This is a genomic window from Rhizobacter sp. (assembly GCF_046595475.1).
Taxonomy (GTDB): Bacteria; Pseudomonadota; Gammaproteobacteria; order Burkholderiales; family Burkholderiaceae_C; genus Rhizobacter.
Genome location: NZ_JBKJOQ010000034.1, coordinates 1 through 54,851, shown reverse-complemented (window position 1 = coordinate 54,851; position 54,851 = coordinate 1). Strand labels below are relative to the sequence as shown.

Below are 54,851 nucleotides of genomic sequence, written 5' to 3'. Positions count from 1 at the left end.
CGTGGTCGCGCTCATCTTCACCCGCCTGGGGTTGATCCATGCGACCAGCGCCAACCGCGCCATCGTCGCCGAGACCATCGTCTTCCTGTTCGGCGGCATCCTCGGTACCTTGCACCACCTGTACTTCACCGGCACACCCACTTCGGTAATCGCCGTGGGCTCGGTGTTCTCGGCGCTCGAGGTCGTGCCGCTTACCCTGATCGGGCTGGAGGCACTGCAAACCTATCGTCGCTCGCAAGCCGCACCGTGGCTCGCCGCCTACAAGTGGCCGATCATGTGCTTCGTGGCCGTGGGTTTCTGGAACACCGTGGGCGCCGGCGTGCTGGGCTTCGCCATCAACCCGCCTGCCTCGCTCTACTACGTGCAAGGCTTGAACATGACGGCCGCCCACGGGCACGCCGCACTGTTCGGGGTGTACGGCATGCTGGGCATAGGCCTCATGCTGTTCTGCCTGCGTGGCCTGTATGACCGCGCCCTGCATTCAGACAAGCTGTTGAAGCCGGCCTTCTGGAGCCTGAACATTGGCCTGGCCATGATGGTGTTCCTGTCGGTGCTGCCTGCCGGCATCTACCAAGCCTGGGCCAGTGTGAACAAGGGTCTGTGGTACGCGCGCTCGCCGGAGATCATTCACTCGGGCGTGATGGAAACGTTGGTGTGGCTGCGCGTGCCGGGCGACATCGTGTTTGCGAGCGGTGCGCTGTTGCTGAGCTGGTATGCCTTGCGCCTGCTGCGCAAGCCGGTCACCCACCGCGTTCCTACCGGCAGGGCGGCTGTGGTGCGCCCATGAAGCTGACCAGCTTCACCGACTTCAGCCTGAGGGTGTTGATCTACCTTGCCGCTGATGTTGGCCGCCGCGCCACCATCGCCGAGATTGCAGCGGCCTTCGATGTGTCGGTGAACCACCTCACCAAGGTGGTTCATTTCCTCGGCAAGCGGGGCTGGCTCGCCAATGTGCGCGGCAAGGGGGGTGGGCTCGGCCTGGCCCTCGAGCCCGAGCGCATCGTCGTCGGCCACGTGGTGCGCGCCACCGAGGGCAGCGCGATGCCCGCCGAATGCTTCGGCACCGCACCGCACCACTGCAGCATTGCGGGCATCTGCCGCCTGCGCTCGGTGTTGCGCGAGGCCGTAGAGGCTTTTTATGCCGTGCTCGACGGCTACACCCTGGCCGACCTGACGCGCAACAAGTCTTCCCTGGCACGGGTGCTACACATCACGCCGATCAGCGCCTGAGCATGCAAGCAGCGTCTCAGCCTTGCGCCCTTCCTCGCTACACGTGCAGCGGGCCGCAGGATCTTCAAGCCACCGTGCTGGCAGCGTTGACGCGGGTCGTAGACCCTGAACTCGCCCTGTCCATCGTTGACGTGGGGCTGATCTACAGCGTGGCCCTCACGGCCGACAAGATCACCGTGCAGATGACCATGACCTCGCCCGCCTGCCCCGTGGCCGACGTGATACTCGAAGAGGTCGAAACCGAGCTCGACCGCGTGCTGCCCGCGGCGATGGCGATCGAGATCGAACTGTGCTGGGAGCCCGCCTGGGAGCCCAGCCGCATGAGCGAGAGCGCCAAGCGCTTCATGCAATGGTGAGTGCGCCCCACGCGCGGCCCCTGCGCACGAGCGCACGGCGCCACGCTTCGGCCGCGCCGGTGTTCAAGGTGGTGATGCTGGTACTGGCCGCCGAATGCCTGCTCGCGGCCGTGGCCGGGGGGCTGCTGCGTGCTGGTTTGGCGCCGGTTCGCCTCGCCACCAGCGAGACCTTGGGGCATGCAGCAGCGGCACATGCGGCGCTGATGATGTCGGGCTTTCTGGGCACGGTGATCAGTATCGAGCGCGCGGTGGCGATCCGCCTGCGCTCGGCCTTCGCTGCACCTTGCGCTTCCGCGCTCGGCGCGTTGCTCATACTGCTCGGCCACACGGCGGCGGGCGCCTGGCTGTCGGTCTTGGCTGCATTCATCTTTGTCGGCGTGAACGTGGCGGTGCTGCTGCGGCACACGGCGGCGCACACCGTGCTGATGCTGGTGGGAGCGCTCGCGTGGTGGGTGGGCAACCTCATGCTGGCCGCGGGCCTGGGAGTCGACGCCGCCTTGCCATGGTGGTTCGCCTTCCTCGTGCTGACCATCGCTGCCGAGCGGCTGGAGATGACGCGGCTGATGCGGCATCGCCCGATGGCGCAGGGCAGCCTGCTGCTGGCGCTGTCGGCCTTGCTCATGGGCGCCGCACTGTCTGCCCACGATTCGGCTGCGGGCGGCGTGCTCTACGGCGGTGCACTCACCGCATTGGCCATCTGGCTCTGCGTGTTCGACATTGCATGGCGCACGGTGAGAGCGCAGGGCTTGCCGCGCTACATGGCCATCTGCCTGCTCAGCGGCTACGCCTGGCTCGCTGTAGCAGGCATCGCATGGATGGGCATGGCCGTGGGCTGCCCGGGTCGCGACATGGCTTTGCACGCGCTGGGCCTGGGCTTCGTGCTCAGCATGGTGATGGGGCATTCGCCGGTCATCCTGCCCGCCGTGGCGCGCGTCAAGCTGGTGTTCGGCGCGTGGTTCTATGCGCCCCTGGCGCTGCTTCACGCCTCGCTGGCCTTGCGTTTGTTGGGCGGGTTCTCCAACCCCACATTGCGCGCGGCAGGTGCGGCCTGGAACGCCGTTTCCTTGGCAGTCTTCGTGCTCGTCGTGATCGGCTCTGCGATCGTATGGCGCATGCGGCCCGACACATCTTCAACCGGCCGCACCCAATGACCCCGATCATCCCGATCATTCCCATCGAAGAGCCGCCCGCGCCTCACCCGACCCAGCGGTTCGCGCTCTGGGAGCTTGGGTTCCGCCCGTTTTACTTGCTCGCCAGCGTGTTCGCCGCCACCTCGGTGGCGCTGTGGGCCGCGCAGTTTGCCGGCTGGATCACGCACCCCTATCTCAGCTGGCCGTTGTGGCACGCCCACGAGATGCTGTTCGGCTTCACCCTCGCCGTGATCGTCGGCTTTCTGTTCACCGCCGGGCGAAACTGGTCGAATCGCCCCACGCCCACAGGCTGGCCGCTGGCCGCATTGGCGGGCCTTTGGGTGGCAGGCCGCGTGCTGGTGCTGACGCCCTTCGCCTGGCCCGCTGCCGTGGTCAACGCGGCGTTTCCCCTTGCCGCGGCGGTGGCGCTGGCCATTCCCTTCTGGGCTGCACGCAATCACCGCAACTACTTCTTCGTGAGCCTCTTGTTGATGATGAGCATGGCCGAGTTCGGCGTTCACCTGGCGCAGCTGGGCGTGGTCGCCGTGCCGCCCTGGTTGGGCATGCAGCTGGCGCTCGACATGGTGCTCTTCATCATGGCCGTGATGGGTGGCCGCGTGATCCCCATGTTCACCAACAACGGCGTGCCGGGTGCAGGCGCCACGCGCGACGAGCGCATCGAGAAGGCCGCGCTGGCCAGCCTGCTCCTGCTGTGGGTCGTCGACCTGCTGCCCCACCCTGCCGCGCTTGAGATCGTGGTGGCCTTCATCTGCGCAGCGCTCCACCTCTGGCGGTGGTTGCTCTGGCGCCCTTGGAAGACCCTGAGCGCGCCGCTGGTGTGGGTGTTGCACGCCGCTTATGCCTGGATCCCGCTGCATCTGGCGCTGCGCGGCATGGGCGCGCTCGGGTGGGTGCTGCCGTCACTGGCAACCCATGCGCTGACGGCGGGCGCCATCGGCGGCATGGTGATCGGCATGATGACGCGCACCGCGCGCGGCCACACCGGTCGGCCACTGCAGGCCGACCGCTTCGATGTGGCCTGCTACCTGCTCATTCTTGCGGCTGGCGTGGTGCGCGTGCTGCTGCCGTTGGCCTGGCCCGCGCAATACCGCAACGCGGTGATGGGTTCGGCCTTTCTCTGGTCGGCCGGCTTCGGGCTCTACGCGCTGCGCTACTGGCCCGTGTTGAGCATGTCCCGGCTCGACGGCAAACCTGGCTGAGCGTTTCACACATGGACTACCTGGTCGTCAAGACGATTCACCAGAGCGCGGTGGCCTTGTCCTTCGCCGGCTTCTTCGCACGCGGCTGCGGCGCACTGGCGGGCGCCGCTTGGGTCGGCAGCAGAGCCGCCAAGACGCTGCCGCACATTGTCGACACCGTGTTGCTGGCCTCAGCCCTCGCACTCGCATGGGCACTGCAGCTCAACCCCTTGAGCCAACCCTGGCTGCTGGCCAAGATCGTCGCACTGGTGATCTATGTTGTGCTGGGGGCTCTGGCACTGCGGCCGGGGCGCAGCCTGAGGCTGCGTGCAATGGCCTGGTTTTGCGCACTGGCCACTTTTGGCTACATCGTGTCGGTGGCCATCAGCAAGAGCGCACTCGGGTTCGTGAGCTGGCTGGCCTGACCTGCACCGGCACACCCTCACGCTGGCGGCCGCTTTTCTTGCCGCTGCTGCAACTCATCGAGCGCGCGGCCTGTAGGCGTCGCACCAGCCTTTGCCCGCCACGAGCCGCCGCGGAAACAAGGTGCAGGCCGCCCAGGGCTCGGTGGGTTTGGCGAGGTAGAGGTCGCAGCCGGCGCAGGTCTCACCCACCGCGTACTTGGGGTAGCGCTTGTGATCGACAGTGGTCGCATCTTCCGCATAGCCGAGGTCGCGTGCCCTCTGTTCTTGTTCGTCGAGGTGCGGGTATTGCGCGAGGGCAGGTGGCGCCGCAAGCTCCGTAGCGCTTGCGAGGGGAAGCCACTGTATGAAGCGCCGGCGTGTCAACGCCGAGGTACGGGCTTCCATGGTGGCTATCCTTGCGGGCAGTGAGTGGGCATATGCCAGTGTCGTGTGCGGGCTGCGTGTGCGATGTGCGCCAGATCAAGAATTGAGCATCGAACCTCAGCCGCTCCATTGGCTGCGTTCGCACAACGAAACTTGGCTGAGGCAGGTCGCCCATCAAGTCGGCGTTTGACTTGCATCAAGCCCGCACGCGAGCGCTGACCGTAAGGTGCGGCGCATGCCCTTGCAAGCCCCCGTGAATGAGCCCATGGCCCGCGCCACCCGAGCGCAAGAGTTGCGCACCTTCCTGTTTCTGTCGGTGGTCTTGGCACCCGTACTGGCGGTGGTGACGGTCGCAGGCTATGGCTTTCTCGTCTGGATGGTTCAGATGATTTCCGGCCCACCCGGGAGCTGAGCATGGCTTGGCCCTTGCCTGATGCCATCAACTTCGGCGATGCCCCGTCGGCCGAGCTGCACATCGCAAGCCTGGTCGTGTACTCCACGCCCAAGCGCGCGCCGCGGGTCGCCACGGAGTTGTCGACGCTGCCCGGCGCGCAAGTCCATGCGGTGTCGGCCGCCGGCAAGCTGGTGGTGACGCTGGAGGCGCGCAGCGCCGAACAGATGATCGCCACCATCCACCAGATCCAGCGTGCCGAAGGCGTTCTTTCGGCCGCGCTGGTGTACCAATGCGCCGATTCACTGGCCTCCATGAACGAGGAAATTCCCGATGCCGATCGCTAGACGCGACTTCATTAGGCAAACGGCCGCGGCAACCGCAGCCGCCGTGGCGGGCGTGCCCCTCGCCCATGCGGCGGCGGGCAGCGCTGAAGACTCCAAACTGAAATGGTCGAAGGCACCCTGCCGCTTCTGCGGCACCGGCTGCGGCGTGACGGTGGCCGTGAAAGACAACCGCGTGGTGGCCACCCACGGCGATGTGCAAGCCGAGGTCAACAAGGGCCTGAACTGCGTCAAGGGCTATTTTTTGTCGAAGATCATGTACGGCGAAGACCGCTTGACCCATCCGCTGCTGCGCATGAAGAACGGGCAGTACGCCAAAGACGGCGAGTTCCAGCAGGTGTCGTGGGACAAGGCCTTCGACGTGATGGCCGAGCAATTCAAACGCGTGCTGAGAGACAAGGGCCCTACCGCGGTGGGCATGTTTGGCTCGGGCCAGTGGACGATCTGGGAAGGCTACGCCGCGCTCAAGCTGATGAAGGCGGGCTTTCGCTCCAACAACCTCGACCCCAATGCACGCCACTGCATGGCCTCGGCCGCAGTGGGCTTCATGCGCACCTTTGGCATGGACGAGCCCATGGGCTGCTATGACGACATCGAGGCCGCCGACGCCTTCGTGCTGTGGGGCTCGAACATGGCCGAGATGCACCCCATTCTGTGGACGCGGGTGACCGACCGGCGCCTGAGCGGCAAAGATGTGAAAGTGGCGGTGCTCTCGACCTTCGAGCACCGCTCCTACGAGCTGGCCGACATCGAGCTCACCTTCACGCCGCAGACAGACCTCGCCATCCTCAACTACATCGCCCACTACATCATCAGCACCGGGCGAGTGAACCGCGACTTCGTTGAGAAGCACACCTCGTTTCGCTTGGGCAATGCCGACATCGGCTACGGCCTGCGCCCCGAACACCCGCTGCAGAAGGCCGCCAAGAACGCCAAGGACGCGGGCGGCTCCAAGCCCATGAGCTTCGATGAGTTCGCCAAGTTTGTTTCCACCTACGACCTGGAATACACCGCCAAGCTGAGCGGTGTGCCCAAGAACCGGCTCGAAGCATTGGCCGAGTTGTATGCCGACCCCAAGGTGAAGGTGATGTCGTTCTGGACCATGGGCTTCAACCAGCACACGCGCGGCGTCTGGTGCAACAACATGGTCTACAACATTCACCTGCTCACCGGCAAGATCGCAACGCCCGGCAGCAGCCCGTTCTCGCTCACGGGCCAGCCCTCGGCTTGCGGCACGGCGCGCGAGGTGGGCACTTTTGCAAATAGGCTGCCCGCCGACATGGTGGTGACCAACCCCCAGCACCGCGCCCGCGCCGAAGAGATATGGAAGCTGCCCGACGGCACCATTCCCGGCACGCCGGGCTACCACGCCGTGCTGCAAAACCGCATGCTCAAGGACGGCAAGCTCAACGCCTACTGGGTGATGGTCAACAACAACATACAGGCCGGCGCCAACCTCATGCAAGAGGGCTACCCGGGCTACCGCAACCCCGACAACTTCGTGGTGGTGTCTGACGCCTACCCGACGGTCACGGCCATTGCGGCCGACCTGATCCTGCCGGCGGCGATGTGGGTGGAGAAGGAAGGTGCGTATGGCAATGCCGAGCGCCGCACGCACTTCTGGCACCAGCTCGTCACGCCGCCCGGCGAGTCGCGCTCCGACCTTTGGCAGCTGATGGAGTTTTCCAAGCGCTTCAAGATGGAAGAAGTGTGGCCCCCCGAGCTGCTGGCCAAGAAGCCGGAGTACCGCGGCAAGACGATGTACCAGGTGCTGTTCGAGAACGGGCAGGTCAACAGGTTTCCGCCTTCCGAGGTGGAAGCTGGCTACGACAACGCTGAGGCCAAGGCCTTCGGTTTCTATGCGCAAAAAGGCTTGTTCGAGGAGTACGCGAGCTTCGGCCGCGGCCACGGCCACGACTTGGCGCCCTTCGACACCTACCACCAGGTGCGCGGCCTGCGCTGGCCGGTGGTCAACGGCCGCGAAACGCGCTGGCGCTACAAGGAAGGCAGCGACCCCTATGTCAAAGCCGGCACGGGCTACCAGTTCTACGGCCACCCCGATGGCAAGGCACTCATCTTCGCCCTGCCCTACGAGCCCGCAGCCGAGTCGCCCGACAAGGACTACCCCTTCTGGCTGTCGACCGGCCGCGTGCTGGAACACTGGCACTCGGGCTCGATGACGCGGCGAGTGCCCGAGCTGCACAAGGCCATGCCGCATGCGGTCTGCTACATGCACCCCGACGATGCCCAAGCGCTGGGTGTGCGCCGCGGTGTGGAGATCGAGATCGCCTCGCGCCGCGGCAGCATGCGCACCCGGGTGGAGACACGTGGGCGCAACAAGCCGCCACGCGGGCTGGTCTTTGTACCGTGGTTCGACGCGAGCCAGCTCATCAACAAGCTGACCCTCGACGCCACCGACCCGATCTCGTTCCAGACCGACTTCAAGAAGTGCGCCGTGAAGATCACCAAGGCATGAGGCAGCGAGGAGCTCCCCACATGAACCTCCGTCACACCCTGCTGGCTCTGTTGCTGTTGGCATCGGCGGCTATTGCTGCACCGCCCGCAGTGCAAGACGCCATGCGCGGGCCGGTGCCCATCACCGAAATGACCAAGCCGCCCCTGCTCACCAACGCGGTGAACGACGACGTGCGCCGCACCCGCAGCTACGCCATGCAGCCGCCCACCATCCCGCATCGGGTCGACGGCTACCAGGTCGACAAGAACTTCAACAAGTGCCTGGACTGCCATGCGCGCGCGAAGAGCGAGTTCACCCAGGCCATTCCCGTGAGCGACACGCACTACATCGACCGCAGTAGCACTGTGCTGGCCCAGATTTCCACTCGCCGCTACTTCTGCATGCAATGCCACGTGACGCAAGAGCCTGTGGGTGCGCTGGTGCCCAACACCTTCGAAGACGTCGACACCGTGATTCGCAAGGCGGCGGCGGTGCCCACCAAGAAGTAGAAAAAAGGCAACGGCATGCTTGAGTTCATCAAACGGTACTGGCGCATCCTCTCGCGCCCCAGTGTGCACTTCAGCCTGGGCTTCCTCACGATTGCGGGGTTCGTCGGCGGAGTGGTGTTCTGGGGTGGCTTCAATACTGCAATGGAGGCCACCAACACCGAGGCCTTTTGCACCGGCTGCCACGAGATGCGCGACAACGTGTACGCCGAGCTCAAGAGCACCATTCACTACACCAACCGCTCGGGCGTGCGGGCGGTGTGCTCCAACTGCCACGTGCCACACAACTGGACCGACAAGATTGCCCGCAAGATGCAGGCATCGAAAGAGGTGTGGGGCACTGTCTTTGCCACCATCGACACACCAGAGAAGTTTCAGGCCAAGCGGCTGGAGCTGGCCCAGCACGAGTGGGCGCGCTTCAAAGCCAACGACTCGCTGGAGTGCCGCAACTGCCACAACTATGAGTACATGGACTTCACGCGGCAAAGCCTGCGAGCCCAAAACATGCACTCCACCTACCTTGCCAACAAAGAGAAGACCTGCATCGATTGCCACAAGGGCATTGCGCACAGGCTGCCGCACATCCCTGCCGGCGAGGCGCCGACGGACACGCCAGGGCAGCAGGTGCCTCAACCCAAGCCCTGACACACGGGTCGCAGTTTGATCTGTCGCAAGGTACTGCCCGGCCAGCGGTGAGACGCTTGGGGAACACCGGAGGCATCCATGAAACCCATCACCCTGCGGATCATTCGTGACGAGCACTCGGCGCTGCGCGCCATGGTGCGGTCCATCCCGATGCTGCTGTCTCACCACCGAGCCCGCGGCACCCTGCCCGACTTCGAGGCCCTGCGCGCGATGATGTTCTACATCGACGAGTTCCCAGAGAAGCAGCATCACCGCAAGGAGTCGGACATCCTGTTCCCGAAGCTGCGGGCGCGTACGCCGCAACACCGCGAGCTGCTGGATCACCTGGATGCCGACCACGCCCTTGGTGAGCGCAACATACGCGAGCTGGAGCACGCCTTGCTGGCCTTCGAGATGCTGGGCGACATCCGACGCGAATCGTTCGAGCAGGCCATGACGGGCTACCGCGACTTCTACCTTACCCACATGGCGCTGGAGGAGCATGAAGTTTTCCCTTTGGCCGAGCGCCTGCTGACCGAGGAAGACTGGCAAGACCTGGACGATGCTTTCCAGGCCAACCGCGACCCGCTGACAGGCCACGAACCTGACACCGACTATCGGGCCCTGTTCACCCGCATCGTCAACCTGGTGCCAGCACCTATTGGACTGGGCTACGCAGCGTGAACCTGCGCAACGTGATGGTTCATGTGGACGGCGATGCCCGCTGCCGCATGCGCGCACGCGTGGCCGTCAAGCTGGCCGAGGCGCACGGAGCGCGCATCATCGGCGTGGCCGCCACGGGCCGGCAGAACCCATCGACCTTCATGTCGGCCGCGCACCAGCAGATTGAAGACGCGCGGCAGTCTCACGACCGTTCAGTCGACCAGACACACGGGTGGACAGAGCTCTTCAAGCATTGGTGCGAGGCAGAAAAATGCCTCAACCCGGTTGAAGCTGCTGCCTACGATGGAGAGGCCGCCACGGTGCTGGCTTACCGCGCTCACGGCGCCGACCTGTGCATCGTCAGCCAGGCCCACGCGCGTGGGGAGGCAGAGTTCGTGGAGAGCGTGCTGCTGCACAGCGCGCGCCCGACCTTGGTGCTTCCCGAGGCTGTGCCCCTAGATCACTTGGGGCGCATCGTGCTTCTCGCCTGGGACGACAGCCGAAGCGTGGCCTGTGCCGCGGCCGACGCGTTGCCCATGCTGACACGCGCCAAGGTCGTGCACCTGTGCACGTGGTATCGGCACGGCGAGGTGGAGCCGCACGCGCTTCATCAGCGGCTCAGCGACGTCGGCAAGTGGCTGGCGTCTCACGGCGTGCACTGCGAGATCCACACCGATGCTGCGCAAGCGAACATTGGCAACACCATCCTCCAGACCGCACAGACGCTTGCGGCCGATCTGCTGGTGATGGGCAGCTACGGGCATTCGCGCTGGAGCGAGCGTCTGCTGGGAGGTGTAACCCGCACTGTGCTGAGTCAGGCCCATGTGCCGGTGTTGATGTCACGCTGAACTGCCAGACTGCATGGATTTCGAACCCACCGCCACCAGCGCCGAGCTTGCCCAACGCGTGCAGCGCTTCATCGACGACCTGGTGCTGCCGAGCTACAGCGAATGGCACCGCTACGCCGACGCGGGCGTGTACCCACTGGATTTGATCGAGCCCCTGAAAACGCAGGCCCGCGATCTGGGTTTGTGGAATCTCTTCTTGCCCAGCCTGCGTGCCGACCAGCCCGGCACGCGCCTGAGCAACGTCGACTACGCGCCGTTGTGCGAGATCATGGGGCGCGTGCCGTGGTCAGCCGAGGTCTTCAACTGCAACGCCCCCGACAGCGGCAACATCGAGCTGCTGCAACTGTTTGCCACGCCCTTGCAGCGCGAGCGTTGGCTGAACCCCTTGCTCGCGGGCGAGATGCGGTCATGCTTTGCGATGAGTGAACCCGATGTCGCTTCGTCCGACGCCACCAACATCGAGACGCGGATCGATCGCGACGGCGACGACTATGTCGTGAACGGCCGCAAGTGGTTCATCACTGGTGCGGCGCACCCGCTGTGCCGGGTGGTGCTGGTGATGGGGCGCCATGACGGCAGTGACTCGAGCACGGCGCACGGCAGGCATTCCATCCTGATGGTGCCGATGGACACACCCGGGCTTCGCATCGAGCGCAACATCCCGGTGATGGATCACCAAGCCCTGGAAGGCCACTGCGAGCTGGTGTTTCGGGACGTCCGTGTGCCTTCGGTCTTCATGCTTGGAGACCAGGGACGCGGCTTCAGCCTGGCGCAAGCACGGTTGGGGCCGGGCCGCGTACACCATTGCATGCGCAGCATCGGCCAGTGCGAGCTGGCGCTTGAGTTGATGTGCGAACGGGCGCTTGAGCGGCGGGCCTTCGGTGCCCGCGTGGCTGATTTCGCCAACGTGCAGGACTGGATCGCCCTGTCCCGCCTGGAGATCGACCAAGCTCGGCTGCTGGTGTTGCACGCCGCATGGCGCATGGACCGCGAAGGAAACCCGGCCGCGCGAACCGAGGTGGCGGGCATCAAGCTCGTGACCGCGCGACTGCAGACCACGGTGCTCGACCGCGCGATGCAGGTGTTTGGCGCCATGGGCCTGACACCGGACACGCCCCTCGCCCGTCTGTGGAGCTGGGGCCGGGCGATGCGCTTCTTTGACGGGCCTGACGAGGTGCACCTGCGAACGGTGGCGCGAAGTGAACTGAGCCGTGCCAAGAAACGGCATGGCGCCAATGCCGCTCACCTCAGGCGCTGGATGCCACCGGCTGCTGAGCGCGTCTGATGCGGCTTGATGCGGGGTGAGCCGACTCACATCGAGCGACCGTCAAACTGCGTGACCGGGATTGCCTGCAGGTCTATGCCCTCGACGCAGCGGATGTTGATGGCCGCGATCGCCTCGCCTGATGGTGCCGTGCCGTCGCCGTAGGCATGAATACCGCAGTGGGTGCAGAAGCGGTGCTTGATCACATGCTTGTTGAACAGATAGGTGCTCATGTTTCCTTCGGGCGTGAGCAGCTGCATGGCGCTGCGCGGCACAAACCACATCAGCGTTCCTTTGCGCTGGCACATGGAGCAGTTGCAAGCCATGGCCGAGTTGAGGTCACCTTCTGCTTCGAATTTCACGCGGCCACAGTGGCAGCTTCCTTGGTATTTCATGTCAGGCGCCCTGTGGGTTGAGGTGAAGAAAACCTTCGAGCTGGTCGAGCATGGGCGCCCAGCCGCGCTCGTGGTTGATGCGGGCCTGTTCGTCGAAGAATCGGTCGTGCACAAAGCTGAGCTCGGTGCCGTCGGCGGTGGGTGTGAGGTTGATGCTGACGCGTGACACCCGCTCCGGTGTGCTCTTGAATGCCCAGGAGAACACCAGCCGACGCAAGGGCACCACTTCTTGGTAGACCCCCGAGACCTCGTGTGACTCGCCATGCGCCTCGCCAGCCGGCCCGTTGAACGCGATGCGGTAATGGCCACCCACGCGCAGGTCGAACTCGGCTGCGGTGACCGAGCCGGATTTGCCAACGCCGAACCACTGTCTCAGCGCTTGCGGGTCGGTCCACGCGCGCCAGACTTTTTCGGGCGCGACACGGAAGTGGCGCCTGAGGCTGAGCTGGGCTTGCTCGCCTTGCGGGGTGGGTTGTTGGGTTCTTTCCATGGCGTGAGTTCCTCTTGGTGGTAGAGATAGCGGCCGAGCGCATCGAGCTGCTCGTTCCAGAAACGTTCGTAGCGAGAGATCCACATCGCTGCCTCCTGCAGGGGTGAGGCATCGAGCTGGCAGCGCACCACGCGCCCTTCTTTCGAGCGCGCAATGAGCCCGGCAGCTTCGAGCACCGCCAAGTGCTTCATGAAGCCCGGCAGCGACATGTCGTGTGGGTGGGCCAGCTCGGAGACTGAGAAGGCGCCGCCGTCCAGCTGGGCCAGCACGCCGCGTCGTGTTGAATCAGACAGCGCCGCAAACACGAGATCGAGTTGGTGTTCTATATTGTTAACCATAAGGTTTAGTATTGGCGATGACGATGGCCTTGTCAAGCCTGCTCGATGAACACCCGCTCGGCCAGCGAGCAGCCGCAAAAAAGCCCCCATCAGTCGAAACCGAAGGGGGCCTTCCAAGGCAAACGGCGAACCGTTTGCCACACCTCACTCACGTCACGAAATCAATCGCGATCGAGCGTGCCGTTGCCATCACGGTCCACGCCTATGCGCGTGCCGTTGCCCGGGGGCACGCAGGTGAAAGTCACGGGCGATCCCGCCGAAGCGGTTTGGGTGATGAGTGCGGCTTGCGTGACAGCCGATTCGCTCGCCTTGTCAGGCACGAAGTTGCCAGCGCTGTTCAGCACCCAGCCCTTGGCAATGCCGCCCACCACCGACTTCGCGACGAGTTCGCACTCAGGAACCGGGCTCGTCACTTTGGCGCGTGCTACCAGCAGGTTTACGCGGGCCGTCACGTCTGACTGCGACGCGTTTGCTGACGTGACGGTCACCTGTTGACCCACGATCGGGTTCATCTCAGCCGGCGCCACCATGACGTATTGCTCCAGCTGCTGGCGTTGGGTGGCCGAGAGTGCCGCGAACACGTTTTCGCTCAAGAACTGGATCATCGTGCCGAACTTGCCCGCGTTGGCAATGCCAAAGCCGCGCACCTGGTCGCCCACGTTTGCGGTGCCAGCCACCTGCGAGTTGTTGCCGAACATGCCCACCTTTTGGTAGATGTTGCGCAGGTGAGGGATCTTGAAGTCTTGGTCGATCTGGGCGCCTTCGATGGACATGGTGCCGTCAGTGCCGAACTTGCCGCGGGTCGGATCGATCAGGTGGCAACCATTGCAAGTGGTGACCTGGTCCGAGGTGACTGTGTTGTAGACATTCTTGCCAGCCGCCTGAGTGGTGGTGAGCGAGTTGTCCAGGTTCGCGATCGGGTTCGGTGGGTACTTGATCTCGAGCACGAAGTTGGTGAACGCAGCCATTTCGGTGTCGGTCAACGGCTGGTCGCGGCCCAGCAGGCCGGTGAAGGCCACGATGAAGTCCTGGAACGATTGCTGTTCGAGCGTTTCACCGGCACTGCGGCTTTGGCCGGTGCGGTCGCCGCGCCAATGCATAGGGCCGTTGCCCACCATGCCACGGAAGCTTTGCGTGGTCATCGGCCCCTTCATCGGATGGAAGTTGGCTTTTCGACCAAAGGCGGGCACGTTGCTGTTGTAGGTGTTGGGGCTGCTCACGCGGCTCTCGCTTGGGTTGCCCAGGTCCCAGGCCAGGTGGTCCACGTCACCAAAGATGTGGCAGCCTGAGCACGACGAGTCGCCGCGGCTCGAAGTGAGAACCGCGTCGTACAGGAACTTGCGGCCGCTTTGCACCACAGCGGGTTCAGGATTGAACATCTTCACGTGGCCGGTTTCAGTAAAGCTAGTGGTGTTGACCACCGAGACCCCGTTGTCTGCGCGCGTGGTCACGAACGCCAGGTTGCGCGTCGAGTCGAGCACCACACCGGTGGGCAAGCCGCCTGTGAGCGTGATGTGGTTGTTGGCCGAAGGCGTGAAGCTGTTGGCTTCGAGCTGCGAGGTGCTGATGCGGCCCAGCTTGTTGGAGCCCATGGCTGCCACATACATCGTGGCGCCGTCGGGGCTGATGGCCATCTCGAGCGGCGTGGCAAGGCTGGCTGCTTTCTCGGCCGCAGTGCCCGCGGCCTGGTCATAGCTCGCGATGTGCTTGTTCAGGTGACGGGGCAGCACATTGGAGCCATCGATCACCGTGATGCGGCTTTCGACGAAGTGGCCGCGCACGGTGGTCGAGCGGGTGCCCGGGCCTTCGAAACGCACGATGTTGCGGGCGTCCTGGTTGCTCACGTAGACCTTGCCCGATGACGGGTTGACCGCCAGGTTGAACAGCGTGGTGCCCACGCCCGATGTGCGACCGGTCACGGTGGGCGCAGAGCCCGAGGTGTCGATGGTGAAGACGTCGTAGTCGGGCAGGTTGAGCTTGACGCGGCTGGTCCAGTCAGAGCCTGCCACATTGCGCGTCGGGTCACCGTTGTCCATCCAGCGACCGGCAGCGTTCTTCTGCACGATCAACGTGGTTTTAGGCGCAGCGTTGCCATTGGCGTCGGTGGTGGGCGACGGCAGGGTGAGCCCGCCGTTGCCCAGGTCTTCGTTCAGCACCGTGGTCTTGTTGCCGGAGTTGAACACCGCGGCGTACACGCGGGTGCCTGCGGCGTTTTTGGCCAGGCCGCGCAGCGTGTCGCCGAACATGTTCAAGCGCGTGAGGGGGGCGCCGCCGAGCTTGGTGCCCGGGTTGGCCGCGTCGTACACCCAGACGTCGGCACGGCCGACGCCGGCGGTGGTCAGCTGCGGGTCGAAGCCGGTGTTCTGCCCGCGGTGTGCTGCAGTGATGAACGCCCACTTGTTGCCCGCACCGGCAAACAAGATGTCGCGCGGCTCATCGCCCACCAGCAGTGTGTTGACCACACGCGCTGGCGAGGTCGAGACGTCGACGATGCTCACACTGTCCGACAGGTGGTTGACCACCCACAGCTGGTTGTCGTTGGCCAAGGCCAAGGCCACGGGCTCCAGGCCTACCGGGATCGACTCGCTCAGCACCGGCACGCCCGATTGCGTGTTGTAGACCTCGACGCGGTTGTCCGGTGTGTTGACGACGTACAAGCGCAGGCCGTTGCTGGACAGGGCCATCGGCCGCACGTGGCCGCTCTCGAAGGTAGTGAACTTGCCAATGGCAGGGCGTGGTGCGCCCCCACCACCGCCGCCGCCGCCAGGCGTGCCTTCGAGCGCCACGGTGTTGACCGTGTAGCTTTCGGTTGCGCTGTTGGCGCTGACGCGGAAACGCACGCGCAGCGTCGTGATGCCAGCTGCTGCTGTGGGCAGGTCGAAGCTCACTCGGCTTGATGCGGTTGCGCGGGTCGACTCGAGCGCGGCGTAGGTGGTGCCGTCGGTCGAATATTCGGCAATGCCGGCCTCCCCGATGTCGAGCCCGACGGTGACGCGGTCATAGCTGAGCTTGATGCCCGTGTAGTTCACGGTGCTGATGGGGGGCGAGGTGATGGCGCCGTCGGTGCTCAACAGCGCGGCAGTCAGCTTGGCGCCGGCGGTGCCCGTGCTCACCGAGCCAGCCGCAGTGAACGGGCCCAGTCCGCTGGAAAAGTTTTGCTGAAGGATGACGTCGGCATGGGCACTGCCGGCGAATGCACCAAGGCCAATGCCAAGGGCGAACAGGGATGCACGGAACCGCCTGCAGGCGGCCCCAGAGGGGGGGTAGAACATGATGTCTCCTCGCTGTCGAGCAACGTTGTATGTGGCTCATTGCCTGCATGGAAGCGCAGGCAACAAGGCGCGTGATCCTCTCGTGGCAACCCTGAGGGCACTCAGATGAATAGCATGCGCGTGCAAATTGTGTCTATTAGGAGGCGTGTTGAACAGGCGCCTTACTGGGATATTTATGAATGGAAAGTGAATACTCTCCCTTCGCACCTGGAAGCGGTACCCCTTGCCGACCCACAACGAGCCCGCTGCCTGAAATGTCTTCAGGGTAAACATGCACAAGGGTGCAAAAAGGTTTGACTTGCCGAGCGAATTGACCTTCGTCGAGCGTGGGCCGCATGAACTCTTTGGAACAATCCAAACAGCCTGACTCTGGGGCGAGGAGCAAGGCCTGCTGCAGCCAGCGCGTCGAGGTTGTCGCCGGCCGCAACGCACAATGCGGCTGATCCACCTGCTGATGGCCTGCGAAGCCGCCGTGCCAGAGCAGCAGGTGCCTATCGACCGATTCGATCCATGTTGCCTTGCGGTCCTTCGCAGGCAATTGCCCTGTACACAAACCGAGAGATGACCATGACCAGCCCGATGTACACACACTCCCTTCCCGTCTTCAAGCAAATGCTGACGGCCTTGAAAGCCATATTGGCGCAGGTCGAAGCGCAGGTTGCGGCCAAGTCGATGGAGCCTGATGCGTATCTGCAAGCGCGCCTCTTTCCAGACATGTTCCCGCTGGTCAAGCAGGTGCAGATTGCCGCCGATTTTTCACGCGGTATCTCGGCACGGCTCGCCGGTGTTGATGTTCCGGCCTATGAAGGAGGCGAGAAGAGCTTTGCCGATCTCGACGCGCTCTTGACCCAGACCCTGGCCTTTCTGGACAGCCTGAGCGCTTCGCAATTCGATGGCAGCGAAAGCAAGGAAATCGTGTTGCGCCCCGGTACGCCGAAAGAAAAGAAGTTGAGCGGTCAGGCCTATCTGGCGAACTATGGCTCACCGCAGTTCTTCTTTCACGTCACCACGGCCTTCGCCATCCTGCGCCACAACGGGGTGGCCATCGGCAAGCGCGATTACATGGGTGCGTACTAGGCAACTGCTTGCGCCCATGGCCATTGCCACACGCCCCAGCGCCTCTGCGCGACCCAGGGAACTGCAACTGTCGGCAGCCGCGTGGAGGCAGTCAAACCCAGCGTTGTGCCGACCGTTTCATGCGGACGCGACATCCAGGCCACTCACGAGCCCTGGAACGGTGGCCTTCAGATATCGAGCGAACTCCTCCAGGTGAGTGGCCCGAGGCCCTGATCGAGGCCACAGGGCTTCGAAAGAGATCCGAACTTTCTCGCCCGACTTTGCTGCGATGTAAAAGCATGCGTGATCGCTACGCGTCATCTTCGAACGCGGAATGATTGCGGCACCGATCCCGAGATGTGCCCACTCTTCAAGCACTTGGTAGCTCATTGCCTCGCCCGAGTACGCAAGCAATTGGCGCCGATGCTTTCGGAACAGATCGCGCGTCGCGCGTGCCAGGCCACATGCGTCGGGAACCATGACGAAGGTTTCGGCTGCGATCTCTGCAAACGACACGGTGTCGCTTCGAGGGCCAGAGGATGTCCGCGCGCTTCTTGGCAAATACAGCAGCGGTTCGCTGTACAGAGGTGCGCAGAGCCAAGGCTTTCGGTGGATACCCGCTACCCCTAGGACGAAGTCGAGGAGGCCTTCATCCAGCATTCTGTAGAGGTCCTGCATGTTCATCTCTCGAAAGATGACATCGACATCCGGATGCTTCGATCGGAAGGCTTCGGTGATCAGCGAGACCAGTTGAGGCCGGATCAGTGGCGACGTTCCGATGCGCACCAGGCGCTTGCCTGGGTTGAGAAACGACTTGGTCTGGCGCTCCAACGTTTGCTGAGCGCGCAAGACCTCGCCGACGTAGGGCATGACATAGGTACCGAACTGCGTCAGCGAGACTTTTCGAGTGGTTCGCAAGAAGAGCCGCTCGCCGAGCTCTGCCTCGAGCTGCGCAATGCCGTTCGAGAGCGTCGGCTGGGTCACACAGCACTCTGAGGCCGCGGCTGTGAACGAGCCGTGAGATCCCACAGCGGCAGCGAATCGAAGCTGGGTCAGATTCATTGATTGATTCACACAGTGAATGTATCGGATGCGAAAAGCAAATTTTACTATGGGTCGCCGCGCCTCTACTCTCTGTCCATGGGCTCGTATCCGCGGGCCCAACTTCAACGAAACCCGAGGAGATTTGCAATGGTTTATCTAGAGGTCAGCATGGTTGTGGCAGCCAACGATCGACCTGCTGCGGCAGCGGTCTACGCCAAGTTCAAGGCGCCGTTTCTCGCACAAGCGCGGGGTGCCAAGTCCAAGGAGCTGCTGATTCGCGACGAGGACGTGCAGGTTTTGCACGGTTTCGACACCGTCGATAACGCGAAGTCATACCTGTCGAGCAAGCTTTTCAACGACGACGTCGTGGGCGAGCTGAAACCGCTGCTGACAAGCGCGCCGGACGTTCGCGTCTACGAGACAGTGTGACGTTCGCCTAGTTCACAGAGGACATCAACATGATCAAGCCAAATCGCGTTCTTCTCGCTGGTCTGCTCGCGACCTTACTCTCTGCCCCGGTGCTCGCGCATGCGGAAAAGGCATACCTTGAAATCACCTTGAAGATCGATCCTGCTGACCGCGCCGCCGCTGGTGCTGTCTACGCAAAATACAAGTTGCCCTTTCTCAACACCATTCGTGGAGCCCAGTCGAAGGAGCTCTTGATGCGCGATGACGACGTTCAGGTACTCCACGGATTCGCAACCCTCAAGCAGGCGCAAGCCTATTTGACCAGCGACCTGTTTACGCATGATGTGGTCACGGAACTCAAGCCCTTGCTCAAGGCCGCGCCCGAAGTTCGCATCTACACGACGGAATAGATCCGGCCTCTCAAGAGAACCGGCTCGCCGCTCAATGTCACCCACCCTGCCCTGGATTCTCTTCATGCTTGGGGTTGGCCACGTCCTTTATGGGTGTGTCAAGCCGCCGCAGTTGGCGATGGCCATCTCGTTCGGTTGGTGGGTGCCTATCTCTTCCCGGTATCGGCAGTCGGCGCGGGCGCCATTCCGAAATCACCATTCCTCGTTGGCTTGGCAATCTCCCTTCTGTTGCTCGCCTTAGGCTTCGGCTACTTATAGCTATTCGTCGTATTGAGATCATCCAGGACATCACAACGTGACAACCAGTCTCTCCAATCCAGAGGGCGTGCACGCGCCACTCGGCCTTTACAGTCACACGGTTTCTGTGCCGGGCGGCACAGAACTCATATTCATTTCGGGACAGCTCGGCGTTCGCCCCGATGGCTCAACGCCAGCCACGATGGCGGAGCAAGCGGATCAAGTCTTCGCAAATATCATCACTCTGCTGAGGTCGCACGGTTTGGAAGCCACTGACATCATCAAGCTGACCACCTTCATGGTTGCCGGGCACGACGGACAGGCGGTACGAAACGCAAGGATCAAGCATCTCGGCTCACATCGGCCAGCTTCTACGGCGGTCTACGTTTCGCAGTTGGTTGATCCAGCTTGGTTTGTTGAGGTTGATGCTGTTGCCGCCAAGCTCCCTGCCACCTTGGCACAAAGCACCAAGTCGGCAACCTGACCTGTACCAGCACGTCGCTATGCAGAAAGAGTCCACAGGCCGCTCACTTCACGAAATCGCGCGGGCTCGGCCTGAAGCCTCCCACTAGAATCGACCGTATGAGTTTGTCCCGCGCAATCCGCAAAGCCGTCAGCCGTCTGCTGATTGGCGTGCTGCTGTTCGCGCAGTTGGCCGTTGCAAGCTACGCCTGCCCGGGTCTTTCGAGGATGACCTTGGAAGGGGCACCTGTTCCAGCGGCCACCGAGCAGGCGGCCTCCATGCCAGGCTGCGAGCAGGTCGACGCCAACGCGGCCAACTTGTGCGCCGAGCACTGCCGGCATGGCCAGCAAAGTGCCGATACGGCGCCCGCGCCGGCCGTTCACGCTGCGATCCCGACATTCTTGTATTCGCTCCCCATCGAGCCTGAGCACAGGCTCGGTTCTGGCCGGTCCCACCCGGCCTCTGCGCTCAGTCTGGCTGCGGCGCCTGCGCCACCGCACGCCATCCTGCACTGCGTTTTCCGCCTCTGACCTCCTGACGCTGCGCGCGCTGAAGGCCTGACGACCACGTCGGCCTCCGGCGCACGTGGTCGTGCTCACGCGCCTGGCCGTTGCTTCCATTCGGCCGGCGCGCAGAGCCGGCTTCCCTCTCGTCCGTCGTCTGGAGATTTCATGTCTGTTCATTCCCTAAGCGCATCAGTCCGGCGCTCGCCGGCACATGGTTCGACGCGCGTCGGCATCGCCCTGGCGGCGGTGCTCACGCTCGGCACGCTGCAAGCCCATGCGGCCCCCTTGACGCTGGACGACGCCTTGCGCCTCGCCCAGGAACGCTCCCGCCTACTGCCCGCCCAGGAGGCATCGGCTGCGGCTGCGCGCGAGATGGCCGTGGCGGCCGGCCAGCGGCCGGATCCGACGCTGAAAGCGGGCATCAACAACCTGCCGACCGATGGCCCCGACCGGCTCAGCCTGACCCGAGATTTCATGACCATGCGCTCGATCGGTGTGGTGCAGGAATTCACCCGTGAGGGCAAGCTCAGGGCAAGGACGGCGCGATACGAACGCGAGGCCGAAGTTGCCGAGGCTGGCCGTGAACTGGCGCTGGCCAGCCTTCAGCGTGACACCGCGATGGCCTGGCTGGACCGCCACTACCAGGAACGCATGCGTGATGTGCTGGTGTCGCAGCGCGACGAAGCCCGGTTGCAGATCGACTCGGCAGACGCTGGGTACAGCGGTGGCCGGGGTTCGCAAGCCGATGTATTCGCAGCGCGGGCCAGCGTTGCACAGATCGAAGACCGGCTGTCAGAGGTCGAGCGACAGATTGCCACGGCCACGACGCAACTGGCGCGCTGGGTAGGCACGCAAGGCGCCAACGTGCTCGCTGTACCGCCCCCGCTGGACGGCGTTCCGCTGAAGGCCGAAGACCTGGATTCCCAACTGATCCACCACCCGCAGATTGAAATTCTGGCGCGGCAAGAGGCGATGGCACAGGCCGATGTCGACGTGGTGCAGGCCAACAAGAAGCCCGACTTCAGTGTCGAGCTGATGGTCAACCAGCGTGGACCGGCTTACTCGAACATGGTTTCGCTGAACTTGTCGGTGCCACTGCAATGGAACCAGAAGAACCGTCAGGACCGCGAGGTCGGCGCCAAGCTGGCGCGGGTCGAAGAGCTGCGGGCGCAACGCGAAGAAGCGACCCGCATGCACGTCGCCGAAACCTTGGTGATGCTGCAGGAATGGCGCAGCGACCGCGAGCGCTTGACGCGCTACGACACCTCGCTGCAGCCACTGGCTGGCGAGCGAACGCGAGCGGCAATGGCCGCTTATCGTGGTGGCAACGGCTCCTTGACCGGGGTGCTCGATGCTCGCCGCGGCGAGATCGACACGCGCATCGAGCGCCTGCGCCTGGAGATGCAAGCCGCAAGGCTGTGGGCGCAGCTCAACTACCTCGTGCCTGTCGGCCACGGTGCCCCGCGCGCCGCACGCCCCTGACCCCCCTTTACTCACACATCATGAAAATCAAACCATTCGCGATCACTCTGGTGGTCATCGCTGCCCTAGTCGCTGGCAGCTACGGTCTGTACATGTCAGGTCTGCACCGTGGTCAAGGCATGAACGCAGGCCCCGCTGCGCTGGCATCGTCCGGCGTGGCAGCGGCCATTGCGCCCGCTGCTGGCAAGCTGCCGCAAAGCATTGCCGAGGGCGAAGACGCCACGCGCCGCCACATTCAGTCGGGCATCAAAGCGGGTGATCTCGACCCGATTGCTGGCAGCAAGGTTCTGTACTACCACGACCCCATGGTGCCGGGGAACAAGTTTGACAAGCCGGCCAAGTCGCCGTTCATGGACATGATGCTGGTGCCGGTCTACGCTGAGGGCGACAGTGACGGCAGCAAGGTCACCGTGAGCTCTCGCATCCAGCAGAACCTGGGCGTGCGCACCGCCGAGGTCACCGAAGGCACGCTGTCGCCACAAGTCTCGGCGGTCGGCAGCATCGCGTTCAACGAGCGCGACCAGGCGCTGGTTCAGGCCCGTGCCACTGGCTACGTGGAGAAGCTCTACGTGCGTGCCACCCTCGATGCGGTGCGCCAGGGTCAGGCGCTCGCCGACCTGTACGTGCCCGACTGGATCGCCGCGCAAGAAGAGTTCCTGTCGGTGCGCCGCATGCAGGGCACCGACCTTGCGTCATTGGTCGATGGTGCGCGCCAGCGCATGCGCCAGGTCGGCATGAACGACGCCCAGATCAGCCTGGTCGAAAGCAGCGGGCACACACAGCCGCGCAGCACCCTGAGAGCGCCGATCGCCGGTGTCGTGACCGAGTTGATGGCCCGTGAGGGCATGACGGTGATGTCTGGCACGACGCTGTTTCGCATCAATGGCCTGTCTACCGTGTGGGCCAACGCCGAAGTTCCCGAAAGCCAGGCGGCGTTGTTGCGGCCCGGGGCCAAGGTGCAGGCGAAGAGTCCTGCGGTGCCCGGCATGACATTCGACGGCAAGGTGCAGGCGCTGTTGCCCGACGTCAACCCGACCACGCGCACCTTGAAGGCGCGGCTCGAACTTGCCAACCCCGGCGCGCGACTGGTGCCGGGCATGTTCGTGCAGATGCAGTTCATGGACATGCGCGCCGAGAAGTCGCTGCTGATCCCGACCGAGGCAGTGATTCAAACCGGCAAGCGCACTGTGGTGCTGCTGGCTGAAGAGAACGGCCGCTTCCGTCCAGTCAATGTGGAAGCCGGCCTCGAGAGCGACGGAAAAACCGAGATCAAGCGAGGTCTGCAAGCCGGCCAAAAGGTGGTCGTTTCGTCGCAGTTCTTGATTGACTCCGAGGCGAGCCTCAAGGGCGTCGAGGCGCGCCTGAACGACGAGCCGAAACCCACCGCAGCGAACACGGCCGCACGCCACGAAGGCCAGGCCAAGGTCGAGGCCATCGGCCGCGACGCGATGACGCTCTCGCACGGCCCCATCGCCTCGTTGAAGTGGGGCGCGATGACGATGGACTTCAAACTGCCGAAGGGCGAGGTTCCCCGCGGCGTGGATGTCGGCGACCGTGTTGACTTCGAGTTCTACATGCCCAATGAGGGCCTGCCGCAGCTGACCCGGGTGACGCTGCTGCCGCCTGAGCCCAAGGCCCCCATGGCACCAGCCTCGGCCGGGAGCAAGCCATGATCGCGAAGCTGATCCGATGGTCGATCGCCAACCGCTTTCTGGTGCTGCTGGCGACTCTCATGATCGGCGCCTGGGGCGTGTACTCGGTGCTCAGAACGCCGCTGGATGCACTGCCCGACCTGTCGGACGTGCAGGTCATCATCCGCACCAGCTACCCCGGGCAGGCGCCACGCATCGTCGAGAACCAGGTCACCTACCCGCTGACGACAACGATGCTGTCGGTGCCCGGCGCCAAGACGGTGCGGGGCTATTCGTTCTTCGGCGACTCCTTCGTTTACGTGCTGTTCGAAGATGGCACCGATTTGTACTGGGCGCGCTCGCGGGTGCTGGAATACCTGAACCAGGTGCAGTCGCGCCTGCCGGCTCAGGCCAAGGCGTCGCTGGGCCCAGATGCCACCGGCGTGGGCTGGATCTACCAGTACGCGCTGGTCGACCACAGCGGCACGCAGGACGCGTCGCAACTGCGCGCTCTACAAGACTGGTTCCTCAAGTACGAGCTGAAGACCGTGCCCAACGTCGCTGAGGTTGCTTCCGTCGGCGGCATGGTGCGCCAGTACCAGATCGTGCTCGACCCCGACAAACTCGCGGCGTACAGCATTTCGCACACCAGGGTGGTAGACGCGATTCAGAAAGCCAACCAGGAAACCGGCGGCTCGGTGCTCGAGCTCGGCGAGGCCGAGTACATGGTGCGTGCGTCAGGCTACCTGCAGAACCTGGACGACTTTCGCAAGGTGCCGCTGATGACGACCGCGGCCGGCGTGTCGGTAAGGCTCGGCGATGTCGCCCGCATTCAGCTCGGGCCTGAGATGCGGCGCGGCATCGGCGAGCTAGACGGCGAAGGCGAAGCCGCCGGCGGAGTGATCGTGATGCGCTCCGGCAAGAATGCGCTCGAGACCATTGCTGCCGTGAAGGCTAAGCTCAAGGAACTGCAGGGCAGCCTGCCGCGCGGTGTGGAGATCGTGCCGACCTATGACCGATCGAGCCTGATCGAGCGTGCGGTCGAGAACCTGACGCACAAGCTGATCGAAGAGTTCATCGTCGTCGCGGTCGTCTGCTTCATCTTCTTGTTTCACCTGCGCTCGGCCTTCGTCGCGATCGTGTCGCTGCCGCTGGGCATCGTCGCGGCCTTCATCGTGATGCGATACCAAGGGGTCAACGCCAACATCATGTCGCTAGGCGGCATTGCAATCGCCATTGGTGCGATGGTGGATGCGGCCGTCGTGATGATTGAGAACGCGCACAAGCACATCGAGCAATGGAGACACCAACACCCGGGCAAGGACTTGGGTGGTGAGAACCACTGGCGGGTGATCGCCGATTCGGCGGCCGAGGTGGGGCCGGCGCTGTTTTTCTCGCTGCTGATCATCACGCTGTCGTTCATTCCGGTGTTCACACTGGAGGCGCAGGAGGGGCGGCTTTTTGCACCGCTGGCCTACACCAAGACCTACGCGATGGCGGCGGCTGCGGGTTTGTCGGTGACGCTGATCCCGGTGCTGATGGGCTACCTGATCCGCGGGCGCATTCCGGATGAAAAATCCAACCCGCTGAACCGCCTCTTGATCGCGATGTATCGGCCGCTGCTCGACGCCGTGCTGCGTTGGCCCAAGCTGACGATTGCCGCCGCGGTCGCCGTGCTCGCGACCAGCCTGTGGCCTCTCGCCAACATCGGAGGCGAGTTCATGCCGCGTCTCGATGAGGGCGACCTGCTCTACATGCCGTCTGCACTGCCCGGTCTCTCGGCCGGCAAGGCCGCCGAGCTGCTGCAGCAGACCGACCGCCTGATCAAGACCGTGCCTGAGGTCACACGCGTTTACGGCAAGGCGGGCCGCGCAGAGACCGCCACCGACCCGGCACCGCTGGAGATGTTCGAGACCACCATCCAGTTCAAGCCGAAGAACGAATGGCGGCCCGGCATGACGCAGGACAAGCTCATCGAAGAGCTTGACCGCGTGGTGAAAGTGCCGGGCCTGGCCAACATCTGGGTGCCACCGATCCGTAACCGCATCGACATGCTGGCCACCGGCATCAAGAGCCCCGTCGGCGTGAAGGTGGCGGGCGCCGACCTTGCGACCATCGACCGCGTGACGGGCGAGATCGAACGCGTGCTGAAAGAGGTGCCCGGCGTGAGCAGCGCCCTGGCCGAACGCCTGACCGGCGGGCGCTATGTGGATGTGGACATCAAGCGCGACGAGGCGGCGCGCTACGGCATGAACATCGCCGACGTGCAGTCGGTGATCGCCTCGGCGGTCGGCGGCCAGAACATCGGCGAGACCGTCGAAGGGCTGCAGCGCTTCTCGATCAACATGCGCTACCCGCGCGAGATTCGCGACTCGCTAGACAAGCTGCGCAAGCTGCCGATCGTCAGCGAAAGGGGCCAGCGCCTTGTCTTGTCAGACGTCGCACAGGTGCGCATCACAGACGGCCCGCCTATGCTGCGCAGTGAGAACGCGCGGCTATCGGGCTGGGTGTATGTCGACATCCGTGACCGCGACCTGCGTTCCGCTGTGCACGACATGCAACGTGCCGTCGCCCAGCAGGTCAAGCTGCCGCCGGGCTACTCGATCTCATGGTCGGGTCAGTTTGAATTCTTGGAGCGGGCCACGGCCAAGATGAAGGTGGTGGTGCCGTTCACGCTGCTGATCATCTTCGTGCTGCTGTACCTGACCTTCAAGCGCTTCGGCGAGGCGCTGCTGATCATGGCGGCCTTGCCTTTTGCGCTGGTGGGCGGCATCTGGTTGCTCTACGGTCTGGGCTACAACCTCTCGGTGGCCGGCGCGGTCGGGTTCATTGCATTGGCAGGCGTGTCCGCCGAGTTCGGCGTGATCATGCTGCTGTACCTGAAGACGGCCTGGGACGAGCGCGTTGAAGACGGCAAGACGAGCCTGGACGACCTGCTCGACGCGATCCGCGAGGGCGCGGTGCTGCGCGTGCGGCCCAAGGCCATGACGGTGGCCGTGATTCTTGCCGGCCTGTTCCCGATCATGTGGGGCACGGGCACCGGCTCCGAAGTGATGCAGCGCATCGCCGCCCCGATGGTGGGCGGGATGATCACTGCGCCGCTGCTGTCGATGTTCGTGATCCCGGCGGCTTACCTGCTGATGCGCCGGCCACGGATGCGCCCTGTCAAGAGCAACGAGCTTGCACATGAAGTGTGATCGCGCCCCTGTCCCCTGCCCGGCGTTCAGTCAACCGAGCTTCACCACGATGCGGCCGCGCACCTTGCCTGCCATCAACTCGGCAGCCTGTGCGGCTGCGTCTTCCAGCGCGATCTCATGCGTCATCGTCTCCAGCAGCGCCAGGTCGAGGTCTTGTGCCAGCCGGTTCCAGGCTTGCTGACGCAATGCCATGGGCGCCATCACGCTGTCCACGCCCGCGAGGGTCACGCTGCGCAAGATAAAGGGCAACACGGTGGTGTTGAAGTCGTGGCCTTGCGCCAACCCGCAGGCCGCCACGATGCCGCCGTAGCGTGTCTGAGCGCAGGCGTTGGCCAGCGTGTGGCTGCCCACGGCGTCGACCACCGCCGCCCAGCGCTCCTTCTGGAAAGGCTTGCCGGGCGCCGACAATTCGGCGCGGTCGATCACCGCGCTAGCCCCCAGGGTCTTCAGATAGTCGGCTTCAGAAACCTTGCCTGTGGAGCCGGTCACGCGATAGCCCAGGCGCGCGAGCAACGCAGTTGCAACGCTGCCCACACCGCCCGTGGCACCCGTGACCAAAACCTCGCCGTCACCTGGCTTCACACCATGGCGCTCCAGCGCCAGCACGCACAACATGGCGGTGTAGCCCGCGGTGCCGATCGCCATCGCCTGGCGCGCTGACAAGGCCGGCGGAAGTTTCACCAGCCAGTCGCCCTTCAAGCGGGCGCGCTCGGCCAGACAGCCCCAGTGCGTCTCGCCCACGCCCCAACCGTTGTGCACGAACGCGTCGCCCGGCTTCCAGGCCGGGTGCGTGCTCTCGATCACGGCGCCCGCCCCGTCGATGCCCGCGACCATGGGCCACTCGCGCACCACCTGGCCTTTGTTGGTGATGGCCAGCGCGTCCTTGTAGTTCAGAGTCGAATAACTCGGCTGTACCAGCACGTCACCGGCGGGCAGCGCGGCCTCACTCAGTGGTTGCACACGGGCCGAGAAGCCGGCGTCGGTCTTTTCCAGAAGCAAAGCCTTGAACATGGCGGTCCTTGTCAAAAGAGGGGCTGGGAAGTGGCCGGCGCCTACGCACTCGATTAGACGCCGCCTGAGCCCCCAGGAGCGGGTGTTTAACCCGGTGCTCGCTCAGCCGCAACCGCAACATCCACCGGCCTTGGCAGGCGCTGATGTGATGGGTGTCGCGGCCAACACCGGAACCGGCGTGTAGCCGGCTTCCCTGATGGCATCGCTGAGCTCCTGTGCATCCGCCTCCGTGGGTTCGATCTCGACTCGGTGCTGACCCAGGTTGATTCGGACCACCGCCCCCTTGTCAGCGCCCCTCACGGCCTTGGTGATGGTGCTGACGCAGTGGCCACAGGTCATGTCCTTGACTTCAAAGGCAATCATTGTTTACTCCAGTAAATATGTTGGCGGGAACCATACTGTCGAGTCTTCCACTGTGGGAAGGTCAAGGAGTGAGCTCGCAAGACCACTCCCCCAATGCGTCTATCGCTGACAGGTCTTGACCTTGCCAGCGTTGGAATCTTGAAGATGCATGCACTCAACCGCAGATGGCCAATCCTCATGAACACGGCGACATCATTGAATCCCAACGAAACCAAGCTTCAGGTCGCAGGCATGACCTGCGCGTCCTGCGTGATGCGCGTCGAGAAGGCGCTCATGAAGGTGCCCGGCGTTGCAAGCGTTGCGGTCAATCTGGCCACAGAGCAAGCCACCATCCAGGCGCTGCCCACCGTGCCGCTCGCGGCCCTGACGGCGGCCATTGAAAAGGCCGGGTACGCCGCCCAGGAGCTCAACGAGGCGAAGCCCGACGCCGGCAAGCAAGCGCATGAATGGTGGCCTGTGGCGCTGAGCGGCGCGCTGACGCTGCCGCTGGTGGCGCCTATGCTGTTGCAGCTCTTCGGCGTCGACTGGATGCTTGAAGGCTGGGCACAGCTCGCACTGGCCACCCCCGTCCAGTTCTGGCTCGGCTGGCGCTTCTACCGTGCGGGCTGGAAGGCGGTGCGTGCCGGCGCGGGGAACATGGACTTGCTGGTCGCACTCGGCACCTCCGCCGCCTACGGCCTGTCGGTGTACCTGCTCTTCACACATGCAGCGCATGGCATGCCTCACCTCTATTTCGAAGCTTCGGCAGCGGTCATCACGCTCGTGCTTCTGGGCAAGTGGCTAGAAGGCCGTGCCAAGGGGCAGACCGCTGATGCCATCCGCGCCCTGAACGCATTGCGCCCCACCACCGCCCGCGTGCGTCGTGATGGCGTGGAGGTCGACGTGCCTGTGGAGCAGGTGCGCACGGGCGACATGGTTGTCATCAGGCCGGGTGACCGGGTGCCGGTGGATGCTGAAGTTGTCGAGGGTCGCAGCCACATCGACGAGTCGCTCATCACCGGCGAAAGCTTGCCGGTGGTCAAAGGCGTGGGTGACAAGGTGACCGGTGGCTCCATCAACGCCGAGGGCGCCTTGTTGGTCAAGACCATTGCGGTGGGTGCCGAGACGACGCTCGCGCGCATCATCCGCATGGTCGAGTCGGCGCAAGCTGCGAAGGCGCCCATCCAGCGCATCGTTGACCGCGTGAGCGCGGTGTTTGTGCCCATTGTGCTGGGCGTGGCGCTGCTCACCTTCTTGGGCTGGGTCGGCGCCACTGGCAACTGGGAGCAGGCACTCATCAATGCCGTGGCGGTGCTGGTCATCGCGTGCCCCTGTGCGCTGGGCTTGGCAACGCCCACTGCCATCATGGTCGGCACCGGCGTGGCGGCGCGGCACGGCATCCTCATCAAAGATGCGCAGGCGCTGGAGCTCGCTCATTCGGTGACGGTGGTCGCCTTCGACAAGACCGGCACACTGACCGAAGGCAAGCCTTCATTGGTGGCGGCGATCCCGGTCGAGGGTGTCGAGCGCGCCGAACTTTTGCGCTTGTCTGCGGCACTGCAGGCGACGAGTACCCACCCACTGGCCGCAGCGGTCATGGACAGGGTGAACGCCGAGCGGCTGCTGGTTCCGCAGGCTCATGATGCGCAGGCCTTGCCAGGACGTGGCCTGCAAGCCTCGGTGCAAGGCCGGCTGCTGGCGCTCGGCAGCAGCCGCCTGTTGCGCGAGATGGGTACAAAGCCCGGCGCGCTAATGGCTGAGGCGCAAGGTCTTGAACAGCAAGGCAGAACCATTTCATGGCTGATCCACAAAGACGGCAACGCCGCTCACCTCATCGGCCTGCTGGCCTTTGGGGACACTGTCAAGGCTTCGGCCTTCGCAGCAGTCGCACGGCTGCAGCAGCTGGGCATCAAGACCGTGATGCTGACAGGTGACAACCTGGGGAGCGCGCAGGCCGTGGCCACCCAGTTGGGCATCGATGAGGTGCGAGCGCAAGTGCTGCCCGCTGACAAGGCGGCCGTGGTGCAGGAATTACGCGCAGCCGGCCACGTGGTGGCGATGGTGGGGGACGGCATCAACGACGCCCCGGCACTGGCTGCAGCCGATGTCGGCATTGCCATGTCTACCGGCACCGATGTGGCCATGGAAACCGCGGGCATCACACTGATGCGCGGCGACCCGCGCATGGTGGCCGACGCCCTGGACATATCTCGCCGCACCTACGCCAAGATCAAGCAGGGCTTGTTCTGGGCCTTTGCCTACAACATTCTGGGCATTCCGCTCGCCGCGCTCGGCATGTTGAGCCCGATGATCGCGGGCGCTGCCATGGCGTTCAGCAGCGTGAGTGTGGTGACAAATGCCTTGACCCTGCGCCGCTGGCGCGGTGCGGCGCAGGCTTACACCCCACCCGTTGCTGCCGAGCCCGCGCGCACCCTTGCTGCCTCAGGAGAGACCCCATGACAACACCCATGAACATCGGCGAAGCAGCCAAGGCCTCGGGGGTCTCGGCCAAGATGATCCGTCACTACGAGAGCGTCGGCCTCTTTGCGCAGGCCTCGCGCACCGACTCCGGCTACCGTCAGTACACCGACAAGGAGGTGAGCACGCTGCGCTTCATCCGCCAGTCGCGTGATCTGGGTTTTTCCATAGAGCAGATCCGTGAGTTGCTGGGGCTTTGGCAGAACCGCAAGCGCCCCAGCCGCCAGGTGAAGGCGCTCGCGCAGGCGCACATCGAAGAACTCGACGCCAAGCTGAAGGAACTGCAGGCCATGAAAGCCACACTCGCTCACCTGGTGCACTGCTGCAACGGCGACGACCGGCCTGACTGCCCGATCATCGCGTCGCTTGAGTCTGATACCGCTCCTGCAGCGGATCAGGTGAAGCCCGTGGGGCATGCCCATGCCGGGCTTCGACCGGGCAAGCGCGCGCGCCGCGTGGCCTAGCTTCGTTTTAGCGTGAGCTTCAGCGCCGTGGCACGAGCAGCCTTGTTGGTCCACATCCAGCAGTAGTCCTGCTCGACTTTTGCATCGAGTGTTCCGTGGGCCTTCTCGACCTTGTCGTGCTTCGCCGGAAACTGCACTTTCTTGCCTTCGTGAAAGTGGATATTGAAGTCGAGCGCAGAGTTGGCGTCGAAATCCCAGACGATTCTCGCGCCAGCGGGCAGCTTGCCGCATACCTCCAAAAACTTGGTGCCTGGAATCGTCGCTTCATGCACAAAACGGCCATCAAGCGTCCATTCGAGGGGAACCAACTCGGCCGCAGCGGCCTCTGAGATACCTGCAGCGGCGGCAAGAATCAAGATCAGCGCATGTTGAGTCTTCATGCCCGCCACTGTACTGTCCAGCACCGGTGCTTCCCGCTTGACCTTGTCACAGTGGCAAGGGCTAAATTGTCTTAACCCCTCCCCTCTGGGCCCACAAGCTTCGTCTGCTAATCTGCCTCTCTTGAAAATCGCTCGCATCTGGCTCCTGCTGCTGCTCGTTATGTTGCTCCCGGTTCGGGGCGCGATAGCGGCCGCCATGCTGTGCCCGCCTGACATCGGTACGCACAGTGAGCTGCGCCTGACGAATCACCACAGCGCAAATCATGCCGAAGCGGCTGGCGGCCACCATGACCATGCGCAGCATCACCACGAGTCGCCAGGCCATGACACCGGCGGGGCGACTGGCGATGAGAAGTGCAACCTGTGTTCTGCTTTTTGCTCGGCCGCCCCCATGCTGAGCGCCATGCCCAGCATTGCGCAGCCGCTGGAACTCGCGGTCGCGTCTTTCCCAGGCCTCAGCGTACTTGCACCTAGCTTCCTCTCTGACGGGCAGGAGCGCCCACCCCGAAGCATCTGACCCACTGAGGCCTCCGTGCGAGGCCCGATGGCGCTCGTGCCTACAGCACGAGCACTCGCTGGCCCTCACGGGTCGGCTCCACAGATGTTTGCGGAACATGAACAAAATTTTCAAAGGGCTGGCGCCTGCCTTGGCGCTGAGCTTTCCATTGCTGTCGGGTGCCCAGCAGGGCAGCAACCCGTCGGACACCAAGACCGAGGCACCACTGCGATACAAGTCGGCCTTTGCCGACTACAAGCCCTGGCAGGACATCACGCCTGGAGACTGGCGCCAGCTCAACATCGCTGTGCAGGGTGCGCACGGAATGGCTGGCCACAACATGGGCGCCCCGCCACCAGCCGCCGAAGCTTCGGCACCTGGAACTTCGGCCTCGGCACCCCAGATGCCCGGGCATGCCGGCCACAAGATGCATGGAGGCAAGCCATGATGAGGCTGACAGCCGTGGCTTCAGCCGCCCTCCTGCTGGCAGGTTGCGCTTCGTTTGCACCCGACGGGGGGTTTGGCAAAGTCGGTGAGCTCACCCAGGAGCGAACCGGCCAGGCCCCGACCTACCAGCGCTCAAGCGCCGATACCGAGAACGCTGATGCGCGCTCGGCCGAGTTGCTCCAACAGCCGCTCACCGCCGACGCCGCCGTCGAGCTCGCCTACCTGAACAACCGTGGTCTGCAAGCCAGCTTCAGCGAGCTGGGCATTGCCGAGGCCGAGCTGGTGCGGGCAGGTCGGCTTCGCAACCCGGTGTTCAGCTTCGGCAGGCTCAGTGGCAATGGCCTGGTTGAAATCGACCGCGCCGTGATGTTCGACGTGCTGGGCTTGTTGACCATGCCGCTTGCCCGGCAGGTCGAGCAGCGCCGCTTCGAACAGACGCAGCTCCAGGCCGCGTATGAGGCCGTTGGCATCGCCTCTGACGTGCGGCGCGCGTACTTCAACGCCGTCGCGGCGCAAGAATTGGTGAAGTACGACCAACAGGTGATGGAAGCGGCAGACGCGTCCAACGAACTGGCTCGCCGCATGGTTGCCGCAGGCAACTTCAGCAAGCTGGCCCAAATGCGCGAACAGGCCTTCTACGCCGACGCGACCGCCGACCTGGCGCGCGCTCAACACCGAGCCGTTGCGGCACGAGAGCGCCTGTCGCGCCTGCTCGGCCTGGTCGGCGACCGCTTGGGCTTTCAGCTGCCCGAACGTCTCCCCGATCTGCCGGCACAGCCCTTAGAGCCGAAGGACGCGGAGCAAACGGCCATCGACAAACGCCTCGACGTGCTGATGGCCAAGCGTGCGACCGAGTCCACCGCGAAGTCGCTCGGGCTCACCAAAGCGACCCGCTTCGTCAACGTGCTGGAAGTGGGGTACCAGAACAAGAGCGAGACCGGCAGCCCCAGGGCGAACGGCTACGAGATCGAGTTGGAGCTGCCCTTGTTCGACTTCGGTTCCACCCGTGCGGCGCGCGCCGAAGCGACCTATCTGCAGGCCGTGAACCGCACCGCGGCCATCGCGGGCAATGCGCGCTCTGAGGTGCGAGAGTCGTACTCGGCCTACCGCACCGCCTACGACCTGGCCCGGCACTACCGCGACGAGGTGGTGCCGCTGCGCAAGCGCATCTCCGAAGAAAACCTGCTGCGCTACAACGGCATGCTGTCCAGCGTTTTCGAGCTGCTGGCCGACTCGCGGGAGCAGGTTCGAGGTGTCACTGGCTATGTGGAAGCCCTGCGCGACTTCTGGGCCGCCGACACCAACCTTCAAACCGCCATCACGGGCCGGTCTCCTGCTGCCGACGAACCCTCGCGCCCCGCCGCCTCGTCCTCTGCTGAGCAGAGCGGCGCTGCCCATTGAAAGAACGAAACATGTCCAACAGAAGAGATTTCTTTCGAGGCGCAGGCGCTACCGTATTGGGTGCCGCACTCGTCAGCCGTGTCGGTGCTGCGTCTTTGCCTGAGGCTGTCATGCAGTCTTCGGCGTCCATGCAACTGCCGCCACCCCCTCCAAACGGCCGGCCTTATCAGCCCATCGTCACGCTCAATGGCTGGTCACTTCCTTGGCGCATGAAAGACGGCGTGAAAGAGTTTCACTTGGTGGCCGAGCCCGTGGTGCGCGAGATCGCGCCCGGCATGAAGGCCAACCTGTGGGGCTACAACGGCACCAGCCCAGGGCCGACCATCGAGGCGGTAGAAGGCGACCGCATTCGCATCTTCGTGACCAACAAGCTGCCCGAGGTGACCAGCGTGCACTGGCACGGGGTGCTGCTGCCCTCGGGCATGGACGGCGTCACCGGCCTGACCCAGCCGCCCATTCCGGTGGGCAAGACCTTCATGTATGAGTTCGTGCTGCAGCGCCCGGGCACCCACATGTATCACCCGCACGCGGATGAGATGGTGCAGATGGCCATGGGCATGATGGGCCTGTTCATCATTCACCCGAAAGACGTGCGCCAGCTCAAGGTCGACCGCGACTTCGGCTTCATCCTCAACGCCTACGACATCGAGCCGGGCAGCGCGACGCCGCGCGTCAACACCATGCTTGATTTCAACCTGTGGACCTGGAACAGCCGCGCGTTCCCAGGCATCGAACCGTTCGTCGCCCGCACAGGCGACCGTGTGCGCATTCGGGTGGGCAACCTGACGATGACCAACCACCCCATCCACATGCATGGGCCGCACTTCGAAGTGACGGGCACCGATGGTGGCTGGGTGCCCAAGAGCGCGCGCTGGCCCGAGGTCACGACCGATGTGGCGGTGGGCCAGATGCGTGCCTTTGAGTTTGACGCGGTCGCTGGCGACTGGGCCATCCACTGCCACAAGGCGCACCACACCATGAATGCCATGGGCCATGGCGTCCCGACCATGATCGGGGTGGAACACTCAGATGTCGCCAAGAAGATCACCCGCCTCGTGCCCGACTACATGGCCATGGGCGACAAGGGCATGCACGACATGGCCGAGATGGAGATGCCCCTGCCCGACAACACCTTGCCCATGATGACGGGCACCGGGCCCTTTGGGCCTGTGGGCATGGGCGGCATGTTCAGTGTGGTCAAGGTGCGCGACGGCCTCGCGCGCGGTGACTACAAAGATCCCGGTGCCTACAAAAACCCCGCCGGCACGCTGGCCAGCGAGTACACGGCAGACATGCCAGAGACGGTCAGGGCGCCGTCCCCCAAGGCTGATGCCGGCACCCTCAAAGTTCGCAAACCTAGTGGCCACCAAGGCCATTGAAGGAGTCACTCATGAAACTCAACACTCTGCCTTGCGCTGCATTCGCACTGTGGGTGGGCGCTGCGCTCGCGCATGGCACCGAGGAACACGGCGCCGCCCGCAAGTTCGACGCCAGCGCGGTCGAGGCCACGGCTTTCGGCCAAGAAGGCAACCCAAAGAAAGTCGCGCGAACCATCAAGGTGGACATGGCCGACAACATGCGATTCACGCCGTCAAACTTGGTGGTCAAGCGTGGCCAGACGGTGAAATTTGTCGTGCACAACGGGGGCAAGGTGTTGCACGAGATGGTTCTTGGCACCAAGGAGGCCCTCAAGGAACACGCCGAGCTGATGAAGAAGTTCCCGGAGATGGAACACGCCGACGCCAACATGGCCCATGTGAAACCTGGCAAGGCCGGGGAGATCGTCTGGCAGTTCACCCAAGCGGGCGAGTTCGAGTTCGCCTGCCTGCAACCTGGCCACTTCGAAGCCGGCATGGTGGGCAAGGTGACCGTGAAGTGATGCGCGCCCAAGCAAACCCCAACCCCAAGGAGCTCAACATGAAAGCCTTTCACTTCCTCGCTACTTTCGCCTTGCTTCTCTCGTGTGGCGCATTTGCGCAAGCCGCAGCAGCCACTGAGGCTGCGCAAGCAGCCGTTGCAGCCGCACCGATGACCGATGGTGAGGTGCGCAAAGTCGACTTGGCGCAAGGCAAGGTCACGCTCAGGCACGGGCCGATCTCAAACCTTGAGATGCCCGGCATGACGATGGTGTTCAGGGTCACCGAGCCGAAGATGCTCGAAGGCCTGAAGCAAGGCGACAAGGTCAAGTTCGCTGCGGATCGCGTGAACGGCGCCATCACGGTGACAGCCATCGAAGCCGCAAAGTGAGCTTGACGTCTTTCGGACCGGCCGCCGCTTGCGCGTGCGTGCCGGCCCAAGAGTCGTGCACGTCCACCAGCGGCCCGCTGGCTATCAGCTCAACTTGAGCAGCATTGCGTCTGCTTCGGCGGCTGAGACTTCTTCGAAGGAAGCGCCAGTTCTTCGAGGATGGTGCAGTCAAGCGCCACGCCTTCAGCGCACGCGGCGTCGCAACCGCAAACAAATGCATTGAGGCTGGATTCAAGCGCGCCGAGCTGATCCAGCTTCCGGCGCACCGCCGCCAGGTGGAGTGCAGCGATCTCGCGAACCTCCAGGCAGGGTCGATCCGGCTCGTCAACCAAGCCAATCAGTTCTCGCACCTGCTCGATAGAGAAGCCAAAGTCGCGGCATCGCCGTATGAAGGTGAGGCGGCGCAGCGTCGCCACGCAGTAGTTGCGTTGCCCGGACTCGGTTCTGGCCACGGGGGGCAGCAACCCGATCTCTTCGTAGTAGCGAATGGTGGGAACGGTGCAGCCCGTCTGCTTGGCCACTGCACCGATGGAAAGACTTGAAGCGTTCATGTCTGCCATCCTAGGTCAACTGCGAGCTCCTGGTGCGCAACCGCATGACTTCGTTGGCGCCAAGTCTGCCCCCGTCATGGGCTGTCTTGCGTTGCAGACTCCGCCGCACCCCGTGCGCTGCTGCGCCTTCCTTGCAACCCGCCTGCGCCACCAAACCAGCCCGCCGCCCGCCGTGGCAAGTAGCAGCAGCACACCTGCCAAGGCAATGAACTCGTCTGCGCACGCCAACACCGCCGCGCCCACTGCAGCAAGCGCCGCCGAGCCTGCGGCGAATGCTGCAACGCCGCCCAAGAGAGGTACCGCACAGCAAGCGGCGCAGGCCGCGCCTATACCCAACACTGCTTTCCAAGATCTCATGTCATACCCCGTAGCCACATGGGCACATCGCCCACGCTGCAAAGGTAAGGGCTCAAGTTGCTTGAGGGTCAAGGCCCACACCCGCAAGCAGGCCACCATCACCGACCCGCGGGTCCGAAAGCTTGCTGACGGCATCGTCGAGGCGCAGGTTCGCGAGATCGCCGAGATGAAGCAACTCATCGCTGAGTTGAAGGCGCAGCCGTAAGAGGCACCCGCCCCCTGACATTCATTGCTCGGCACGCAGCGCTTGCGCTGCTTCCACCATGTTGCGCAGCGCCGCCATCGTCTCGGGCCAGCCGCGCGTCTTCAAGCCGCAGTCGGGGTTGACCCACAGGTTGCCCCGAGGCACCACGCTGGCCGCCTTGCGCATCAGGCGCACCATCTCGTCGCGCTCGGGCACGCGTGGTGAATGAATGTCGTAGACACCGGGCCCGATCTCGTTGGGGTACTTGAAATCGCCAAAGCCCTTCAGCAGCTCCATGTCGGAGCGGCTGGTCTCTATGGTGATCACGTCGGCGTCCATCGCCGCGATCTCGGGCAGGATGTCGTTGAACTCCGAGTAGCACATGTGGGTGTGAATCTGCGTCTCGTCGCGCACGCCGCTGGCCGAGATGCGGAATGCCCTTGCCGCCCATTGCAGGTAGCCGCTCCACTGTGCGCGGCGCAGCGGCAGCCCCTCGCGTATGGCCGGCTCGTCGATCTGGATGACACCGATGCCGGCGTGCTCCAAGTCGACCACCTCGTCGCGTATGGCCAGTGCAATCTGATCAGCCGTGGTCGCGCGTGGCTGGTCGTCGCGCACGAAAGACCACTGCAAGATGGTGATGGGGCCGGTGAGCATGCCCTTCATCGGCTTCTGGGTGAGGCTTTGCGCATAGACCGTCCAGTCGACTGTCATGGGCTTGGGGCGCGACACGTCACCGAACAGCACGGGCGGCTTCACGCAGCGCGAGCCGTACGACTGCACCCAGCCGTTGGCGGTGAAGGCAAAGCCTTCGAGCTGCTCGCCGAAATACTCGACCATGTCGTTGCGCTCGGCTTCGCCATGCACCAACACATCGAGGCCCAGCTGCTCCTGCTCGCGCACGGCGTGCTCGATCTCTTGCTGCATGGCGGCCTGGTAAGCCTGCGCCGACAGCTCACCGCGTTTGAACGATGCGCGTGCGGCTCGTATCTCGGCGGTCTGTGGAAAGGAGCCGATGGTGGTGGTCGGAAACGCCGGCAGCCTCAGCCGGTCGCGCTGCACGGCCTGTCGGGTGGTGAACACATTGACGCGGTGGTCGACGCCGGCAGGCAGCTTGCCCAAGCGTTGCGCGACAGCAGGGTTTTGCACACGTGGGCTAGACGCTCGCGCCGCCACGGCGGCCCGGGCCACAAACAGCTCGCCCTTCACCGACGACTCGCCCTCGGTCATGGCCAGTTTCAGCACCCGCAGCTCGTCCAGCTTTTCGGTGGCACCCGCCATCCAGCTGCGCAGCTCGGGGTCTAGCGCCTTGTCTTCGGCCAAGCTCAGCGGCACGTGCAGCAGCGAGCACGACGGCGCAATCCACAAGCGGCTGCCGCGCCGCGCGAGCGTTGAGCCCAGGCGTGCCAGGGCGCGGTCGAGGTCGGTGCGCCAGATGTTGCGGCCGTCAATGATGCCCACCGACAGCTCCTTGTGCGGCGGCAGCCAGTCGACCACCGACTGCAGCTCTTGCCCCGCGCGCACGGCGTCGATGTGCAAGCCGGCGACCGGCAGCTTGCAGGCCAGGCTCAGGTGGTCTTCCAGCGGCGAAAAGTAGCTGGCGAGCAAGATGGAAACCGGCGCCACCTTCAACGCGTAGTAAGCACGCTCGAAGGCCAGCGCCCAGGCGCCGGGCAAGTCGACGCCAAGAATGGGCTCGTCTACTTGCACCCACTGCACGCCCGCGGCCGCCAGCTTGGTCAACAGCTCCACATAAACCGGCAGCAGCTTGTCGAGCAACTCCAACCGGTCGAAGCCTTCCACCTTGGCCTTGCCCAGCCAAAGAAAGGTGAGCGGCCCCACCAGCACCGGTTTGACGCTGTGACCCAACGCCTGCGCTTCGGCCACTTCGTCGAGCAAGCGGCTCGACGCCAGGCGAAAGCTCGTCTCGGGGCTGAACTCGGGCACAAGGTAGTGGTAGTTGGTGTCGAACCACTTGGTCATCTCCAGCGCCGGCTTGCCGCCGCCGCCCTGGCCACATGAGCAGGCGTCATCGTGGCGGTGGTCGTCGTGGCGGGGCTCGGCCGCCACGCCGCGGGCGAGGGTGAAGTAGCGCGCCAGCTCGCTCTCGTCAGCGCTGAAGCCGAAGCGCGCCGGCTCGCAGCCCAGCAGCTGAATGTGGTTGGCGATGTGGTCGTAGTACGCAAAGTCGCCCACGGCCACGAAGTCGAGCCCCGCCTCACGCTGCAGCGCCCAGTGGCGGCGGCGCAGGCCGCGGCCGGTTTCTTCCAGCTGCTGCTCGCTCAGCTCGCCGCGCCAATGGCGCTCTAGCGCCATCTTCAGTTCGCGCTGTATGCCCATGCGGGGGAAGCCAAGAATATGAGTTTTGATCATGGTGAAAGCGATTCGTTTGAATTTGACTTTTGATCATCGGGTGCCCCGCCCTATGATTCAAACGAAAAATTCTTGTGATCATCCTGAGCCATTTTCATGATTCAACCTTTTCTGGAGCTGCGCCACCTCAAGACGCTGCTGGCCCTGCGTGAGACGGGCAACCTGTCGCGCGCCGCGCAGTTCTTGAACCTCACGCAGTCAGCGTTGTCGCACCAGCTCAAGGGGCTCGAAGAGCAATACGGCGCGGCACTGTTCGAACGCAAGTCGAGCCCGGTGGTGTTCACTGCACCTGGGCGGCGTCTGCTGCAGCTGGCCGACGAGGTGCTGCCCAAGGTGGCCGAGGCCGACCGTGACGTCACGCGGCTCATCACCGGCGCGGCCGGTGCCTTGCGCATCGCGGTGGAGTGCCACACCTGCTTCGACTGGTTGATGCCGGCGATGGACGCCCTGCGCCAGCGCTGGCCAGAAGTAGAGCTCGACATCGTCTCGGGCTTCCAAGCCGACCCGGTGGGCTTGCTTCATCAAGACCGTGCAGACCTGGCGATCGTGTCTGACTTCGACGCCGATGAAGCCGGTGTCGTGCTGCACCCACTGTTCGAGTTCGAGATCGTGGCGCTGCTGCCCAAGGGTCACGCGTTACTCGACAAGCCGTGGCTACAGGCAGCCGACTTTGCCGACAACACCCTCATCACCTACCCCGTGCCCGACGACATGCTCGACCTGGTGCGGCGCGTGCTCAAGCCGGCCGGCGTGGTGCCTGCGCGGCGCACCACCGAGCTAACGGTGGGCATGCTGCAGCTGGTGGCCAGCGGCCGAGGCTTTGCCGCCCTGCCCTTGTGGGCAGTGGCGGGCTACCTGGAGCGCGGCTACGTGGCCAGCCAACGCATAGGTGAAGACGGCCTCACGGGCCGCCTCTATGCAGTCGTGCCCGAGCGTTTGGCGTCGCGCCCGTATCTGTCTGACTTTGTGCAGGTGATGCGCGAGACTTCTTTGCTGTCGCTGCCGGGGATCACCTTGATGGCGCCGCACGACTCACTGATCTAGCGCTTCACACCAGCGAGACATCAGTGTCCGGTCGCTCGGCGTGCATCAAGGCAACTTTCCAGTCGACCATTCCCCGGCCGCACCTTCGATGAACTGGACATCGCCGATCCAGTTGCGCTGGCGTCGCGCAAGGCGAGAGTCTGTGCCTTCGCCGTCGAAGCTGGCCGATGCATGGCAAAGCAGTGAAGCTTCGACCCCTTCCAGCGCGTGGACGCTGACCACAGCGTAGAGGCGGCCCTCGACGCGGCAGCTGACCACCGGCACCACACCGCAGCGCGCGCACACGTGAAACTCAGCCGTCTTGGTGCCGAAGGTGTAGGTGGACATGAGCGAAGGCTGCTCGATGGCCACCCGCAAGCTGGCTGCCGGGTGCGACGTCCACACCCCGCCATGCTTGACGCAGAACGAGCAGCTGCAAGCACGCGCCGGAATCTCGACCGGCTCGGGCTCCCACGTCAGCGCGAAAGAGACGTTGCCGCAATGGCACTTGCCGTGAATCAACATAGATGCAATCTCCAGTGTGAGTCACAGAGCATGGCAAGACCCTCTTGTGTTTGCGCCTGGAAACACTAGCGCGTCAGCTCGCACCGCGCTGCGCCACCAGCTCCCAGCCCTCACCGCGGCGCACCAGCCAGCCCGCCGTAGGGGGTGCGAAATGCGTGCCCAGCACCAGCACCGGCTTGTCACCGTAGCGCTCTAAAAATGCGCGACGCGTCTTGCGCGCCAGCTCGGGGTCGGAATCGAAACGCGAGCCGATCGCAGGCTCGCAGCACTGGATGGGGTGGTGCATCAAGTCGCCGGTGATCACGGCCTCTTGGCCACGCGAGCTGATGCGCACCGAAACATGCCCTGGCGTGTGTCCCGGCGTGGGCTCGAGGCTCACCTCGTCGGTCACCTGGTGCTCGGACTCGACAAGCGTCGCGAGCCCGGCGTCGATGATCGGGCGCACCGAGTCGGTCATGATCTGCTGGTCGTCTTCGGCCCCTTCCTTCGCCCAATGCTCGTACTCGGTGCGGCCGAAGAGGTAGCGGGCATTCGGAAACGTGGGCACCCAGCGGCCCTCGGCCCAGCGCGTGTTCCAACCCACGTGGTCGACATGCAGGTGGGTGCACAGCACGTGGTCGATGCTGTCGGCCGGGTGGCCGGCTGCTTCCAGGTCTTGCAGGAAGCTGCCCTGCAGCATGTTCCACATCTTCTGCAGGCGAGGCTTGTCGTTGCCGACGCAGGTATCAACCGCAATGCGCTTGCCTTGTGACTCGACGATGAAGCAGTGCACCGAGGCGATCAGCCTGCCCTCATCGGTGGCGAAGTGCGGGCGCATCCAGCGGTGGCTCTGCACGCGCTCGGGGCTGAGGTCGGCGAACAGAAAGTGTGGCGGGCTGGAGCCACTCGACTCGACCACCTTGGTGACTTTCACGTCACCGATCTGCCAGGTTTCCATGTTCAGTTTCCTCAAGGGTGGGCCGCGTTGGGCGCGAAACGCATCAGTGGAAGCCACCCGCTTGCATGGCGGCCAGCGTGTCGCGAATCAGGTGCCCGGCGATTGAGAAGCGCGGTGGAATGTTGGGCAGTGCGTCGAGCGAAAACCACCGCGCATGCTCGATCTCGCCGGCCTGCGGCACGATCTCGCCGCCCGTCCAGCGCGCCGTGAAGGCCACCATCAGGCTGTTTGGAAACGGCCAGCTCTGGCTGCCGTAGTAACGCAGGTCTTGCACGCTCACCGCCACCTCTTCGGCTACCTCGCGGTGCACGCATTCTTCCAGCGATTCGCCAGCTTCGACGAAGCCCGCCAGGGCGCTGTACATGCCCGCCGGGTAATGCGGCGAACGCGCCAGCAGCAGCTCGCCGGGCCGCCACACCAAGGCCATCATGGCGGGGCTCAGCCGCGGGTAGGCGCTGTGTCCGCAGGCCGGGCAAACGCGTGCGCGCTCGCCCGGCTGCAGCGTGGTCTCGGTGGCGCAGACACCGCAAAAGCGATGGGTTCGGTCCCACTCCAACACCTGAGCCGCGCGGCCTGCCAGGGCGCTCACCGGAGGGTCAAGCGACAGCATGGCCGCGCGCAGCGGCATGCGGTGCCAGCCGGGCGGCGGCTCGTCGAGCGCCAGCGCCCAGCAGTCGACGCCGCCAAGCGCGCCAAGGTAGTGGCGGGCCGCGGCGCGCTCCGCCAGCGTGGCCACGACCACCGGCTGCAGCGCGGGCGCGTCGCTGTCGGGCAGCAGCAGCTCGCGCTGCACGAATGCAAAACACCAGGCCAGTGGCGAGGCCGGCTCCGTGGGCCGGCTGGCGGGAATGAAGCGCATGCGAAGGCTCGGGCAGTTGTGAGGGCTTGACATCATCGCCGAAGGCCGCGACCGCCGCAGCGCGGCCTAGGAGCATGCCTACAGCCCGACTGGCACGAGTCTGATTGGAGGCGCGAGCGCTCTCCGTTGAAATGGGTTTTCGCGGCCGACATGGCACCCATGAACCGGCTTTCATCCCAACGCAGCAAGGAATTCGACATGGCTTACGACAAGACTGACAACCTCAATCTCCACGAGCGCGACGCCAATCGCGACCTCATCACGGGCGCGCCCGGGTCGCACCCTGTGGGAACGGGCATCGGTGCCGCCGCAGGTGGCATTGCCGCTGGCGCCGCCATCGGCACCATCGCGGGCCCGCTGGGCACCGTGGTAGGCGCGGCGATAGGCGCCGTAGCAGGTGGCTTGGCGGGCAAGGCAGTGGCAGAGTCGATTGACCCGACGGTAGAAGACGCCTACTGGCAAGAAAACTTCCGCACCCGACCGTATGTGGAAGCCGAGGCAACGTATGACGACTACGGCCCCGCCTACCGCTACGGCGTGGGCACCTACGGCGTCCGCTCAGGCAACACCTTCGACGTAGCCGAGCCAGAGCTGGCAGCGGGCTGGGAGCGTGAAAACCGCGGCTCGCAGCTGGGCTGGGGCACCGCCAAACATGCCGTGCGTGATTCTTGGGAGCGCCTCGGCAACGCGGCTGAGCGTGTGATCCCTGGTGATTCGGACGGTGACGGCCGCTGAAGCCCTCTCAACCGCACACCTGATCGCGACGAGCCTCAGCCTTCGCACCGGCTGCGTTCGCCCTGAACGACCGAAGGTGCGCAGATGCACTGCGCAGCCCTTCGATACCTCTGGGCGAACGGACTCGGCTCAGGGCGAACGGATTCGGCTCATCGCGAACGTAACTCCGTCGACCCGCACCATAGCGTGGACGCTTAGCGCGGCTTTTGCATCACCAACTGGATCTGCCGGAAAAGAAGCAGTGGGCGCAGCGGCTTGGCGCAATGCGCGTCGTAGCCTGAATCGAGCGCCTGAGCGATGTCCTGGCTGCGGCTGAATGCCGTAAGGGCGATAGCGGGAATGTGCCGCGCCACGGAAACCTCTCGCCGGCGAATCTCGGAAATCAGCGCGTACCCATCATTTCCCGGCATGCCGATGTCACTGATCAACAGGTCGGGAACCACGCTGTCCAGAATCTGAAGCGCACCGTCGTAGTCAAAGGCCGAATGCACGATTGCGCCCCGGTCGTTGAGAATCAGCTTCAGCATGGCATTGGCGTCACGGTCGTCATCGACAACCAAAACCTGAAGGCCGTGCACGGCTGTCTCGGCTTCCACCGAGTCGAGCGCACCGGGCGCATTGTCCGCGGCCACTTCCGCCGAGCTCTGCTCTTCGTGGACAGAGGCCGGGAGCCACACGTCGAATGTGGCGCCACGGCCATCACCTTCGCTGGCGGCAGTGATGGTGCCGCCATGTGCTTCGACCAGCTGCTTGGCGATGGAAAGCCCCAGGCCCAACCCGCCGCTGCGGCGGTTGCTGGCGGAATCGTTCTGCGCGAAGCGGTCGAACACGAAAGGCAGGAACTCGGCCGGTATGCCGCGCCCTTGATCGCGCACGCGCAGCGTCAGGCCTCGTTCGTCCTGGGTCAACCTCACCTCGATCGTGCCGCCCTGTGGCGAAAACTTGATGGCGTTGGTCAGCAGGTTCCAGATCACCTGTTGCAGCCGCGAACTGTCTGCCCGAATCGCTCGGTAGGTGGCTTCCACATGAAGGTCGATATGGATCTTCTTGTCTTCGATGCTGACCTGCATGGCACTCATGGCCGACGTGACGGCGTCACCCGGGTCCACCGTCTCGAACGAGAGCGGCAGCTTGCCCAGGTTCAGGCGAGACATGTCCAGCAGGTCGGAAATCATGCGTGCTTGCGCCAGCACATTGCGCTCGATGGCCCGCAGGCCCGCCCGCGTCTTTTCGTCACCGATCTCGCGCCGCTGCAGCACGTGGGTCCAGCCACTGATGGCACTCAAGGGTGTGCGAAGTTCATGCGACAGCACGGCGATGAAATCGTCTTTCATGCGGCTGAGCTGCTCGGCTGCGTTTCGAGCGGCCTGTTCACGCTCGAGCAGCTGCAAGCGTTGCTGTTCCAGCAGGACCCGGCCCGAAATGGCCGTGGCCACGAGCAGAGTGACGCCGGGCTCCACCTGCGGCGAGACGCTGGCCTCGAGGTAGGCCACCTTGCCCTCGGCGCTGACGATCGGAAACTCAAAACTGGTTTCGACGGACGAGACCTGCTGAGTGAAACGATCGACACGTGCCACCCAGTCCAACGGTGCGAATTCGCTCACGCGGCGCCCCCGCACGGCGTCGAAGTCGCCTTCCAGCAAAGCCAGCATGGAGGGGTTGGCATCGATCAAGCGGCCATCCGAGTCGAGAAGCGCGATGCCGCCCGGGGCCTGCGAGTAGATGGCGCGGAACTTGGCCTCGCTGCGGCGCATGGCCTCTTCGGCAATGCGGGTGCGCACCAGCGCCTGCACCGTGGCCACCAGCACCGCCGGCTCCACCGGGTGGGTGAGGTAGGCGTCGGCCCCGCCATCGAGGCCGCGCACCTTGTCCTCGTCGGTCACGAAGGCGGCTGTCAGGTGCAGCACCGGCAGGCGGCTGGTTTGCGGCCGGGAACGCAGGATGCGGCACAGCTCGAACCCGTCCAGATCGGGAAGGTGGATGTCGAGCACCATCGCGGAAATCGACTCGTCCGCGCCTACCAGGCCTTCCTGGCCGGTGGCGGCTTCGCGGGTTCGAAAGCCTGCGGCGCGCAGCACGCGCGACGTTGCATAGCGGCTGGCCGGATCGTCGTCAACGATCAGCAACTCGTGTTCAGACCGGTCGATCGGTCGAAACGCGTGAGTTCCGTCGGTCATGCGTCGCCCTTTTGTTCACCAACAGACTCCACGCGCAGAGGCACGGTCACGGAGAACGTGGAGCCCTGTCCCACTTCGCTTTCGAATGCGACCGTGCCGCCGAGCAACTCGGCCAGGCGTTTGCTCAACGAAAGCCCCAGGCCGGTGCCGCGCAAGCGCTTCTGAATGGGGGAGTCCACCTGTACGAAGTCATGAAAGATGGCATGGTGGAATTGTTTTGCAATGCCGATGCCCGAGTCGGCCACCGAGAAAGTGATTGTGCTGTCGGGGTTGTTCTTGGCGGAAACCCGCACCTCTCCCTTGAGGGTGAATTTCAGTGCATTGGAAATGAAGTTGCGCAGGATCTGCGACAGCTTCTTGTCGTCGGTGTAGAGCGGAGGCGCATCGCCCGGTTCTTCGAAGATGAGCGTGACGTTCGGGTTCGTCAACACCGGCTTGAACATGCCACGCAGCGCCGAGAACAGGTCGACCATCTCGAACCATTCCGCCGAAATCTCGATGCGCCCGGCTTCGACCTTGGCCAGGTCGAGCAGGTCGTCGACCATTTCTGCGAAGTCGGCAGCCGTTGACTGGATGAACTTGACCTGGGTCTCCTGCTCTTCGGTGAGCGGCCCGTCGACGCGGTCGAGAAGCAGCCTGGAAAGGCTGCGGATGGTGGAAACGGGGGTCCGGAACTCGTGGCTCATGTACGCCAGGAAACGGCTCTTGAGCTCGGTGGCTTCTCGCAGCTGCTCGGCCTGCACGTCCAGTTCGGCGTACAGCGCCAGCACGCCATGGTTGGTGGCGTCGAGCTCGACCTGCAAAGATTTCACCTGCTGGCTCTTCTCTTCCAGCATGGCCTGCAGCTCTGCTGGCGTGCTGGTTGTCGTGTCGGGTTGCGTGGCCATCATGCTTGTCTCGGTCAGACGCGTCGAACGACGACGACCGTGGCGTCGTCCTTGCCGCGAATGTGATCGCGAATGAGCCAGGCCGCAACCAGGGCGGCGTCCGACTGCAGCAGCCCGCCCACTTCGGCAAGGCTCCAACGGGTGGTGATGCCATCGGAATGCATGACCAGCAGCGCATGGTCGGGCCACGGGTACGACACGTCGTTGAGGTGGCGAATCTGCATGCCGAGCGTGCCGTGCTGAGACAGCAACGACCGATCGCCGATGCCCGAGATGAGCCGCCCGACGATGTTGCCGACCCCGGAGAACTTGACGGTGCTGTCTGCGACGTTCAGCGTAGCAATGGCAACCGCTGCACCGCGTGTGCTGCGCATACCCTGGTGGGCACGCTCCAGAATCTGGCTCGGCCCGCCTGTGGCTGAACCGAAAATCCGCAAGGCGGCATCCGAGGCCTCGGCTGCATAGGGGCCGTGGCCCAGACCATCGGCCACCATGAGCGAAGCCACCTCATCGTCAGCGTGGAAGTGCCAGCCATCACCGCTGACGGTCTCACCGGGCGCCGCAAGGCAGATTCCGGCCACCTCGAAGACCTGGTTGCTGGGCGCGCTGGGCGCCACACCCGCAGCGTGCTTCGGTGACACCCTGGCAACGATGGCGGTGCCCTGGCCCACCGAAGAGAACACCGAGAAACCGTTCGACAGGCGTTGAACCGCCCCCAGCCCGGAACCGGGGGTGCTTCCGGTGGAATAGCCGTCGCGCAGGCACCTGTCTACGTCGGCCATGCCGGGCCCATGATCGACCGAGATGATCTCGAATGCGGCTTCGCCAGCCAGCCTGCACATGCCGAGAAAGAGACGCCCTTTTGCAGCGTGGCGCACGAGATTGGTTCCAAGCTCGGTGATCACCAGCGCAATGCGGCCGCTGGTCACCTCGTCAAAGCCTATTTCATCGCCGAATCGCGCGGCGGCACGCCGGGCTTCGCCCACTTGGCTGGCCTCAGTGACGGAAAAATTGAGATAAGGCGTCACGCGCTCACTTCCAACGGGCGATGGTCACGCAGGTGCCTTCGCCGACCTTCGTCGTGATGTCGAATTCGTTCACCAGCCGCCTGCTGCCGGACAGCCCCATGCCCATGCCTGCGCCGGAAGTCCACCCATCGGTGAGCGCCTGATCCAGGTCGGGAATGCCCGGCCCCTTGTCTTCGAAGGCCAGCTGCAGCCGCGAGCGCAGCCCTTGCGTGGTGATCTCCCAGCGCATTTCGCCGCCGCCGCCATAGACGATGGTGTTTCGAGACAGCTCACTGGCAGCGGTGATCATTTTGGTCTGGTCGACCAACGAGAACTTCAGCTGCTGGGCCAGCTTGCGCACCAGCTGCCGGCTCATCACGATGTCGTGCTCGACGCGCAGCGCCATGGAGCCGCTAAGAGGCTCATCCAAGGTCGCCCTCCTCGTCTGAGGATTTCAGCAAGGCCATGCCTCGCTCCACGTTGAGCGCCGTGCGCACGCCCGTCAGCGAGAGACCCAGCTCGACCAGCGTGATGGCAACGGCGGGCTGCATCCCGACGACCACGGTGGTAGCACCGAGCACGCCCGTGATGCTAGAGATGTTGGCCAGCATGCGACCGATGAACGAGTCGACGATCTCCAGGGCCGAGATGTCGATCAGCACGCCCCTGGCGCCGGTGGATTCGATCAGTATCGAAAGGTCTTCCTGGAGTGCGAGGGCCACCTGGTCTTGCAGGTCGACCTGAATGGTGACGAGCAAGAATTTGCCCATCCGGAGAATCGGGATGCGGTCCATGGCAACCCCGGCTCAGAGCTTGGGCCGAGTGACGACGTACCCTGCCTTCTTCATGGCAAGAGACAGGGCATCGGCGAGCGTGGCCTTGGTGACGATGCCTTGCAGGTCGATGCCCAGGTGCACGATGGTCTGCGCGATCTGAGGGCGCACGCCGCTGATGATGCAGTCCGCACCCATCAGGCGAATCGCCGTAACAGTCTTCAGCAGATGCTGGGCAACCAGTGTGTCCACGGTCGGCACGCCGGTGATGTCGATGATGGCCAACTCGGATCCGGTGTCGACGATGCGCTGGAGCAGCGACTCCATCACCAGCTGCGTGCGGCTGCTGTCCAGCGTGCCGATCATCGGCACCGCCAGCACCCCATCCCAGAGCTTGATCACGGGGGTCGACAACTCCAGCAGCTCTTCTTGCTGCCGCTTGATGACTTCTTCGCGCGAGCGTTGGTAGGTCGTCGCTGTCCACTGCGCCAGCTTGTCGATCAGCGTCGACAGGCCCCAGATGGCACTGAACAGGCGCTCGGGGTCGCTCCCCAAGCTGCGCTGCAGGCCGGTGAAGAGAGGCTTCTTCACGGCGAGCACGAAGTGGCTGGTTTCGCCCGCCGTGGCGCCCTGGGCGGCTCTCGATTGGGACAGCACTTCAAGCACGCTGCGCAGCGGCTCCCAGGCGGCATGCTCGAAGTTCGCCATGTCGACGTCGGCGCGCACGCCTCGCTCGAACGCGTCCAGCAGTTTCCTGGCTTCGCCCTGCATCGCGGCGGCGGTGGCGGCGCTGTTGCGACCCGTGGACGTCACCTCGGACAACCATTCGTTCACTACCTCGTCTTTGTGGGCTGCCAACAGTTTTTCGATCGCGCTGTTTTCTGGTTTCATGGGTGTCCTCTGAGGGCCTTTTTGAGAATGGACGAAGGCGAATGGCCGGCAACCCCAAACTGGCTGGAGCAGCGGCGGTCAGGATATCAGGGCGCATGACGCATTCGTGCTCAAGCGCAGACACAAGCGCAGGCACAAGCGCGACGAGACCATGCGGACCACGGGTTCAACTGACGGGCTTCTTTTGCGCAAGCAATTTTTACCGGTCAGCGGTGTCCCACAAGGAGCTTCAACGAACCTTCGAAGAACGCCTGGCGACGCAGGTGGCCGTGCCGTCGTTCCCATTCGCCGCTTTCGAGATCGTGCTGGAGGAGGCTCGTGAAACGGTCGACCACTGCCGCGTCGACGAAGCTCCACGCCGAGCACGCCTGGCGCACTGCCGGGTCGAGCAGGCGCTCCGGGCGGCCGTAGTAGGCCTCGCCGAAACCATCGGTGCAGGCGAGCGGAATGGGCACGGGCATCACCTCGACCTGCTGGCCGATGGCCTGCGCGATGGTGGCGATGCGGGGGTAGCGTCGAGCTTCCACCTCGATGGCTTCAGGCGCGTACTCGGCCAGCCAGAAGCGGCTGAGTTCGTCGGGGTCGCAGGTCATCAGCAGCATCGGGCCGCGCGTCACGCGGCGCATTTCGGCCAGGCCGGCCTGCAGGTTCGACCACTGGTGCACCGAGAAGGTGGCCATGCTCGCATCGAAACTGTCGTCGTCGAAGGGCAGCTGCTCGGCCACCGCGTCGATGGCGACCGGCAGATGCGCCGACCGCTGCGCACGCATGGACGCCGAGGGCTCCACCGCGGTGACGGCGCGATCAACCGGCTCGTAAGAGCCCGCGCCCGCACCCACGTTGAGCACCGTCTTCGCATTGCCGAGGGCCTGGCGTATGAGCTCGGCGATCTCGGGCTCGGGCTTTCGGTACTGGGCGTAGCCCGCGCCGATGACGCCGTAGTTGGCGTCGCCAGCACTGCCGTCTTGGTGTCTTGCCGCCATGCGCTTGTGCTCCTGTCCCGTGCTCGATTCATCTTAAGCGCCGCATTTCTTACGGCACGTCCAGAGCCGGCCGACAAGCAACGGGTGATTGAATAGCCCTTTGTTTTCAACATCCACTTGGATGGTATTAGGATGGTGACATGCCAGCCCGAAGCGCCACCCTGTCCCCCAAGCTCAAGTCGGTCGACGAGAAGATCACCATCAACCTCGGTTGCGTCGATCTGGGCCAGATCGACCTGCTGGTGCAAGAAGGTTTCTATTCGAATCGCACCGACCTGATTCGCACCGCCATACGCCGCCAGCTCGCCACCCACGTTGACGTGGTGCAGCAGGTGGTGGCGCGCAAGACCCTGGTGCTGGGCATACACCACTACACCGCCGAAGCATTGCTTGCCCTCAAGGCAGCGGGCGAAAAACTCGACATACGCGTGCTTGGGCTCGCCTCCATCGCCCCCGACGTAACGCCAGCTTTGGCGCTCGCCACCATCCAATCGCTTACCGTGCTCGGCGCTCTGCACGCCAGCGCGGCCGTGAAAACTGCGCTCGCTTCGCGCATCCACTGAGGAACCCATGAAACCTGACTACCTGCAACTGATGCGCGATGCCACGCGGCTCACGCAAGGCGGCGACCTGCACGCCGCCACGGCCGCCATCCAGGCCGCCTTGCGCTCGGGCGGGCTGCCGCAGACGAAGCCGCCGGCCTCTCATCAGGCCGACGTGATCGACGTAGAGGCCAGAGAAGTACCCACACCCACACCCACACCAGCGGCCGCGGCCGCGGCCCAGCCCGTGCAGGAATCGCCCCAAGGCCGCTTCGTGGCCGGCAGCTTGCTGGAGGCCAGCCACCGTCACGACTACAAGCTCTACCTGCCTGCCACCGCAGGGGGCGAGGCCTTGCCGCTGGTGGTGATGCTTCACGGCTGCACCCAGCACCCAGATGACTTCGCGGCCGGCACGCGCATGAACGAGCTGGCCGAGGCGCAGGGCTTCTTCGTGCTCTACCCGGCGCAAGCGCAAAAGGCGAACCCGCAGCGCTGCTGGAACTGGTTCAAGCACAGCCATCAGCAGCGTGGCCGCGGCGAGCCGGCATGGCTTGCGGCCATGACGCGCGACGTGATGGCCCGCCATGCCATAGACCCGGCACGCGTGTTTGTAGCCGGCCTTTCGGCGGGCGGCGCCATGGCCGCCGTGCTGGGCGAGGCCTATCCCGAGCTGTATGCCGCCGTCGGCGTTCATTCGGGCCTGGCGGCAGGTGCTGCCGCCGATCTGCCGGCCGCACTGGCCGCGATGAAAAGCGGCGCGGCACACCCGCGCAGCAGCGCAAGCGGGGTGCCCACCATCGTGTTCCATGGCGATGCCGATGCCACCGTGCATGCCACCAATGGCGAGCAGGTGATCGCAGCCAGCGTCGGCGGGCTCGCCTCAGTAGAGCAGCAAGAACTCAAAGGCACAGGCCGAGCATCGACCCGCCGCGTGCACCGAGATGCCAGCGGCCGCGTGCTTGCGGAGCACTGGCTGGTGCACGGCGCACCGCACGCGTGGTCGGGCGGCAGCCCCAAGGGCTCGTACACCGATGCCCGCGGGCCCAATGCCAGTGCCGAGATGATTCGCTTCTTCAGCGAGCACCCGAGACGCTGAGCCGAGTTGACAGCACAGGCAAATCAAACCGAAATGGCAAGCAGCCCAACGGCGCACGGCTTCACATTTTTATCAATGAGCGCACACCGCTTTGCGCCGTGCGCTCATTGCGGACGGGGCCAAATCACCGCGGTGGTGATAGGCCCTTCAAGGGAAGGTGAAGGTCGTGCCAGTCGAGCCGGTGCTGGTCAGGTCGATGTTGGCGGTCTTGACCGCCGAGCCCGAGCTTGCCGATAGCGTGTAGGCCCCTGTTGCAGCCGCTGGGTCGGCAGTGAAAGTCAGTGAGGCAGCATTCGCCACGAAGCCTGTCTTGACTGCGGCACCACTCGGTACCGAATAGGAAAATACACCCGTGCTGCCATCCACCGGCGCACCCGCCACTACCACGTTGGGGCCGCCTGTGTATTTCTTGATGACGTCAACGCTGGCGTCGATGAGTGCAATGCCGGTGACCACGGTGCCTGAGGCGGTGCGCATCGCTGACAGCGGGGGATCGATGAGCGCCGTGCTGGCATTCACGTAGGTGTAGCCGGTATCGACAACCGGAACGCCGGTGATGGTGGCGGTGACGCGGCCTTGCGCATTGACAACCAGGTCATAGGTTCCAACGGGCACCGGGTAGAGGACAAACCTGCCCGTGTTGTCTGGCGGCGTTGATTTGATCACCACACCATTCATTTGCAGCGAGACACTGGCCGAAGATGCAGCTACTGCGGGTGCGACGTATCCCACCACGCGTAAGCCTGCGTCTGAAAGCCGCGGCAAAACGCTGATCACGGGCTTCAGGTTGTATCTGCCCGAATTGCCCAGCTTGACCACCGACTTGCAAACGTCGAAGTCCAGTACGAAGTCGGCGACCTTGTTCGGCGCGACATCGATGTCGACATTCATTTTCAAGCCGGTTTGGGAACCGCTGGGCGTTGACAGTGCGGTTTCGGTGCCACCGCTTGGGGTGATGGCATTGGCCAGCGGGTTGCTCGCATCGTTAGGCGCCAGCAACAGCCGCATCTGGGTGTATTTGCCTGTGGGCAACGCGGTCTGCCCCAGATCTTCCAGCAGCCCGTTCGTGAGCGTCAGCAGATCAATCCGCCGCGGTGGATTCAGGGCCACTTCTGACCAGCCTGCATCGGCATCGCCAGCAAGGCTGCTTTTGTGAACGCGAACCTTTTGGACGGTGACATTGGCGTGGTCATACCCGCACGCGGGCGCGTCGGTCAGCGCCAAACGCAAAGTGCCTGAGTCACTCTCGCCACCATTGCTGCCACCGCAGGCCGCAAGGACAGCCGCGGTGCTGAAGGCTGCGACGCAGGCGTATCTGGACAAGTTATTCATGAAAACCTCGTAAATGTGCGAAATGCACATTTAGCGAGTTTGCCTCAAATTTACCTGGCCCACCCTCTTCGCCATGCGGGGAGGCTGGGTTCTTTTCAAATTGCCAGAAACATGGCTATGCGGTGTGACTGGTGCGGATCGGAGTGCTCGATTGCAGGCCCGGTCGACATCAGTGGTGTCATGGACCGTTTCGATTTTTTGGGGGGCGTATGCCCGCCGCCCCGCAGCTCAAATCACCCGCAGAGGCGGTGGGCGAAGCCGTTGTGCGGGGACCGGGGGGCGCTCACAGACGGTGCCGTCACGCAGATTGAACGAAGCCTCGCCGAACCATTCCAGGTCGACAGGGTCGTGCGTGATCATCACCGCGGGAATGTCGATGCGCTTGAGCAGCTCGTCGAGCTCGTGGCGCATGCGGTCGCGCAGCTCGGGGTCTAGCGCTGAAAAAGGCTCGTCAAGCAAGAGCGCACGTGGCGAGTTGACGAGTGCGCGCGCCAGTGCGGTGCGCTGGCGCTGGCCGCCCGACAGCTCGCCGGGCCGTTGCGAGGCCACGTTGCTGAGCTCGAACGATTGCAGCCAGCGGTCGACCGCCTCGCCGCCTGCGCTTGCAGAAGGGTTGCGCAGGCCGTCTTGCAAACCGAAGGCGATGTTCTGTCGCACGCTCAGCTGCGGAAACAGCGCGTAGTCTTGAAACAGGTAGCCAAAGCGACGGCAACGCGCCGGCACATGGATGCCGGCGGAGCCGTCGTAAAGCACCTCGCTGCCGAAGCCAATGCGCCCGGCATCGGGCTTCAGCAAGCCGGCCATGGCTTGTAGCGTGAGGCTCTTGCCAGCACCCGACGGCCCGTAAATCACCGTGCGCCGCGCATCGCTGCGAAAGCGCACCTGCAAGCCGAAATGGCGCTGCCCGCTGCTCACGGTCTTGGTGATGTCAACGTCGAAGCTCATGGCATCAATGCGCCAGGCGACCCGGCAGCAATCGCCCTGCTGACAGCAGCACCACGATGCAGGTGATGGAGGTGATGAGCACCAGAAAGTTGGCCTGCGAGTCTTGCCCCGCCTGCACCGCTTCGTACACCGCCACCGACAGCGTCTGCGTGCGCCCTGGGATGCTGCCTGCCACCATCAGCGTGGCGCCGAACTCGCCGAGCGCGCGCGCAAAGGCCAGCAGCACCCCGGCCAGAACGCCACGCCAGGCCATGGGCAAGGTCACGCGGAAGAACACCGCCCACTCGCCCAGGCCGAGCACGCGAGCGGCTTTTTCCAGCTGCGGGTCGACGCCTTCAAACGCCGCCCGCGCCGCTTTCAGCACCATCGGAAAGGCCACGATGGTGGCCGCGATCACTGCGCCCTGCCAGGTGAAGATGAGGTTGATGCCGAAAGTCTCGTACAGCCACGCACCCAACCAACCGCGCTTGCCGATGAGCACCAGCAGGTAGTAGCCCAGCACGGTGGGCGGCATGACCATCGGCAGGGTCAGCGCGGCATCGAGCAGTTCGCGGCCGGGGAAGCGCAAGCGCGCCATCGCGAAGCCGGCGCCGGCGCCCAGCACGAGATTGACCGCCGTCGCCCATCCGGCGACCTTCAGCGTCAGCAGCAGCGGGATCCAGGCGCCCTGCACGGTTGCGC

At 64.3% G+C, this 54,851-nt stretch carries 58 protein-coding genes (1 of these 58 running past the window's edge); 34 read left to right on the top strand and 24 right to left on the bottom strand.

Annotated elements, in window-relative coordinates:
• The 6 genes in view from AC30QB_RS06355 to AC30QB_RS06330 are tightly spaced (at most 11 nt apart) and all read left to right on the top strand, a layout consistent with a single transcriptional unit that may run on beyond the window.
• Positions 1-787: the 3' portion of a nitric-oxide reductase large subunit gene (locus AC30QB_RS06355; protein WP_489545346.1), read on the top strand. 1,475 nt of this gene lie to the left of the window's left edge; 787 of the gene's 2,262 nt are visible here — the last part of the coding sequence; the start codon falls outside the window, past its left edge; its stop codon occupies positions 785-787.
• A complete protein-coding gene (locus tag AC30QB_RS06350; protein WP_489545345.1) occupies positions 784-1,230 on the top strand; it encodes an Rrf2 family transcriptional regulator in 447 nt (148 codons plus the stop codon). The genes AC30QB_RS06355 and AC30QB_RS06350 overlap by 4 nt, the downstream gene beginning before the upstream one ends.
• 2 nt (positions 1,231-1,232) lie before the next feature.
• Positions 1,233-1,586 carry a metal-sulfur cluster assembly factor gene (locus AC30QB_RS06345; RefSeq protein ID WP_489545344.1) on the top strand — a complete coding sequence of 118 codons (354 nt, stop codon included), beginning with the start codon at positions 1,233-1,235 and terminating at the stop codon, positions 1,584-1,586.
• A complete protein-coding gene (locus AC30QB_RS06340) occupies positions 1,580-2,737 on the top strand; it encodes a DUF8744 domain-containing protein (protein WP_489545343.1) in 1,158 nt (385 codons plus the stop codon). Before AC30QB_RS06345 ends, AC30QB_RS06340 begins: the two co-directional genes overlap by 7 nt.
• Complete coding sequence (locus tag AC30QB_RS06335; RefSeq protein ID WP_489545342.1) at positions 2,734-3,936, top strand: NnrS family protein; 1,203 nt, start codon at positions 2,734-2,736, stop codon at positions 3,934-3,936. Before AC30QB_RS06340 ends, AC30QB_RS06335 begins: the two co-directional genes overlap by 4 nt.
• Before the next feature lie 11 nt (positions 3,937-3,947).
• A complete protein-coding gene (locus AC30QB_RS06330) occupies positions 3,948-4,340 on the top strand; it encodes a SirB2 family protein (RefSeq protein ID WP_489545341.1) in 393 nt (130 codons plus the stop codon).
• Between the two features lie 54 nt (positions 4,341-4,394).
• On the opposite strand, the gene AC30QB_RS06325 is transcribed toward AC30QB_RS06330, so the two are convergent.
• On the bottom strand, positions 4,395-4,724 hold the full coding sequence (locus AC30QB_RS06325; RefSeq protein WP_489545340.1) for a high-potential iron-sulfur protein: 330 nt from the start codon (positions 4,722-4,724) through the stop codon (positions 4,395-4,397).
• Between the two features lie 244 nt (positions 4,725-4,968).
• Between AC30QB_RS06325 and napE the strand changes: the two genes are divergently transcribed.
• The 8 genes from napE to AC30QB_RS06285 all read left to right on the top strand — a co-directional run bounded on the left by napE (position 4,969) and on the right by AC30QB_RS06285 (position 11,819).
• Positions 4,969-5,115 (top strand): periplasmic nitrate reductase, NapE protein, encoded by a 147-nt coding sequence (gene napE / locus AC30QB_RS06320; RefSeq protein ID WP_489545352.1) that lies wholly within the window; start codon positions 4,969-4,971, stop codon positions 5,113-5,115.
• A 2-nt stretch (positions 5,116-5,117) separates the two neighbouring features.
• Positions 5,118-5,441: a chaperone NapD gene (locus AC30QB_RS06315; protein ID WP_489545339.1), complete on the top strand. Its 324-nt coding sequence runs from the start codon at positions 5,118-5,120 to the stop codon at positions 5,439-5,441.
• Positions 5,428-7,914: a periplasmic nitrate reductase subunit alpha gene (napA, locus tag AC30QB_RS06310; RefSeq protein ID WP_489545338.1), complete on the top strand. Its 2,487-nt coding sequence runs from the start codon at positions 5,428-5,430 to the stop codon at positions 7,912-7,914. The genes AC30QB_RS06315 and napA overlap by 14 nt, the downstream gene beginning before the upstream one ends.
• A gap of 20 nt (positions 7,915-7,934) precedes the next feature.
• Positions 7,935-8,402 carry a nitrate reductase cytochrome c-type subunit gene (locus AC30QB_RS06305; protein ID WP_489545337.1) on the top strand — a complete coding sequence of 156 codons (468 nt, stop codon included), beginning with the start codon at positions 7,935-7,937 and terminating at the stop codon, positions 8,400-8,402.
• A 15-nt stretch (positions 8,403-8,417) separates the two neighbouring features.
• The gene (locus AC30QB_RS06300) at positions 8,418-9,044 is read left to right on the top strand and encodes a cytochrome c3 family protein (RefSeq protein WP_489545336.1); all 627 of its coding nucleotides are present in this window, start codon (positions 8,418-8,420) and stop codon (positions 9,042-9,044) included.
• Between the two features lie 78 nt (positions 9,045-9,122).
• Positions 9,123-9,707 carry a hemerythrin domain-containing protein gene (locus AC30QB_RS06295; protein WP_489545335.1) on the top strand — a complete coding sequence of 195 codons (585 nt, stop codon included), beginning with the start codon at positions 9,123-9,125 and terminating at the stop codon, positions 9,705-9,707.
• The gene (locus AC30QB_RS06290; protein WP_489545334.1) at positions 9,704-10,534 is read left to right on the top strand and encodes a universal stress protein; all 831 of its coding nucleotides are present in this window, start codon (positions 9,704-9,706) and stop codon (positions 10,532-10,534) included. Before AC30QB_RS06295 ends, AC30QB_RS06290 begins: the two co-directional genes overlap by 4 nt.
• Before the next feature lie 13 nt (positions 10,535-10,547).
• On the top strand, positions 10,548-11,819 hold the full coding sequence (locus tag AC30QB_RS06285) for an acyl-CoA dehydrogenase family protein (protein ID WP_489545333.1): 1,272 nt from the start codon (positions 10,548-10,550) through the stop codon (positions 11,817-11,819).
• Positions 11,820-11,845: 26 nt separating this feature from the next.
• Here AC30QB_RS06285 and AC30QB_RS06280 read toward each other — a convergent pair whose 3' ends face one another.
• The 4 genes from AC30QB_RS06280 to AC30QB_RS06265 all read right to left on the bottom strand — a co-directional run bounded on the left by AC30QB_RS06280 (position 11,846) and on the right by AC30QB_RS06265 (position 16,293).
• Complete coding sequence (locus AC30QB_RS06280; protein WP_489545332.1) at positions 11,846-12,193, bottom strand: GFA family protein; 348 nt, start codon at positions 12,191-12,193, stop codon at positions 11,846-11,848.
• 1 nt (position 12,194) lies between these two features.
• Positions 12,195-12,683 carry an SRPBCC family protein gene (locus tag AC30QB_RS06275; RefSeq protein WP_489545331.1) on the bottom strand — a complete coding sequence of 163 codons (489 nt, stop codon included), beginning with the start codon at positions 12,681-12,683 and terminating at the stop codon, positions 12,195-12,197.
• Positions 12,566-13,021 (bottom strand): ArsR/SmtB family transcription factor, encoded by a 456-nt coding sequence (locus AC30QB_RS06270; protein ID WP_489545330.1) that lies wholly within the window; start codon positions 13,019-13,021, stop codon positions 12,566-12,568. The genes AC30QB_RS06275 and AC30QB_RS06270 overlap by 118 nt, the downstream gene beginning before the upstream one ends.
• Positions 13,022-13,182: 161 nt before the next feature.
• Entirely contained in the window at positions 13,183-16,293 is a 3,111-nt protein-coding gene (locus tag AC30QB_RS06265) for a YncE family protein (RefSeq protein WP_489545329.1), read from the bottom strand.
• A 567-nt stretch (positions 16,294-16,860) separates the two neighbouring features.
• Between AC30QB_RS06265 and AC30QB_RS06260 the strand changes: the two genes are divergently transcribed.
• A complete protein-coding gene (locus AC30QB_RS06260) occupies positions 16,861-17,370 on the top strand; it encodes a DUF1993 domain-containing protein (protein WP_489545328.1) in 510 nt (169 codons plus the stop codon).
• A 117-nt stretch (positions 17,371-17,487) separates the two neighbouring features.
• Here AC30QB_RS06260 and AC30QB_RS06255 read toward each other — a convergent pair whose 3' ends face one another.
• Entirely contained in the window at positions 17,488-18,411 is a 924-nt protein-coding gene (locus AC30QB_RS06255; RefSeq protein WP_489545327.1) for a LysR family transcriptional regulator, read from the bottom strand.
• Positions 18,412-18,540: 129 nt separating this feature from the next.
• On the opposite strand from AC30QB_RS06255, the gene AC30QB_RS06250 reads away from it, so the two are divergent.
• The 6 genes from AC30QB_RS06250 to AC30QB_RS06225 all read left to right on the top strand — a co-directional run bounded on the left by AC30QB_RS06250 (position 18,541) and on the right by AC30QB_RS06225 (position 26,727).
• Entirely contained in the window at positions 18,541-18,822 is a 282-nt protein-coding gene (locus AC30QB_RS06250) for a hypothetical protein (RefSeq protein WP_489545326.1), read from the top strand.
• Between the two features lie 89 nt (positions 18,823-18,911).
• Positions 18,912-19,211 carry a hypothetical protein gene (locus tag AC30QB_RS06245; protein WP_489545351.1) on the top strand — a complete coding sequence of 100 codons (300 nt, stop codon included), beginning with the start codon at positions 18,912-18,914 and terminating at the stop codon, positions 19,209-19,211.
• 295 nt (positions 19,212-19,506) lie between these two features.
• Entirely contained in the window at positions 19,507-19,932 is a 426-nt protein-coding gene (locus AC30QB_RS06240) for a RidA family protein (RefSeq protein WP_489545325.1), read from the top strand.
• Positions 19,933-20,582: 650 nt separating this feature from the next.
• On the top strand, positions 20,583-21,899 hold the full coding sequence (locus AC30QB_RS06235; RefSeq protein WP_489545324.1) for a TolC family protein: 1,317 nt from the start codon (positions 20,583-20,585) through the stop codon (positions 21,897-21,899).
• Positions 21,900-21,919: 20 nt separating this feature from the next.
• Positions 21,920-23,572, top strand: a complete 1,653-nt coding sequence (locus tag AC30QB_RS06230; RefSeq protein ID WP_489545323.1) for an efflux RND transporter periplasmic adaptor subunit — start codon at positions 21,920-21,922, stop codon at positions 23,570-23,572.
• Positions 23,569-26,727 (top strand): efflux RND transporter permease subunit, encoded by a 3,159-nt coding sequence (locus AC30QB_RS06225; RefSeq protein ID WP_489545322.1) that lies wholly within the window; start codon positions 23,569-23,571, stop codon positions 26,725-26,727. Before AC30QB_RS06230 ends, AC30QB_RS06225 begins: the two co-directional genes overlap by 4 nt.
• A 30-nt stretch (positions 26,728-26,757) precedes the next feature.
• Here the strand turns inward: AC30QB_RS06225 and acuI are convergent, their stop codons facing one another.
• The gene (gene acuI / locus AC30QB_RS06220; protein ID WP_489545321.1) at positions 26,758-27,738 is read right to left on the bottom strand and encodes an acrylyl-CoA reductase (NADPH); all 981 of its coding nucleotides are present in this window, start codon (positions 27,736-27,738) and stop codon (positions 26,758-26,760) included.
• 102 nt (positions 27,739-27,840) lie between these two features.
• Complete coding sequence (locus tag AC30QB_RS06215; RefSeq protein WP_489545320.1) at positions 27,841-28,101, bottom strand: heavy-metal-associated domain-containing protein; 261 nt, start codon at positions 28,099-28,101, stop codon at positions 27,841-27,843.
• Positions 28,102-28,278: 177 nt separating this feature from the next.
• Between AC30QB_RS06215 and AC30QB_RS06210 the strand changes: the two genes are divergently transcribed.
• The gene (locus tag AC30QB_RS06210; protein ID WP_489545319.1) at positions 28,279-30,540 is read left to right on the top strand and encodes a heavy metal translocating P-type ATPase; all 2,262 of its coding nucleotides are present in this window, start codon (positions 28,279-28,281) and stop codon (positions 30,538-30,540) included.
• Positions 30,537-31,022 carry a Cu(I)-responsive transcriptional regulator gene (cueR, locus tag AC30QB_RS06205; RefSeq protein WP_489545318.1) on the top strand — a complete coding sequence of 162 codons (486 nt, stop codon included), beginning with the start codon at positions 30,537-30,539 and terminating at the stop codon, positions 31,020-31,022. The genes AC30QB_RS06210 and cueR overlap by 4 nt, the downstream gene beginning before the upstream one ends.
• Here the strand turns inward: cueR and AC30QB_RS06200 are convergent.
• A complete protein-coding gene (locus AC30QB_RS06200; RefSeq protein ID WP_489545317.1) occupies positions 31,019-31,402 on the bottom strand; it encodes a hypothetical protein in 384 nt (127 codons plus the stop codon). The genes cueR and AC30QB_RS06200 overlap by 4 nt on opposite strands.
• 121 nt (positions 31,403-31,523) lie before the next feature.
• Between AC30QB_RS06200 and AC30QB_RS06195 the strand changes: the two genes are divergently transcribed.
• The 6 genes from AC30QB_RS06195 to AC30QB_RS06170 all read left to right on the top strand — a co-directional run bounded on the left by AC30QB_RS06195 (position 31,524) and on the right by AC30QB_RS06170 (position 35,993).
• Positions 31,524-31,919 (top strand): DUF2946 family protein, encoded by a 396-nt coding sequence (locus AC30QB_RS06195; RefSeq protein ID WP_489545316.1) that lies wholly within the window; start codon positions 31,524-31,526, stop codon positions 31,917-31,919.
• 97 nt (positions 31,920-32,016) lie between these two features.
• On the top strand, positions 32,017-32,346 hold the full coding sequence (locus tag AC30QB_RS06190; RefSeq protein ID WP_489545315.1) for a hypothetical protein: 330 nt from the start codon (positions 32,017-32,019) through the stop codon (positions 32,344-32,346).
• A complete protein-coding gene (locus tag AC30QB_RS06185) occupies positions 32,343-33,746 on the top strand; it encodes a TolC family protein (protein WP_489545314.1) in 1,404 nt (467 codons plus the stop codon). Before AC30QB_RS06190 ends, AC30QB_RS06185 begins: the two co-directional genes overlap by 4 nt.
• Before the next feature lie 11 nt (positions 33,747-33,757).
• Positions 33,758-35,125: a multicopper oxidase family protein gene (locus AC30QB_RS06180; protein WP_489545313.1), complete on the top strand. Its 1,368-nt coding sequence runs from the start codon at positions 33,758-33,760 to the stop codon at positions 35,123-35,125.
• Between the two features lie 11 nt (positions 35,126-35,136).
• The gene (locus AC30QB_RS06175) at positions 35,137-35,625 is read left to right on the top strand and encodes a cupredoxin domain-containing protein (protein WP_489545312.1); all 489 of its coding nucleotides are present in this window, start codon (positions 35,137-35,139) and stop codon (positions 35,623-35,625) included.
• A 38-nt stretch (positions 35,626-35,663) separates the two neighbouring features.
• The gene (locus AC30QB_RS06170; RefSeq protein WP_489545311.1) at positions 35,664-35,993 is read left to right on the top strand and encodes a copper-binding protein; all 330 of its coding nucleotides are present in this window, start codon (positions 35,664-35,666) and stop codon (positions 35,991-35,993) included.
• An 89-nt stretch (positions 35,994-36,082) separates the two neighbouring features.
• Here the strand turns inward: AC30QB_RS06170 and AC30QB_RS06165 are convergent, their stop codons facing one another.
• Entirely contained in the window at positions 36,083-36,514 is a 432-nt protein-coding gene (locus AC30QB_RS06165) for a MerR family transcriptional regulator (protein ID WP_489545310.1), read from the bottom strand.
• 448 nt (positions 36,515-36,962) lie between these two features.
• Here AC30QB_RS06165 and AC30QB_RS06160 point away from each other — a divergent pair, with 448 nt between their 5' ends.
• The gene (locus AC30QB_RS06160) at positions 36,963-37,106 is read left to right on the top strand and encodes a hypothetical protein (RefSeq protein ID WP_489545309.1); all 144 of its coding nucleotides are present in this window, start codon (positions 36,963-36,965) and stop codon (positions 37,104-37,106) included.
• Between the two features lie 21 nt (positions 37,107-37,127).
• Here the strand turns inward: AC30QB_RS06160 and metE are convergent, their stop codons facing one another.
• Positions 37,128-39,458: a 5-methyltetrahydropteroyltriglutamate--homocysteine S-methyltransferase gene (gene metE, locus AC30QB_RS06155; protein WP_489545308.1), complete on the bottom strand. Its 2,331-nt coding sequence runs from the start codon at positions 39,456-39,458 to the stop codon at positions 37,128-37,130.
• A 96-nt stretch (positions 39,459-39,554) separates the two neighbouring features.
• On the opposite strand from metE, the gene AC30QB_RS06150 reads away from it, so the two are divergent.
• Positions 39,555-40,502, top strand: coding sequence for a LysR family transcriptional regulator (locus AC30QB_RS06150; RefSeq protein ID WP_489545307.1), 948 nt, complete (start codon positions 39,555-39,557; stop codon positions 40,500-40,502).
• Positions 40,503-40,547: 45 nt separating this feature from the next.
• On the opposite strand, the gene AC30QB_RS06145 is transcribed toward AC30QB_RS06150, so the two are convergent.
• From AC30QB_RS06145 to nudC, 3 genes are all read right to left on the bottom strand, one after another.
• On the bottom strand, positions 40,548-41,006 hold the full coding sequence (locus AC30QB_RS06145; protein WP_489545306.1) for a GFA family protein: 459 nt from the start codon (positions 41,004-41,006) through the stop codon (positions 40,548-40,550).
• Positions 41,007-41,079: 73 nt separating this feature from the next.
• Complete coding sequence (locus AC30QB_RS06140; protein WP_489545305.1) at positions 41,080-41,943, bottom strand: MBL fold metallo-hydrolase; 864 nt, start codon at positions 41,941-41,943, stop codon at positions 41,080-41,082.
• 43 nt (positions 41,944-41,986) lie between these two features.
• Positions 41,987-42,802 (bottom strand): NAD(+) diphosphatase, encoded by an 816-nt coding sequence (nudC, locus tag AC30QB_RS06135; RefSeq protein ID WP_489545304.1) that lies wholly within the window; start codon positions 42,800-42,802, stop codon positions 41,987-41,989.
• 159 nt (positions 42,803-42,961) lie between these two features.
• Here nudC and AC30QB_RS06130 point away from each other — a divergent pair, with 159 nt between their 5' ends.
• Positions 42,962-43,537, top strand: coding sequence for a hypothetical protein (locus AC30QB_RS06130; RefSeq protein WP_489545303.1), 576 nt, complete (start codon positions 42,962-42,964; stop codon positions 43,535-43,537).
• Positions 43,538-43,731: 194 nt separating this feature from the next.
• On the opposite strand, the gene AC30QB_RS06125 is transcribed toward AC30QB_RS06130, so the two are convergent.
• The 7 genes from AC30QB_RS06125 to AC30QB_RS06095 form a co-directional block, all read right to left on the bottom strand.
• Entirely contained in the window at positions 43,732-45,714 is a 1,983-nt protein-coding gene (locus AC30QB_RS06125) for a hybrid sensor histidine kinase/response regulator (protein WP_489545302.1), read from the bottom strand.
• On the bottom strand, positions 45,711-46,604 hold the full coding sequence (locus tag AC30QB_RS06120) for a sensor histidine kinase (RefSeq protein ID WP_489545301.1): 894 nt from the start codon (positions 46,602-46,604) through the stop codon (positions 45,711-45,713). Before AC30QB_RS06120 ends, AC30QB_RS06125 begins: the two co-directional genes overlap by 4 nt.
• An 11-nt stretch (positions 46,605-46,615) precedes the next feature.
• On the bottom strand, positions 46,616-47,629 hold the full coding sequence (locus AC30QB_RS06115; protein ID WP_489545300.1) for an ATP-binding SpoIIE family protein phosphatase: 1,014 nt from the start codon (positions 47,627-47,629) through the stop codon (positions 46,616-46,618).
• A 4-nt stretch (positions 47,630-47,633) separates the two neighbouring features.
• Positions 47,634-48,014 carry an anti-sigma regulatory factor gene (locus tag AC30QB_RS06110; protein WP_489545350.1) on the bottom strand — a complete coding sequence of 127 codons (381 nt, stop codon included), beginning with the start codon at positions 48,012-48,014 and terminating at the stop codon, positions 47,634-47,636.
• A gap of 16 nt (positions 48,015-48,030) precedes the next feature.
• A complete protein-coding gene (locus tag AC30QB_RS06105) occupies positions 48,031-48,402 on the bottom strand; it encodes an STAS domain-containing protein (RefSeq protein WP_489545299.1) in 372 nt (123 codons plus the stop codon).
• Positions 48,403-48,414: 12 nt separating this feature from the next.
• A complete protein-coding gene (locus AC30QB_RS06100; RefSeq protein WP_489545298.1) occupies positions 48,415-49,272 on the bottom strand; it encodes an STAS domain-containing protein in 858 nt (285 codons plus the stop codon).
• A 206-nt stretch (positions 49,273-49,478) separates the two neighbouring features.
• Positions 49,479-50,255, bottom strand: coding sequence for a class I SAM-dependent methyltransferase (locus tag AC30QB_RS06095; RefSeq protein WP_489545297.1), 777 nt, complete (start codon positions 50,253-50,255; stop codon positions 49,479-49,481).
• Between the two features lie 140 nt (positions 50,256-50,395).
• On the opposite strand from AC30QB_RS06095, the gene AC30QB_RS06090 reads away from it, so the two are divergent.
• Together AC30QB_RS06090 and AC30QB_RS06085 are read left to right on the top strand one after the other, a co-directional pair.
• On the top strand, positions 50,396-50,818 hold the full coding sequence (locus tag AC30QB_RS06090) for a CopG family transcriptional regulator (RefSeq protein ID WP_489545296.1): 423 nt from the start codon (positions 50,396-50,398) through the stop codon (positions 50,816-50,818).
• A 7-nt stretch (positions 50,819-50,825) separates the two neighbouring features.
• A complete protein-coding gene (locus AC30QB_RS06085; protein WP_489545295.1) occupies positions 50,826-51,893 on the top strand; it encodes an extracellular catalytic domain type 1 short-chain-length polyhydroxyalkanoate depolymerase in 1,068 nt (355 codons plus the stop codon).
• 147 nt (positions 51,894-52,040) lie between these two features.
• On the opposite strand, the gene AC30QB_RS06080 is transcribed toward AC30QB_RS06085, so the two are convergent.
• The 3 genes from AC30QB_RS06080 to modB form a co-directional block, all read right to left on the bottom strand.
• Complete coding sequence (locus tag AC30QB_RS06080) at positions 52,041-53,225, bottom strand: DUF4382 domain-containing protein (protein ID WP_489545294.1); 1,185 nt, start codon at positions 53,223-53,225, stop codon at positions 52,041-52,043.
• 228 nt (positions 53,226-53,453) lie between these two features.
• A complete protein-coding gene (locus AC30QB_RS06075) occupies positions 53,454-54,170 on the bottom strand; it encodes an ABC transporter ATP-binding protein (protein WP_489545293.1) in 717 nt (238 codons plus the stop codon).
• A 4-nt stretch (positions 54,171-54,174) separates the two neighbouring features.
• Positions 54,175-54,843 (bottom strand): molybdate ABC transporter permease subunit, encoded by a 669-nt coding sequence (modB, locus tag AC30QB_RS06070; protein WP_489545349.1) that lies wholly within the window; start codon positions 54,841-54,843, stop codon positions 54,175-54,177.
• Positions 54,844-54,851 lie beyond the last annotated feature (8 nt).

Excerpts from the sequence above, each read along its gene's own strand:
- AC30QB_RS06105 (WP_489545299.1), bottom strand. The coding sequence starts at position 48,402 with ATGGACCGCATCCCGATTCTCCGGATGGGCAAATTCTTGCTCGTCACC.
- nudC (WP_489545304.1), bottom strand. The coding sequence starts at position 42,802 with ATGCGCTTCATTCCCGCCAGCCGGCCCACGGAGCCGGCCTCGCCACTG.
- AC30QB_RS06255 (WP_489545327.1), bottom strand. The coding sequence starts at position 18,411 with ATGAATCTGACCCAGCTTCGATTCGCTGCCGCTGTGGGATCTCACGGC.
- AC30QB_RS06200 (WP_489545317.1), bottom strand. The coding sequence starts at position 31,402 with ATGAAGACTCAACATGCGCTGATCTTGATTCTTGCCGCCGCTGCAGGT.
- AC30QB_RS06335 (WP_489545342.1), top strand. The coding sequence starts at position 2,734 with ATGACCCCGATCATCCCGATCATTCCCATCGAAGAGCCGCCCGCGCCT.
- AC30QB_RS06185 (WP_489545314.1), top strand. The coding sequence starts at position 32,343 with ATGATGAGGCTGACAGCCGTGGCTTCAGCCGCCCTCCTGCTGGCAGGT.
- AC30QB_RS06330 (WP_489545341.1), top strand. The coding sequence starts at position 3,948 with ATGGACTACCTGGTCGTCAAGACGATTCACCAGAGCGCGGTGGCCTTG.
- napE (WP_489545352.1), top strand. The coding sequence starts at position 4,969 with ATGGCCCGCGCCACCCGAGCGCAAGAGTTGCGCACCTTCCTGTTTCTG.
- AC30QB_RS06125 (WP_489545302.1), bottom strand. The coding sequence starts at position 45,714 with ATGACCGACGGAACTCACGCGTTTCGACCGATCGACCGGTCTGAACAC.
- AC30QB_RS06250 (WP_489545326.1), top strand. The coding sequence starts at position 18,541 with ATGGTTTATCTAGAGGTCAGCATGGTTGTGGCAGCCAACGATCGACCT.
- AC30QB_RS06110 (WP_489545350.1), bottom strand. The coding sequence starts at position 48,014 with ATGGCGCTGCGCGTCGAGCACGACATCGTGATGAGCCGGCAGCTGGTG.
- AC30QB_RS06085 (WP_489545295.1), top strand. The coding sequence starts at position 50,826 with ATGAAACCTGACTACCTGCAACTGATGCGCGATGCCACGCGGCTCACG.
- AC30QB_RS06175 (WP_489545312.1), top strand. The coding sequence starts at position 35,137 with ATGAAACTCAACACTCTGCCTTGCGCTGCATTCGCACTGTGGGTGGGC.
- AC30QB_RS06140 (WP_489545305.1), bottom strand. The coding sequence starts at position 41,943 with ATGGAAACCTGGCAGATCGGTGACGTGAAAGTCACCAAGGTGGTCGAG.
- AC30QB_RS06120 (WP_489545301.1), bottom strand. The coding sequence starts at position 46,604 with ATGATGGCCACGCAACCCGACACGACAACCAGCACGCCAGCAGAGCTG.
- AC30QB_RS06235 (WP_489545324.1), top strand. The coding sequence starts at position 20,583 with ATGTCTGTTCATTCCCTAAGCGCATCAGTCCGGCGCTCGCCGGCACAT.
- AC30QB_RS06210 (WP_489545319.1), top strand. The coding sequence starts at position 28,279 with ATGAACACGGCGACATCATTGAATCCCAACGAAACCAAGCTTCAGGTC.
- AC30QB_RS06180 (WP_489545313.1), top strand. The coding sequence starts at position 33,758 with ATGTCCAACAGAAGAGATTTCTTTCGAGGCGCAGGCGCTACCGTATTG.
- AC30QB_RS06270 (WP_489545330.1), bottom strand. The coding sequence starts at position 13,021 with ATGGTTAACAATATAGAACACCAACTCGATCTCGTGTTTGCGGCGCTG.
- AC30QB_RS06090 (WP_489545296.1), top strand. The coding sequence starts at position 50,396 with ATGCCAGCCCGAAGCGCCACCCTGTCCCCCAAGCTCAAGTCGGTCGAC.
- AC30QB_RS06350 (WP_489545345.1), top strand. The coding sequence starts at position 784 with ATGAAGCTGACCAGCTTCACCGACTTCAGCCTGAGGGTGTTGATCTAC.
- cueR (WP_489545318.1), top strand. The coding sequence starts at position 30,537 with ATGACAACACCCATGAACATCGGCGAAGCAGCCAAGGCCTCGGGGGTC.
- AC30QB_RS06230 (WP_489545323.1), top strand. The coding sequence starts at position 21,920 with ATGAAAATCAAACCATTCGCGATCACTCTGGTGGTCATCGCTGCCCTA.
- AC30QB_RS06260 (WP_489545328.1), top strand. The coding sequence starts at position 16,861 with ATGACCAGCCCGATGTACACACACTCCCTTCCCGTCTTCAAGCAAATG.
- AC30QB_RS06170 (WP_489545311.1), top strand. The coding sequence starts at position 35,664 with ATGAAAGCCTTTCACTTCCTCGCTACTTTCGCCTTGCTTCTCTCGTGT.
- AC30QB_RS06325 (WP_489545340.1), bottom strand. The coding sequence starts at position 4,724 with ATGGAAGCCCGTACCTCGGCGTTGACACGCCGGCGCTTCATACAGTGG.
- AC30QB_RS06130 (WP_489545303.1), top strand. The coding sequence starts at position 42,962 with ATGAACCGGCTTTCATCCCAACGCAGCAAGGAATTCGACATGGCTTAC.
- AC30QB_RS06340 (WP_489545343.1), top strand. The coding sequence starts at position 1,580 with ATGGTGAGTGCGCCCCACGCGCGGCCCCTGCGCACGAGCGCACGGCGC.
- AC30QB_RS06225 (WP_489545322.1), top strand. The coding sequence starts at position 23,569 with ATGATCGCGAAGCTGATCCGATGGTCGATCGCCAACCGCTTTCTGGTG.
- AC30QB_RS06100 (WP_489545298.1), bottom strand. The coding sequence starts at position 49,272 with ATGAAACCAGAAAACAGCGCGATCGAAAAACTGTTGGCAGCCCACAAA.
- AC30QB_RS06075 (WP_489545293.1), bottom strand. The coding sequence starts at position 54,170 with ATGAGCTTCGACGTTGACATCACCAAGACCGTGAGCAGCGGGCAGCGC.
- AC30QB_RS06295 (WP_489545335.1), top strand. The coding sequence starts at position 9,123 with ATGAAACCCATCACCCTGCGGATCATTCGTGACGAGCACTCGGCGCTG.
- AC30QB_RS06305 (WP_489545337.1), top strand. The coding sequence starts at position 7,935 with ATGAACCTCCGTCACACCCTGCTGGCTCTGTTGCTGTTGGCATCGGCG.
- AC30QB_RS06150 (WP_489545307.1), top strand. The coding sequence starts at position 39,555 with ATGATTCAACCTTTTCTGGAGCTGCGCCACCTCAAGACGCTGCTGGCC.
- acuI (WP_489545321.1), bottom strand. The coding sequence starts at position 27,738 with ATGTTCAAGGCTTTGCTTCTGGAAAAGACCGACGCCGGCTTCTCGGCC.
- AC30QB_RS06190 (WP_489545315.1), top strand. The coding sequence starts at position 32,017 with ATGAACAAAATTTTCAAAGGGCTGGCGCCTGCCTTGGCGCTGAGCTTT.
- AC30QB_RS06265 (WP_489545329.1), bottom strand. The coding sequence starts at position 16,293 with ATGTTCTACCCCCCCTCTGGGGCCGCCTGCAGGCGGTTCCGTGCATCC.
- AC30QB_RS06080 (WP_489545294.1), bottom strand. The coding sequence starts at position 53,225 with ATGAATAACTTGTCCAGATACGCCTGCGTCGCAGCCTTCAGCACCGCG.
- metE (WP_489545308.1), bottom strand. The coding sequence starts at position 39,458 with ATGATCAAAACTCATATTCTTGGCTTCCCCCGCATGGGCATACAGCGC.
- AC30QB_RS06285 (WP_489545333.1), top strand. The coding sequence starts at position 10,548 with ATGGATTTCGAACCCACCGCCACCAGCGCCGAGCTTGCCCAACGCGTG.
- AC30QB_RS06345 (WP_489545344.1), top strand. The coding sequence starts at position 1,233 with ATGCAAGCAGCGTCTCAGCCTTGCGCCCTTCCTCGCTACACGTGCAGC.
- AC30QB_RS06315 (WP_489545339.1), top strand. The coding sequence starts at position 5,118 with ATGGCTTGGCCCTTGCCTGATGCCATCAACTTCGGCGATGCCCCGTCG.
- napA (WP_489545338.1), top strand. The coding sequence starts at position 5,428 with ATGCCGATCGCTAGACGCGACTTCATTAGGCAAACGGCCGCGGCAACC.
- AC30QB_RS06275 (WP_489545331.1), bottom strand. The coding sequence starts at position 12,683 with ATGGAAAGAACCCAACAACCCACCCCGCAAGGCGAGCAAGCCCAGCTC.
- AC30QB_RS06095 (WP_489545297.1), bottom strand. The coding sequence starts at position 50,255 with ATGGCGGCAAGACACCAAGACGGCAGTGCTGGCGACGCCAACTACGGC.
- AC30QB_RS06300 (WP_489545336.1), top strand. The coding sequence starts at position 8,418 with ATGCTTGAGTTCATCAAACGGTACTGGCGCATCCTCTCGCGCCCCAGT.
- AC30QB_RS06145 (WP_489545306.1), bottom strand. The coding sequence starts at position 41,006 with ATGTTGATTCACGGCAAGTGCCATTGCGGCAACGTCTCTTTCGCGCTG.
- AC30QB_RS06280 (WP_489545332.1), bottom strand. The coding sequence starts at position 12,193 with ATGAAATACCAAGGAAGCTGCCACTGTGGCCGCGTGAAATTCGAAGCA.
- AC30QB_RS06215 (WP_489545320.1), bottom strand. The coding sequence starts at position 28,101 with ATGATTGCCTTTGAAGTCAAGGACATGACCTGTGGCCACTGCGTCAGC.